A 57,185-nucleotide genomic window follows, 5' to 3' on the forward strand; every position below is an offset into this window, starting at 1 on the left:
AATATTTTAAAATATTTGGCAAGTATAGCATGCGCTATACTTGCATCATTCGTATCTTGTAATGATTTGGATCTGGCTCCTACCAATAAGTTTACGGATTTGAATTACTGGACTTCCGAGGCAAAGGCTTCTTCCGTATTGAGCATGGCTTACAGTCAGATGATGAGTTCCGGCTATTTCTTCGCAGACGAACGGTTATCGGACAACTTATACGAAGGACGTGGTAGTACGGATGAGAAACTGATTACTTCGGGTCAGGCAAACGCCGCTTTGGGGCGATTCTCTGAAGATTGGAAAAAATGTTTTGAAGGCATTAAAACATGCCACACATTCCTGGAAAATGTAGATCGTGTCCCCGACATGGATGAAACATTAAAAAACAGGATGAAGGCAGAAGCACGTTTCATTCGCGCCATGCTGTTCTTCCGCCTGGCTAATAATTATGGCGATGTTCCTTTGTTTGACTATACACTGACAATCGAAGAGGCTAATACGATCGCCCGCTCGCCGAAAGCGGATGTTATCAAGTTTGTCCGTGACGAACTGAATGATATCGTCGGTACATTGCCGACAAGACAGGAATATGCCGCGGCTGATAACGGCCGGATCACAAAAGGGGCTGCTATGACTCTGCTTGCCCGTACTTATCTGTATGAGAACGACTGGCAGAATGTTTCGTCTGTCTGCGAGAAAATAATCAATGGCGAATATGGTGAATATGCATTATTTTCAAGCTATGCAGGTCTGTTCTTGCCGGAAAACGAATACAACAGCGAAGTGATCCTGGATATGGGATATCTGCTGAATCTGAGAACCTGGAGTGAAATGTACGATGGGATTCCCTTGTCTGTGGGTGGACGTGTAAACGGTTTTGCTCCGACACAGGAACTGGTGGACGATTATATCATGAAAAATGGCCGGTCGATTCATGAAAGCGGTTCCGGCTATAAAGAAGACGATCCCTACATAAACAGAGATCCCAGATTGCAGGCTACTATCGTTTACCATGGCTACCAGTGGACAGACGGCAACGGTAAAACGTCTACAATTTATATCAAACCGGGTTCTTCTGCCGATGCAGGTGCTGCCAACCTGGATGAATATATCGGTCCGGGACAGAATTCTACCGCTACAGGTTATTATCTCCGTAAATGGTTTGATCCGACCGCTCCGGCAGGTCTTGCTTCCGGCTTGAATCTGATTCTGATGCGTTATGCCGATGTCTTATTGATGTATGCTGAAGCGAAAACAGAACTGGGTGAGATGAACGAAACAGTTTGGAACAAGACGATCCGTCCGATCCGCGAGCGTGCCGGTTTCACAGACGCTTCTGCTTTGAATTACCCGGCTTCAGGTGATATGCAGACTATTGTACGCCGCGAACGCCGTTGTGAATTGGCTATCGAGGGGACAAGACTCTATGATATCCGCCGTTGGAAAACGATCGAGACAGCACTAAATGGCAATCCTCGCGGAGCGAAATTTGCAGCGGATAATACACAGTATATCCAATTGGATAAGAGATCTTTCAATAAAGATAGAGATTACTTGTTCGCAATTCCGCAGTCACAACGGGATATCAATAAGAATCTGACTCAGAATCCGGGATATTGATCAAAAGTTTTAAATCCAAAAAATCTAAGAGATATGAAAATAATATCTATAAAATATATGATGCTGTTCGCTTTTGCTATGGTCTTTGCGGCATGTAGCAGTGACGGAGAAGTGAGGCATTTGGGCGTGACTGCCGTTAAAGCGTTATATGAACCGGATAATGGGAAAGCCGTTGTCCTGCAAGCATCGGCTTCGGCTTCTTTGTATTTTGAATGGGAGCCGTCGTTAGCCGAAGATGGTGGTGCTGTGTTGTACGAAGTTGTTTTCGATAAGGCGGATGGTGATTTTTCCGATCCTGTTTCTATAGTTACTGCCGACAACAATGGTGGAACTAATCATGCAACGATCACACATAAACAGTTGAACCAGATCGCCGCTTCAGCAGGGATCGGATCAGCGGAAGAAGGGACTCTGAAATGGACGGTATATGCCTCCAAAGGTATTAATCCGGTTAAGGCAGAAGAAGAACGTATGCTGACGCTTACCCGTTTAGCCGGATTCGCAGAGGTTCCGAGCCAGTTGTATATCACTGGTGAAGCCACGGAAGTAGGAGCTGATCTGGAGAATGCCATGATCATGAAGAAAGTGGCTGACGGCGAATTTGAAGTTTTCATGAAACTGACGGAAGGCAAGTCCTTCAAGTTTGTCAGTGCCAATACCGGTACTCCGACTGAATACTCGTTGAATGGTGAAAAACTGGTAGAAGGCGGTAGTACGACAGCAACCAAAACCGGTATCTATAAATATTATATTGATTTTAATGCCGGATCGTTTACTTCCAAAGAGGTAACTAAAGTGAAATGGTTCCTGAACTGGTCACAGAAAGAGATAGAACTGGATTACCAGGGTCTCGGTGTCTGGGCTATCAGCAACTATACGGTAACGGGATTGACGGATAGCGATAATTCGGACGATCGTTATAAGTTCAGAATGGAAAGTTCTGACGGAGAGACCGAATGGAGAGCTGCCATCAATAATGATAGCAAGCCGACCGGCAATGATGAGTATTACTATATGGCTGAAAAGACGAATGTAGAACAGTGGACAAACAACGAAGTCTGGAAGAGCCCGGCTACCGATGGCTGGAGCGATAAGGCGTATGATGTTACATTCTCTTTGAATACGCAGGGTGAATATACTCATAATTTAGTAATCAAATAAAAAGGAGGAATTATGAAAGCGATATTTATAAAACTGATGTTCATCACCTCTGCCGTATTGGCCTTCATGGGATGTAATGATAATATGGGTGACACGGATAACCGTTTGGCAAGTGTCAGTGCGTTACTTGAACCGGCGGATGGAAAATCTGTTGTTCTGGAACCGTCCGCATCATCCAGTGTTTATTTTGAATGGCAAACACCGAGTGTAGAGGAAGCAAGTACTGCTCTTTACCAGATTGCTTTTGATAAGGTAGACGGTGATTTCTCAAAACCGGTGTATGTGATGTGTGCCAATAATAACGGATTTGGCAATTATGTATCCGTTACGCATAAGCAGTTGAATCAGATTGGAGGTAAGGTCGGCATAAAACCGTCTGATACGGGTACATTCAAGTGGACTATACTCTCTTCAAAAGGTTTGCAGAGCGTAAAAGCCGGCGTTGAAAATAAGATTACGGTAACCCGCCTGGCAGGTTTCGAAGATGTTCCGATCGATGTCTATGTGACCGGAGAGGCTTCTGAAGGTGGGACTGACCTGGCAAAAGCACATAAAATGAAAGCTGTTGCCGGTGGTGAATTTGAAGTGTATACAAAACTGGCGGCAGGCAAACCATTCTATTTTACGGATGGAAAGACCGGTACTCCGAGAGAGTTCTATACAGCGGACGGCATGGTGAAAGAGAACGGAACGACAACGGTCGCTAAAGACGGTGTTTACCGTATTACATTAGACTTTAATACCGGTGCCTGTACCTATACGCTGGTAAATAAAATAACTTTCTATTTCTGTCCGGACGGAGAATCTCTGTTTGAACTGCCTTATGTTGGTTATGGTGTATTCCAGGCGAAGGAAACGGTAACTTTCAAGCAAGAGAGCTGGGGTAGGGACGAACGCTATAAGTTCAGAATGACTATCCGGGAAAATGGAGGTGCCGATGCAGAGAAGGAAGTCGACTGGGGTACATTGAACCAGACAGACTCCCGTCCGACGGCAAGCAGTCCGGAATCTTATTATTACCTGCAACTGTTTACCGAGGTATCCCAGTGGGATAATAAGTGGAAGCTGATGGGTGATTTTGATGGTGTTCCGGCTACTTATACCGTCTATCTGACGGCAGACCAGCCTTACACACATACAATCGTTAAATAGTTTATTACAAATATTTGGTAAGAAGGACCCGGAATTGTATATTTCGAGAAAAATGGATCTTATTCCGGGTCCTTCTTTTTTAACAGCTAAAAATAATGTCATGAAGAATATACTCCTTTTCCTGTTTCTCCCCCTTTTCCTGGGGGCTTGTGGCGATGATGATAATACTCCGAACGGACCGGATGAAAATGATAATATTAATTGGTATGCCGCTGCCGACAGCAGTACGACAGCATTGGTAAATTCATTCTGGAATGCAGGAGGAAAATATTTTAATTATGATAGCAACGGAAATACGACGTTCCATTACTGGCCTCAGGCGCATGCGCTGGATGTTTTGACGGATGCTTATTTGCGTACGGAAGATGCAAAATATAAAACCTATTTCGACCAATGGTTTGAAGGCGTGAAGATCAAGAACGGTAATTCGTTCCGGAATGACTATTACGATGATATGGAATGGAATGCCCTCGCTATTCTTCGTGCTTACCAGGCAACCAAAGAACAGAAATATAAAGAGGCGGCATTGCAGATATGGGATTATATCAAAGTGGGTTGGAATGAGAATGCAGGTGGAGGTATCACCTGGGTAAAAGGGCAGGAGTATAGCAAAAATGCCTGTTCAAACGGTCCGGCTTGTATTCTGGCAGCCCGCCTGTATCGTGAGTTTGGAGATGAGACCTATAAAGAATGGGCACTCAAGATATATAACTGGGAGAAAAGTACATTATTCAATAGTAATAACGGAATGGTGTATGACAATATAAACAGTAATACAGGAGAAATACAGAAAGACTGGATATTTACTTACAATGAAGGAACATTTGTCGGATCGGCTGTTGAATTGTATAAGATATTGGGAGAAAAAGCCTATCTGAACGATGCCGTTTTGGCCGCTGATTATACCATCAGTACATTGGTCAACAATTCTATTCTGAAGGATGAAGGAACTGGAGACGGAGGATTATTCAAAGGTATTTTTATCCGTTATTTTACGGATCTGATCCAACAGGACCGCCTGGATGCAGGTGCTAAACGACGTTATGTGCAGTTCCTGAAAACCAATGCCGAGACATTATGGACGCAGGGAACCAATAAATCGAATGTCTTATTCGGTACTTACTGGCGGAATGCCCCGGGAGCATCTACAGGACTGACCGAACAACTGAGCGGTTGTATGTTGATCGAAGCGGCTGCGTTGCTGGACGATTTGAATCTATTATAAGTTATACGTGTTTTTAATTTCAGACAGATATAGTTTTTAATTCTTGATCATTATCATATTCTAATAATTAATTTAGCATGAAAAACTCTTTTTTTGCAGGTTTGCTGTCATTAACCATAATGATAAGTTGCCAGCCGGATAAACAACTTACGAATTATGTGAATCCTCTTTTGGGGACAGCTACGCTATGGGAAACGAAAGATCTGGGTTATGAGCGTCATTTGAAGACAAGGACCTGGGGGGCAGAAGTCTTTCCCGGTTCTTCCGTCCCGAATGCGATGGTACAGTTGAGTCCGGTGACTCAGTTCCGGAGCGGGGCCGGCTATCAGTATGAAGATACGGTCATCTATGGTTTTTCGCATACCAACAAAGGACATTGGAATTTGCTGCATCTCCCTGTCCTTCCGGTGACAGGAAATGTTTCCTCCGGTGATTATGCTTCAACATACAGTCATTCGAACGAATCGGCCCGTCCGGGTTATTACCAGGTGTTTCTGGAAAGGTACGGGGTCAATGCCGAACTGACTTCCACGCTCCGCTGTGCTTATCATAAATATACTTTCCGGCCGGATGACGACAAGAAAGTATTAGTGGATATCACACGGACAAACAATGGAGTCAGAGACTGGAGTATTCAAAAAGTCGACGATTATACTTTTTCCGGTAATCAGGATGCGGAAGGAAATATCCGTTTCTATGCTGTTTCCAATTATAAGATTGAGGATATCAGACAGTTGAAAGATGGTGAACATGAAGTTTCTATTATCAGTTTTGCCGATAGCAAAGGAAGCAAACCGCTGGAATTAAAGATCGGTTTTTCTTTTGTAAATATCGATAATGCAAAGATGAACCTGGAGCAGGAAATGAAGGATAAGAGTTTTGCACAGGTTCGTAAGGAGGCTGACAAGACCTGGGAGAATTTGTTATCCAAAATAGAAGTAACCGGCGGAACGGAACGTGAGAAAGGCATTTTCTATTCCTGCCTGTACCGTTCGTTCTTATGGCCGGCGTTGCGTAGCGACGTGAACGGGGAATATACGGATGCTAAAGGTAATGTGGTAAATAATGGTTTCCGTTATTATACCGATCCGTCATTCTGGGACGATTATCGCAATAAGTTGATTTTATTGGGAATGATCTCTCCGGACGTAACGACCGATGTGATCAAGTCCATCACAGACAAAGGCGAAAAGCGAAATGGTTATATGCCGACCTTCTTCCATGGTGACCATGCCTCTGTATTTGTTGCCGGTAACTATTTACGCGGATTGAAAGACTTCGATCTGAACCGGGCTTATAAACTGTTGGTGAATAATGCCACTGTCCCGGGAAAAGGCGGCAGGCCATATCTGGATGAATACATCGAACAAGGATGGATTGCAGAAAAGGATACCACCAATGTCCCGACCTGGGATGAATACAAAGCCGCTGTAACAAAGACTGTTGAATATGCATACGATGATTATGCGACCGCCTTGTTGGCTAAGGAGTTGGGAGATGAAAGTATTTATAAAACATTGATGGAACGTTCCGGCAATTATAAGAATCTGTTTGACCCGGGTACGGGCTTTTGGCGCGGAAAGATTGCCGATGGCAGCTGGATCAAAGATTTCGATCCTTACTATCCTTATTATGCCTATATGTATCGTGAGGCTAATGCCTGGCAGTCACTGTTCTTTGCTCCCCATGATCCGGAAGGCATGATTGCCCTTTATCCCGGTGAAAAAGCGGTCGAACAGAAGCTGGATTCACTGTTCACTGAACCGTGGAGAAACTATGAAGCGCATAATATGACCGGTTTCATCGGAAATTATTGCCATGGCAATCAACCGGACCACAGTGTTCCCTATACTTATTATTTCATAGGTAAACAGGAGAAAACGCAATGTGTGCTGGATAGCATCATGAACCATTATTACGATATGGGTAAAGAGAAGCTCGCCTATTCGGGAATGGATGATGCCGGTGAAATGTCTGCCTGGTATGTATTCAATGCCATTGGTTTATATACCTATTCTCCGGCTGATCCGGAATATATTGTAACCGTACCTTTGTTCGACCAGGTAAAATTCACTTTAGGCGATAATAATCAGTTCACGATCGTAAAGAATGGCAATGGGCGGAAGATTACGGATATTTCTTATGACGGTCAGAAAATCAATGGTTGGTTTATTTCACATGAACTGTTGAAACAAGGAAAACAACTGACGATTACTACTGAATAAATATATAAAACGTTTTTCTATTGGAATTAGGGGGTGTTTCAAAGCCCCCTAATTTGTTTAGTACATGCCTATCGGATTGAAGGACTAAATAAGTCTCTTTATCTGATCGGAAGCCTGATCTTCTATGGTTGAATAGAGCCGTTTTTGAAGCATTTCGAACTGGTCCTTGGAATAGCTGCGGTCGATTGTCCCGTGATCGATATGATGGATATAATCGCAACAGGAAGTCAGTGTCTCGAAAACATGTGAGGTGACCAGCACTGTTTTGCCCCCTTCCCGGAGTTGTTGCAGGATGAGGGTGAGGATATGGGCACTTTCCAGATCCAGGCCGTTGAACGGTTCATCCAGGACAACGATCGGTTTATCCGGTTTAAGAACGGCCAGCAGAGCGAGTTTCTTTCTCATCCCGGTTGAATAGTTCTCCGTTATATCGTCTAACGGAATATGGAACAGTTGTTGCCAGCTGTCTGTTTTAAAGCCGTTTTTGCCGATCGGGAAAAGATCCAGATATTCGCGCCCTGTCATATAAGGATAAAAGTAGTTCTCTGCTTCCAGATAGGCAATATCCTGCCTTTTCAGAGGTCTGTCGTTATAGCTGACCGAGCCTGCTGAAGGACGGATGAAGGTATACAGCGTATTCAGCAAGGTCGTTTTTCCGGCACCGTTCAGACCGACCAGACCATGTATTTTCCCCGATTCCATCGATAAGTCGATCCCTTTCAGTACAGGAAATTCTTTTTTATATTCTACTTGTAGATTCCGGATTGTAAGCATATAAGTAAGTTGTTAGATTCCGGCGTGCAGCCAGATAGTTTTTGACCAGGAAAAACAAGACTACCGGTAAAAGAACCGGAAAGAAAATGCTTATTACGGCTATTGTTATGGGGACCTGTCCTCCTGTTATTTTTGTATTCGGCAGATAATGGGCATATTTATTTATAATAAACAGTGTTATGTTCAGGGAAACCGCAGCCAGAAAGGTGAGGATGAACCACCAATGCTCCGGATATAAAAGTGTATATATTGCGCAAACAGGAATTGTAGCACATAAGAATAACTTCAAATTTAAACGAAGCTTTCCGTGCAGGAACCTGTTGACCGGACGCTCCTGTGAGCAAAGTATCTGTACCGGTTCTGAAAATCTGAATATATCGGATACTATGACTGTGAAGAACCAGAGCGATGCCAAAGAAGCAAAAGGCAGCAACAGTCCTATCCATGCACTCACATAAAGAATCAGTAATAAACCGCCGTATTGCCGTATCCCTGACCGCAGTTCAAAGGCTTCCGCCGGTATCCATTTAGGGGAGTTCATTCCTTTTTTTGTCCGGTGAAAAGGCTGTTTTATGAAACCAAGACTTATGCATCCGACTATAATTGCCAGCGATACATACCAGAATGAATTTACTGATATGATGATAAGGACCGGCAAGGACAGTAAGAAGTAATCCATACTGAATACTTTCCAGGCTTTCTTCTCTGCAAGATAGATAAAATGATAGTCTTTTCGCCGTAATTGAATCAATGAAAGGAAAACAAGCAGGATACCCGCTATAATCAGGCTCCCATGTAAATCCTTTGTAAACTGATACAGCGCAATCCCGGCTATCAGTAAAATACCTGTCAGTATAACCAGATAGATAACAGGTATTTCACGAATAAACTTTCCTGCCTGGCGGAGCCGGAAACGGAGGAATGCGCTGTTCATATTATACGTAATTTAGTGTTCCAGACAAATGTAGGTAATTTTATTTGTTCCGCTAAAAATAAATGCGGATTCCAGCATCAAAGCTCAGGCGGAAAATACCGCTTCTTTCGTCATCCGATTTCTGGTACCCGGCATTTTTCTGGTCGGGTAATGAACCTCCGATATATCCAATATTCGCCCCGATACCGACATGGTCACTCAGTAAATATTCCGCACCTAATGCAAAATTGTATCCGAGGCCGGAACAGGAGGCGCTTTCTCCTTTTAGAGATTCACGGTAGCCGAAATATCCCAGTCCGAGGACTTCGCGGAATTGCCATTTCTCACTGATTTTTTGTTTTAATACAAATTGAGGGGCTACGTAAGTAAGGCCGACATTGATGGAATTGCTTGAGATATCGTACGAAGACCGGTATCCGGAATATAACAATCCGCATCCGAATCCGCTTTTCGAAACCCATTCGTACCCGATTTGCCAGTCCAGGCCGTTTTTAGGATTTCCGGAAGCTTCCGATGGCAAGTAGAATTTGTTTGTCATCCAGGCATATCCGATATTGGCATAAATCGTATGAGGAGTAGGACGCATTCTTTTTTCTTTCTCTTTTCTTATCTCGCTTGCCTCGATAAATGAGTTGGATTGATAATTGTTGATGATGGTATCGTTCAGATACAGCATCATTCCTGCAATCTGATGGCAGCTGCTTCCCCAGATGGAAGGTTCTTTATGTTCTGTCAGTGACAGGGCGTTTCCGCCATATTTGGATGTCTCCTTTTTAGCCAGCTCGAGTACCTGGTCATATTTGCAGTTTGTTGAGGCACCGTTATCAACGACAGCCACTTTCCCAATCACTTCCGCCGAATTGGGAACCGTATCGTTTAATCCGTATAAGCGGATGTTTTCAGGAGTAGTGCTGACCGGATATGTTTTAACAATGTCCGTCATTACTTTGGGGGCACAGCTTGTCAGAATAAAAAGGGTAAACACGAATAGTAGGTTTTTAATAGTTTTCATTTGCTATAAGATTATTGTTATCAGATATATAAGTATTTATTGTTTTTCTAAACGCCAAGTTCTGTTTTTTGTTGTATCCGACGGATATTATCCCTATCTTTCGACTATCAAACCATACCTTTCATTATCAACGCTTATTCCATACTTCTCTTGCTGACATCCCATACATTTTAGCGGCCGATAATTGTGAGCCGCTTGGCTCATAATTATCAACCAAACGGCTCATAATTGTCGGCCAATCGGCTGATGGTTATCAACCGCTGATTTCCTGCCGGGGAAATTGGAATTAGTACGTATGGTAATTATAAAAGGATAGGGAAGAAATAGAAGTTTGATCGGGAGCTAATTGTTAGTTTTCTATAAACATAAGTTTGTAACTATCTTTGAATTCATATTGAATATATAATCCCAGTGGCTTTAAGGTTATATTTAAACGCGAGATAGCCTGTTGGATTGTGTTCTCTTCTACTGTACATCCTTTCCAGACCAGATTGCATAAGTCATTTATTGAACAGGTATTTTCAGGTGCATTGCAAAACGCGACTAATAATTGTTGTTGCTGACGGGTTAGTTTTATAGTTTCTCCGTTGTACTTTAATGTCTTTGTGCTTTTTTCAAATAGCAGATGAGGAGAGAAGATATGGATATTAGGATCATTGCTCTGTTTTTCCTGTTGTTTGAGTATTTCTAGTTTCTCTTCCGTTTGGATCAACTTTTGCTCTACTCTCATTTGGTCAGGAAAGATGTTTCTCTTATGTTATCAGGTATTTGAAGCCGATAACTCTTTTTGATGAAAATAGAGGATAGGCCGTTGTGTCTTCGACTTGTTTGACTACCCCTTTTCAAATATAGGAAAGGGGCTAATAATTAAGTCCGAATTGCCATAAAGGAATTACGTTCATATATCCCTGTTCAATGTTATCCTTTACAATAAAACCATTCTCAGAACCTTGTAATTGTTTTTGTTTTTTATTTTTGCCACCAACTTCAAAAATATAGTTAGCTATTTGAAAATCGGAAATAGCTGACGTGATAACTTTTTGTTCTACTCTCGTTTGGTTCAGAAAAAATGTTTCTCTTATGTTATCAGGTATTTGAAGCCGATAACTCTTTTTGATGAAAATAGAGGATAGGCCGTTGTGTCTTCGACTTGTTTGACTACCCCTTTTCAAATATAGGAAAGGGGCTAATAATTAAGTCCGAATTGCCATAAAGGAATTACGTTCATATATCCCTGTTCAATGTTATCCTTTACAATAAAACCATTCTCAGAACCTTGTAATTGTTTTTGTTTTTTATTTTTGCCACCAACTTCAAAAATATAGTTAGCTATTTGAAAATCGGAAATAGCTGACGTGATAACTTTTTGTTCTACTCTCGTTTGGTTCAGAAAAAATGTTTCTCTTATGTTACCAATCTCTGAAGTATCCTGACCTAAACTATACATGAGAGTTGGATTATCTAAATATACTTTATCCACTTTTCCAAGTCCTCTGATACCGCCTGTTCCGTCACGTTGTTGTGCAATTAACCCAGCTTCTTCCAGGTAAAGAAAATAGTCTGATAAATTGTTGCGACTTACTCCTAATATGGTAGCAATACTACTCATATTGGGTTTGAATGGTACACTTTGGGCTATGCTTATAAGCAATTGTTTTAACTTTCAAGTTGTCGATATACTCATTTCTGCATATTACTAATTTGCACTGTGAAAAGTGCAAATATGGCCTGAATTTGTACTTTTTTTAGTGCAAATAATGAATAAACTGTCCGTAGATTGTTTCAGATAGCTCTTTCTGAGGATAGACCGCTGTGCGTTATGAACGGGAGTCAGACGGTATAAAGCAAATATATTTACTATCTTTGCAAGTCAATGAGCAAAAATATGGAAGACGATTTTGATATAAGGGATACCCGTATGCCGGAAAGTGAACGAGAGTATGAGAATGCGCTCCGACCGCTTTCTTTTCATGATTTCAGCGGACAGGCCAAGGTGGTCGAGAACCTGAAAATATTCGTGATGGCTGCCCGTATGCGTAAAGAAGCATTGGATCATGTGTTGCTGCATGGCCCTCCCGGATTAGGTAAAACAACGTTGTCGAATATTATAGCCAATGAACTGGGAGTTGGTTTCAAAGTGACTTCCGGGCCGGTTCTGGATAAACCCGGTGATCTGGCGGGAGTACTTACTTCGCTGGAAAAGAATGATGTGCTTTTTATTGATGAAATCCATCGGTTGAGTCCGATCGTGGAAGAATATCTTTACTCGGCTATGGAAGATTACCGGATCGATATTATGATCGATAAAGGACCGAGCGCACGTTCCATTCAAATAGACCTGGCTCCTTTTACACTGGTTGGGGCGACAACCCGTAGCGGTTTGCTGACCAGTCCGTTGCGTGCCCGTTTCGGCATCAATATGCATCTGGAATATTACGAGATGGAAACATTGACGAAGATCGTGTTGCGTAGTGCCGATATTCTGAATGTAAAATGTGAACTGACAGCTGCCCGTGAGATCGCTTCCCGGAGCCGCGGTACGCCTCGTATTGCCAATGCGTTGTTGAGGCGTGTACGTGATTTTGCACAGGTAAAAGGTTCCGGTGAAATAGACAAGGCAATTTCCTGTTATGCGCTGGAGGCACTGAATATTGACCGGTATGGCTTGGATCAGGTTGATAATAAGTTACTGACTACAATTATAGACAAATTCGGCGGTGGTCCGGTCGGACTGACTACGATTGCTACGGCTTTGGGAGAAGACCCCGGAACGCTGGAAGAAGTGTATGAACCTTTCCTTATCAAAGAAGGATTTATCAAACGCACACCGCGGGGACGTGAGGTCACGGATCTGGCTTATACCCATCTGGGACGTAAAAGGGGCGAAGAACAAGGTTTTTTATTTGACTGAAAATAGTTATGGCTGGAGGAATGAAGCGGCTCGCAGGAGAGACTGCGATTTATGGTGTTAGTAGTATCGTAGGGAAGTTCCTGAACTGGATGCTGGTGCCGATGTATACGCGTGTGCTGGCGACGGAAAGCGATTATGGAATCGTAACCAATTTGTATGCCTGGACGGCATTGCTGATGGTTATTCTGACTTATGGGATGGAAACGGGATTTTTCCGTTTTATGAATAAGAAAGAAATTGCGCTCCCGATGCGGGTTTATGCAACTACATTATTTAGCATTGCTCTTACTTCTGTTCTATTTGTAGTATTGATATTCAGTGCGCTGACTCCAATCAGTGATTCTTTAGGGTATGGTTCGAATCCTGAGTTTGTCGGGATGATGTCGGGAATTGTGGCAGTCGATGCCTTTTGTTGTATACCGTTTGCATTTCTCCGGTATCAGGGGAAAGCAGTTCGTTTTGCTTCTATTAAGCTGTTTAATATTTTTCTGAATATTGTTTTAGTTCTTTTCTTCCTGCTAGCTTGTCCATGGCTCTATGATCATACCCCTGTATTGGTCGATTGGTTTTATATTCCTGATTATCAAGTTGGATATATTTTTGTTGCGAATGTAATAACATCTCTTGTCACATTTGTGTTATTGTTTCCCGATATGATTCCGGGTTTACGGGAAAAAGCCAGTTTTGTTTTACTTAAACAGATGCTTGCTTATTCTTTTCCGATCTTGATTTTGGGGATTGCAGGTATTTTTAATCAGACAGCCGATAAAATATTATTTCCTTTTCTATTCGAAGATAAGGAAATGGCTAATACCCAATTGGGGATATATGGCGCTTGTTTTAAAATAGCAGTTGTGCTGGTAATGTTTACACAGGCATTTCGCTACGCTTACGAGCCATTTATTTTTGCAAAGAATAAGGATGATGACAGTAAAAAGTCATATTCGGAGGCGATGAAGTATTTCATTATATTCGCTTTGCTTATTTTTCTGGCAGTGATGTTTTATATCGATATATTTAAACATATTGTTCCGGCTTCCTATTATCCGGGTTTACGCGTTGTTCCTATTGTTATGTTAGGAGAATTGTTCTTCGGAATATATTTTAATCTCTCGTTTTGGTACAAACTGATTGATCAGACAAAGTGGGGCGCTTATTTCTCGACGATAGGATGTGTTGCGACGATCCTGATCATTGTTTTGTTTGCTCCGACATACGGATATATGGCTTGTGCCTGGGCTTCTTTTGTCAGCAACCTCGTTATGATGTTGTTATCCTATTTTATCGGACAAAAGAAATTCCCGATCCAATATGATCTTAAATCGGTGATCACTTATTCCGTATTGGCAGCCGTATTTTATTTGGCCGGCATGTTGCCGATGATAGAGTCGGAAATCCTGCGTCTGGGTTACCGCACATTGCTGCTTTGCCTCTTTGTCGGTATCGTTATAAAACGCGATCTGCCATTGGGAGAGTTGCCTTATGTAGGGCGTTATTTTGCTAAAAAGAAATAATTTTATTCCGGTTTGATCGGGATGATCAGCGTAATACGTAGTCCGGTTGTATAATCCGGGTCTACGTAGATGTGGCCTTTCATACGTTCTGCGATCTGGCGGCAAAGATATAATCCCAATCCTGAACCGGGAACGAAATCATCCGCTTTGGTGAACCGTTCGAATATCCATTCACGTTTATCGGGTGAAATACCGCAACCGGTATCTGTGATACTGACAATCATCCGGTTTTGTTCTTCTTCCGCTTTATAGGCAAGGACAATGCTTCCCCGTTCGGTGAATTTGTTCGCATTGTTCAGCAGATGGGCCAGGATCAGGCTGAAATGGCTTGAATTAGTAAAAGCAATATCCTTATTCCGGTCGCCTTCTATTTGGTAATCGATGTCCGGTTTGCTGTTGAGCCTTTTGAGTTGTTCCATTTCACAGGAACAAAGCAGATGGATATTGACCGGTGATAGGGGTAAATCCTCCTTGTTGCTGTCCAGCTGGGCAATTTCGAGTACGCTGTTCATCATAGAAGTGATATGGTTGCAGTTCTCGAAAATGATCTTGCTGAATTCCTGCTTTTCTTCGGGGGTAATATCTTCCGTTGTGATCAGGTCGGCAAACCCGTTGATTGCGTTCAGAGGGGTACGGACTTCATGACACATGTTCTTGATGAAGGCATTCTTCATCTTTTCACTTTCCTGCGCTTTTTCGCTGGCAAGGATGACCAGGCGGTTCGACTCCTGCAATTTCTTATATAATGCATTGATTTTCCATAGGCGGAACACAACAAAGACTGCGAAACTGATAGCCAGGATAAACAAGGCCAGGAACATATATAGTTGGCTCCGGCTTTTTTGTAAATCCACTTCCAGTGCTTTCTTTTCAATAACCAGTTCGTCAACCCGTTTCTTGATTTCCAGGTCTTCCAGCTTGTCATTTATGCTTTTCAACCGTGCGGAATCTAATAGGGCGGCGTATTCTTTGTGGGCATAAAAGGCATCTTTATACAGGTGAAGGCTGTCCAGCATATCTATTTTATCTTTGAGCGTCGATACAACATGTTCTGATAGGTCGACTTTCAAACCAGAGTTGCGGAAATAATGGATAACAGAGTCGCAATACCGGATGGATTTGGGATATTCGTTTATCAACCGGTAAAAATTCAGTGAAGTATAATAACGTTCATATTCGGGGGAAAAAGCTGCATCTTCAGGATATTTGCTGTTCAACTCCATAAAATGCCGGTAATAGGAAGTCGCAATATCTTTTCCCAGTGTTTTGGCAGAAAGGGCCAGAGAAGAATAAGCATTCAACAAATGCCGTTTTGTTACATAAAGACGTTTTTTCATCTCTTTTGTTTCTGCATATTCTTTTTGCATATCCAGGTAACGGATCGCATTTTTTATCTGATCCGATGTATCGACTGAATAAAGAGTCAGGATGTAGAATGAGTTCAGACGAAACAAATATGAATATTGTAACGGTATATTTTCCGAGAGAGCGATCACTTCCTTAAATCGTTCACTCACCATTTTTTGCAACTTTTCTTCATTACCCGGTTCAACACGGTTACTATAGGCCATTCCAAGAACATAGTTTATCGACATTTTCTCAAGAGGCGACAGTTTTTTGTCTGTTTCCAGTTTAAGCCGGTATTGCTCGATCAGTTTCTTCCTGTCTTCTCCTTCGGTATAGAAAACCACGCGTACGTCGATGATTGTCTGCATATAAGTTACCAGAAAATCGCGTGCTTTGCCTTTCAGTTCGCGTTTTGCTTCTTCCATGTAAACGTTTGTGCTGTCCTTGATGTCGTTGTTGACATAAAAGCGAAGAATTTCGGTCAGGGCAGCTTCTTTATAATAATCGTTATCGTTGGCCAGTGCTTCCTTATACAGTTGTTTGGCATAGTCAACCTGTTTTTCCTGCCGGGAGATATCCATCAGGTTTGTCAATGTCTCCAGCTTTTCTTCCGGGGAGGATACCGATTTTAAAGCAACGCTTAAAGCCTCTTTGGTAGCCGTGTTGTCGGCAGCAGCAAAGAGTATATTGCCAAGCATGTATATCAGAATTAAGCAGCGTTTCATTATTTATATAAACATTTAGATGGACTCCTTTTCAAAATAACATTCTTCTTTGTGCAAAGTTAATTGAAAATCAATAAGACTTCGAGTTTTATGCCGGTTATTCTTGTTCACACTTCTTATTTTTTATTTAGGGATACTATTTCTATCTTTGCACGATTAAGGTGTGGCTATTAGTCGGAGTATTTATCAATACAAGAGAGTGGGATGGAAAAAGGAGTGTTACACAAGCAAATACGGGACTTCTTTGTTCGTAATTTTGACGTTCGCCAGGAGAAGGAAGATGAACTCGAAACGGTTGAGTCTATAAGAAAAGGTATTGAGTTTAAAGGTACTAATCTTTGGGTTTTGATCTTTGCAACATTTGTCGCTTCATTGGGTTTGAATACAAACTCTACGGCGGTGATTATCGGTGCGATGTTAATCTCTCCGCTGATGGGGCCTATTATGGGGTTCGGTCTCGGGTTGGGCATCTATGATTATGACTTGATCAAGCGGTCTTTCCGTAATTTTGCGACGGCAACGGTGTTCAGTGTCATCACTTCAACCCTGTTCTTTTTGATCTCTCCGATCAGTGAGGCGCAAAGTGAATTGTTGGCGCGTACGCAACCGACCGTCTATGATGTCCTGATCGCTTTCTTTGGCGGATTGGCCGGTATTGTTGCCAGTTCGACCAAAAGTAAAGGAAATGTGATCCCGGGTGTGGCTATCGCAACGGCGTTGATGCCGCCGCTCTGTACGGCCGGTTTCGGATTGGCAAGCGGGAATCTTTATTATTTCTTCGGTGCTTTTTATCTCTATTTTATCAATACGGTGTTTATCAGTCTGGCGACTTTCCTGGTTGTCCGTGTACTGAAATATCCGAAGAAGATATTCCTGGATAAACAGCGTGAAAAAGTAGTGACACGTTATGTTGGGGTGATTGTTTTTTTCACGATCGTACCGAGTCTTTTCCTGAGTTATAACTTGATCCGTTCCAGTTACTTCAATGACCGGGTTACTAATTTTGTGACGGAAGAATTGGCTTTTCCTAATACGCAGATATTGAGTAAAACAGTGACGGATACGAGCGAGAAGAAAGAAGTAAAAGTTGTAATGATCGGTGAAAATGTGCCGGAACCCATGATCGAAATAGCCCGGACCCGGCTTCGCAAATATGGTTTGAAAGATGTCTCTCTGGTTGTCCAGCAAGGTTTCGGACAGGAAGCTACTGATATAAACGAGCTGAAAAGCATGCTGATGCAGGATTTGTATAAAAACAGTGAAGAAGTTCTTCGGGTACAATCCATACAGATCGATTCCTTGAAAAAGACGGTAGATCGGTATAAGAGTGCTTCGCGTATGACTTCGGAGTTGATCCCGGAGATGAAAGTTTTATTCCCGTCTGTTCTTGAAGCCTCTTGTTCAAATACCTATATTGTAAGTACTGACAGCATGAAACAGGACACAGTCATGTTGGTTTACCTAAAAAGCAAAGAGCGTATCAATGAAAAAGAACAGTTAAAGATCCGTGAGTGGCTCGGTGCACGCGTAAATGCGAAAAATATTAAATTACTAATAGAATAAAAAAGAATGAATTTTATGAAGAAGGTGTGGGCAGTTTTACTGCTTCTTGTTGCTGCAGGCCAGATATATGCCGATGAGGGCATGTGGGTTCTGAAGGAACTTAACAAACAAAATCTGGCTCGAATCAAGGAATTGGGATTTGTCCCGTCCTATCAGCAACTTTACAGTGAAACCGACCCGTGTGTGGCCAATGCTGTTGTTATTTTCGGTGGCGGATGTACCGGTATTACCGTATCGGAAGAAGGATTGATCTTTACTAATCACCATTGTGGTTTCGGTTCTATCCAGCAGTTGAGTAGCGTTGAACATGATTATCTGAAAGACGGCTTCGTTTCTCAGAGTAAGGAAGAAGAGTTGCCCGTTCCGGGACTGAGCGTGCGCTACCTGCGTGAAACGGTTGACGTAAGCGACCGTATCAACGGTGAAATCGCCGGTATTGAAGAAGAATATTTGCGTTTGGCTGCTGCCGATTCTATCGGACAGGTCATCTGCGACTCGATCGGCAATACGGAATTTCAGGCTGCGGATGTAGTGCCTTTCTATAATAATAACAAGTATTTTCTGGTTGTTTACGATGTGTTCAACGATGTTCGTATGGTATTTGCTCCGCCCAGTTCAGTCGGAAAGTTCGGTGGTGACACGGATAACTGGATGTGGCCGCGTCATACAGGCGATTTCTCCGTATTCCGCGTATATGCCGATGCAGGCAATAAACCGGCTGAATACAGTAAAGACAACAAGCCTTACAGTCCTAAATATGTAGCTGAAGTTTCCCTTCAGGGATATCAGGATAAAGACTATGCGATGACAATCGGTTTCCCGGGTAGCACAGACCGTTATTTATCTTCCTGGGGTGTGAAACAGCGTATCGAAGACAGTAACAAGCCCCGTATCGAGGTGCGCGGCATCAAACAGGCTATCTGGAAAGATGCTATGTCGGCAAGCGATGAAGTCCGTATCAAATATGCCTCCAAATATGCCGGTAGCTCTAACTACTGGAAGAATTCCATCGGTATGAACCGCGGTCTGGCTAATCTGAACGTGATAGAACGTAAGAAGGAAGAGGAAGCTGCTTTTGCCGCTTGGGCCGGTCAGACACCTGAACGTAAAGCTAAATACGGCGAAGTGCTGAACCTGTTGGAAAAAGGATATACTTCGACGGATGAATACCGGAAAGTTTCCACTTATCTGTCAGAAGCATTCGTCAGCGGTACTGAAATTGTACGCCTGGCGCGTATGGTGCAGGGAGTAGACATTAAGGGTTCTACTCCGGAAGAAATAGACATGGTCCTGAAAGATAAGATCCAGCCGTTCTTTAAAGATTACGATGCCTCCCTTGACCAGAAGGTATTGGCTGCCATGATGAAAGTGGTGAAAGAGCGTGTTCCGGCTCAATATCTTCCGGATATCTATCAGAAAGTGGATAAGAAGTATAAAGGTGACTATGCTAAATATGCAGCAGACGTCTTTAAGAAGACTTCGCTTTTGTCGTATGACAGGATCGAGAAGATGCTGAAAGATCCGAAACTGTATGCAAAACTGAAAAAAGACCCGGCTGCCGAACTGAGTTTGTCCACGCTGATCTCTTTGTTCGAGTTGCAGCAGTTTATGGGCGATGCTCATTACGATATTGCCAAAGGCGAACGTCTGTATTTTGCCGGACTGAAGGAAATGTATCCGGAAAAGCCCCTTTCTTCCGATGCGAACTTTACGATGCGTTTAAGTTATGGTTCTATCGGAGGGTATCATCCGTATGATGCAGCCTGGTATGACTATTACTCAACGGAGAAAGGTATCCTGGAAAAAGAAAATCCGGAAGATGACGAGTTCTGGGTTCAACCGGAAATCCTGGACCTGATCCGCAGCAAGGATTTTGGCCAGTATGCTAACGAAAACGGACAGTTGCAGCTTTGCTTCCTGACAAACAACGATATTACCGGTGGTAACTCAGGTAGCCCGGTGTTTGATAAGAATGCCCGTCTGATCGGTCTTGCTTTCGACGGAAACTGGGAAGCCATGAGCGGTGACATCGCTTTCGAACCGGACTTGCAGCGTTGCATTGCAGTGGATATCCGTTATGTACTTTATATGATCGACAAGTGGGGTAAATGCCCGCGACTGATCAAGGAATTACAGTTGGTACGGTAATATTGAATGATCAGCATATACGGAAAAGCCTGGCGGAATTAACTTCGTCAGGCTTTTTTGTGAAACAATTATTCTTCCCTATAATTTGGCTGGAATGGATTCTCTTATGTCAAAATGACAGAAGATAACGAAGACTTAAAACCTCGAATGCCAGAGGATATAAAACATATAGCCTCCTGATATCAAGCAACTTGCAGTTTCCTAAATTTTTTTAATAAGGAAACGCTAGTTCCCTTATGAGGAAACTACAATTTCCTCGGCAGGAAACGCTGGTTTCCTCCTGAAGAAACTACAGTTTCCTGCATAGGAAACTGAGAGAAGACAGAATGTCATAGAACTTCAGTTAGGCACCCTCTTGCTGAAGTTCCATTAAAAACAAAACACAAACAGCTGAAAAATATCAAACAATAAACAATAGATGTGGCTTGATGAAGGCAAAATCGGAACCGGATTCGTGCTTCTATCTTGCAGCTTATTAGGGAGATATTGAATTTAAATGAATGATGACCCCGGCTCTGATAAAAATCTTTTTCTTTTTACTTGTTTTATCCGGTGCTTCTCCATACTTTTGCCTTTGTACTCCGGTATAGCGTTATCGGCCAGTACATTTTATTGATTACAAGAGCGTTTAAAGATATTATCCTAGTTGGAAAATTCGACACTTTCACAAGCACCGGATAATAGACAGTAAAACGCTCACGTACCTTTTTTGTTATATCTGTTCATTACATTGCTATACGCATATGTTTTATGGATGTACAAATAAAAGGGCGTGAGGGTGTCTGTTGTATATTGGTGCTTAGGGCGTCGAATCCCTCCAATTAGATATATCAACAGTCCTCACGCCTCTTTTATTTTATAACCGTCCACCCGGGGATTGATGGATAAAATTGTATTTTTAGTTATGAGCAGCCCCCTTCTTTTACAGCAATTAAAGGACGGAAATGAGAAGACCTTTAAGCAAATCATGAAATCGTACTTGCCTCGTTTGTATTCATTTGTCAATATTTATATTGTAGACAAGGAAGTAACCGAAGAGATTATGCAAGATACGTTCATGGCTCTTTGGAATCAACGAAGAGACCTGGATGATGAAACCTGCCTGATTACTTATCTGATGGTTGTCAGCCGTAACAAATGCCTGAACTATTTGAAAAAGCTACAACTGGAAACTATCCCTATCGACAGCCTGAGTGAATCCTCGCTTTATCAAAGAAGTAATATATATGTTCTGGAGGATGATTCTCTGGAAAAACTTGCCATGAAGGAACTTACCCATGCTATAAATGTTTCTTTGACCAAACTATCTCCCCGAACCAGAGAAATTTTTATACTTAGTCGTTTCAGTGGTCTTAAGAACAAAGAAATAGCCGATCAATTAGGCCTTACTACAAAAGGTATAGAATACCATATAGGGAATGCTTTGAAGCAATTGAGAAACGATTTGTCAAAAGATTATTTCGCCATCTTTTATTGTTTACTGCTTTCCCTTTTAATCAAGAAGTAAAAAACAATTTTTTCTACTAGGGTGAAATCCGTGAATGTTGTTCCTCTTTTTATACACACTATGTAAAATAAGTATGGATGACGAAATGTTGATACGATTTATAAAAAGACAGTGTTCTTCTTCAGAGGCGAGGAAAATTCTTTTATGGATTGAACTGAATGAAGAAAACAAAGCGCATTTTACTCAATTACAATCCTTATGGGCTTCCGCCGATATATGCTTTGCCGTACAAAATGACAAAGTAGATTCGGAAGGAACAATAAAGAGACTGGCTTCGATTGTGAAGAAATTCAAGCTGAAGATCAATGATCCTATAGAATGAGAATCAAATAATTTTTTAAGAATAGTGTTTTTAAATCTTTTATTGTTTAATAATTTAAATCTAGTATTATGGGAAAAAGTAGCCTTAAAGAAAGCTCCCCTTGTAAAAAAGAACGATGGAGGATAGTATTGGCTCTAGGTGCCTGCTGCCTGGTTTCATTATCCGTATCTGCCAATGTTTCAACGTTTCAATCAGTCCCTGAAAATGAATTTCCCCATGAGGAGGAAGTTAGCCAGGAAGGCTTTAAAGTAAAGGGCCAGGTGCTCGATAACCTGGGAGAACCGTTACCGGGTGTTAATGTCATGGTGAAAGGTACTATGACGGGGATTATCACCGATGTGGATGGTAATTATGAGATTGTAGCACCCTATTCAAAGGCAAGCCTTGTCTTTTCGTATGTAGGTTATCAACCCCAGGAAATAAGTTTGAGCGGTAAACATATACTGAATGTAACTTTAGTTGAAGATACGAAGGCATTGGAAGAAGTTGTGGTAGTCGGCTATGTCACTCAGAAAAAAGCGACTATCACAGGTTCTGTGGCAACTATTACGACTAAAGATCTTAAACAGAGTCCAACTGCCAATCTGAACAATGCATTGGCCGGACGTATGCCAGGGCTGATGGTGAACCAGTTCAATGGAGGTGAGCCGGGTGTTGATAAGGCGGATATCCGTATCCGTGGTATGGCGACCTATGGAGATCAGTCACCCATTGTAATTGTGGATGGGGTGGAACGGGATATGAGTTATCTGGCACCGGAAGAAATCGAAACGTTTACCATCCTGAAGGATGCTTCGGCTACAGCACCTTATGGTGTGCGTGGTGCGAACGGTGTGATCATTATCACGACTAAACGAGGTAAAGCATCTGAAAAACCGAATGTAAACTTTAAAGCATCTGTCGGAACAAACAGTCCTGTAAAATTTCCAACCTATCTAGGTTCGGCCGATTATGCGACTTTGTATAATGAAGCGATGATCAATACAAATCCGGGAACAGCCCCCTCTAAATTAGGCTTGTTCAGTCAGCAGGCTATCGACAATTACCGGATTGCAAAAGGGGACAACTCGGATGGCCTTGGATATAACTGGGATTATTTCGATTATGCATTCAAACCGGGTGTGCAGCAGGATTATAGTTTGTCTGTGCGGGGTGGTTCGGAACGTGCCCGTTATTATGTAATGGCAAATTACTATACTCAAAGCGGTAATTATAAGCATACCGATATGACGGATACGGACACGCAGGCTAACTTTACACGGTATAATTTCCGGGCCAATGTGGATGTCGATATCACAAAAGATTTTTATATCAAACTGGATCTGGGAGCTCAGATTACGGATCGTAAGGCGCCGGGAACAACCGCTGACAGGATTGTCGCCTTATGTAATACGCAGCCCTCCTATCTGCCTATTACTGTACCGGATAACGGAAACCCTGAAAACGAAACGTTTGTCTTGGAGAATCCCTACGGACTTTTATATGGAGATTATAAGCATCGTCGTAATATCTTAGGAGAATTATCCAGGACGGGTAGCCTGACAGAAAAGAAGACCTATCTGAACGGTTCTTTCTCTATTGGTCATAAGTTGGATTTTATCACGAAAGGTTTACGTGTGGAAGGAGTATTTTCTTATGATGCCAAAGAAGGTAACTGGATTAACCGTGTGCTGGGCGACCGTGCCGATGGGTATGCGAGTTATGCAAGATATGCAACCTTCCAGCCGGGTGAGGGTAGTTACGGTTCCTATTATATGAATAACGGTGCTCCTTATGACGGCACTTATATCAAAGGTAATCCGTGGTATGCACAGGATGAAACGATCATCAACAGTTTCTCTCATAATGAAGCGGAAGCAAAAACCTATTATCAACTGAAGTTAGATTATATGCGTACATTCGGTAAACATGACGTAACAGGAATGGTTTTGTTCAACCGTTCACACCGTACCATCGATAACCGTGTTGCTTATCGTTATCAGGGATTAACTGCCCGGGCTACTTACGCTTATGCAAATAAATATCTGGCAGAATTTAATGTCGGTTATAACGGATCGGAGAACTTTGCACCCGGTAAACGATACGGAACATTTCCGGCAGGTTCTGTCGGATGGGTGATTTCCCGCGAAAATTTTATGAAGAGGACGGAGAAATGGTTGGATATGCTGAAGATTAGAGCTTCTTACGGATTAGTCGGTAGCGATAAGATCTCCGATTATGACGGTGACCGTTTTGCTTATTTGCAATTCTATGGCGAAGGTAGTGGGTATGATTTTGGTGAAAATGAATTCAACCAGTGGACGAGCGGTGTTGGCGAAGGTAATTTTGCTAATCCGAACCTGACCTGGGAAAAAGCCAGAAAGCTGAATGTCGGTATTGATGCTTCATTCTTTGGAGAACGCCTGACAATTAGTGCCGACTATTTCCATGAACATCGCTATGACATTATTACTCATTTGAGTGGTAGCGATAAATTAGGTTTTCCGCAGATTGTAGGGAAAGATGCACCGTTTCTGAATTCAGGAGTAGTAGACAATAGAGGTATTGATTTTGAGATCGGATGGAACGGACGTATCGGAAAAGACTTTCGTTATTACATCAATCCGAACTTTACTTTTGCGCGCAATAAGATCCGGTTCATGAATGAAGTGGTTTATGAGAATGAATGGCGCAGAAATACCGGTAAACGTATTGAAGAACACTTTGTGTATGAAGTAGATCATTTTGTTTACGATCAGGCGGAAGCCGACAGGCTGAACGCAATGAACGGTAATAACGGTTTCCAGCAGTGGGGCAAGCTATATCCGGGTGATGTGGTCTATAAAGACCTGAATGAAGATGGCGTTATTAATGATGATGACAGGCGGGCAATGGGTAATCCCCGTACTCCGGAGATACAGTTTGGTATTCCATTGGGAATCCAGTATAAAGGTATTGATGTTAGTTTCTTATTCCAGGGTGCTGCCAACACGAGTCTGTTGCTGAACGGTCCTGCCACCTGGGACTTCCCGGCCTATGAGCAAGACCAGATAGGTAAAGTAAAGCCTATGCACCTGAATCGCTGGACAGAAGAAACAAAGGATGTGGCGACTTATCCGCGACTGACAATCGGCGCTTACGAAAACAATAAGAATGAGAGCAGTAGCCTCTATCTGTATAATGCCTCTTATCTGCGTTTGAAGAATGTGGAAGTAGGCTATTCATTACCGAAAAACTGGATCCGTTTTGCCGGATTCCAAAATGTGCGTTTCTATGCACAAGGTATGAACCTACTTACATTTGACGGATTGAATGATGTGGATGTAGACCCTGAAACCAAGAAGGGGAACGGTGCCTGGTATCCTATCCAGCGTATCTTTAATTTTGGAGTTGATATCACTTACTAATTAATAAAACTAAGAAAAGATGAAGCATAAAATATTTTTGTTAGCAGGACTGGCTACTTGTTTTTCTGTCTTTACTTCCTGTGAGGATTATCTGGACAGGGCTCCGGATGATAAGACGACAGAACAACAAGTTTTCACACGTTATGAGAAAGTGGATGGTTTGGTTTCGGATTTATATGCCAACTGTAAATCTGCCAATAAGCCGTTGATTTATTTCAATCACTTCAGTTTATCCAGTATTTCGGATGAATGTTCGGCCAGTAGCCATGAAGGGGCTATTCCCCATCAGTTCAATGTCGGTAACTATGGGGCTTTGCAGAAAATGCCTAACGGGAGCGATGCCGGCCAGTATTGGAATGGTTTGTATTCTAAAATCCGTAAGGCAAATATAATCCTGGAAGGAGTCGCTAAATATAATACACCGGATAATCCCCAGAGCGGACGGGATGGAGATTTGAACAGGCGTATCGGTGAGGTTTATTTCTTACGCGGCTATTTGCATTATCTGGTGCTTCGGGCTTATGGTGAAGCGGTATATATAGGCCATGTGATTAATCCGGACGATGATATGACTTTTACAAAGGAGTCTTTTCACACGATTGCAGATAAGATCTGTGCGGATGCCGATGAGGCACTGGCCCGCGTGGATGCCTCGAATGGTGGAAATTACTTTGGTCGTGTTGATAAAGGCGCTTGCCTGGGATTGAAAGCGATTGTGCGTTGGATGCAGGCTACTCCACTGTGGAACGGAGGCTCTTTACCGAACGATACCCGTGTCTTTAAAAGTGAATATGGCTATGACCTAAAACGTTGGGAAGCTGCAAGGGATGCAGCCAAAGCTGTTCTTGAAGCTAAAAAAGAGGATGGTTCGAACCGGTATCAGTTGTATACTAAATATGATGCGAGCGATTTTAAAGATATCGATGGTAAATCCAATACGAATAACGAAAAAGTTCAGCAACGTTTATGGCGTATGAATTTTGAAATGGATGCGATTATGAGTGAATGGGTATGGTTTGTAACTAAGGATAAAGATACCGGTTGGTCCGGTGATATCCTGCCTCCGAGTCAAGGTGGGCATGCCCGCCAGCGGCCATTGCAGGAACAAGTAGATGAATATGAATATATAGGACCGGACGGATATGGTTATCCTATTTATGCCGATCGGGCAAAAGCTGACGGTTATGATGATGAAAATCCATATGAAGGTATCCGTCGCGATCCGCGTTTGTATCGTGATATCCGTTATCATGGTTCTTGGTATGCCGGCCAGCAACTGAATACGGCATCCGGAGATGATGCCGTGAGTGGCAGTTACCTGGATCAGGCTTCCCATACGGGATATTATCTGCGTAAGTTTTATAAAGATGGTTGGACAAGAGGACACGGCGGACATACTATCAACGGTCCGGCAATCTGGAGGCTTCCGGCATTTATTTATATCTATTGTGAAGCTGTGAATGAGCTAAATGGTCCGAATGAGGAGATTTATAAAATGATAAATGAGGTACGTGCCCGTTCATTTATGGCTCCGATGCCTCCGGCTACAAAGACGGATAAGAAGTTGATGAATAGTTATATCCAGCGCGAACGCCGTGTAGAATTCTTTTATGAAAATGATCGTTATTGGACAGCCCGTTTGTATATGGAACCGGATGATACGGAACAACTGGCTCAGGAAAATAGCTATAGGGATGCCGATAGCTGGCCTTATGCTAAAACCCAGCGTTTTTCTCATGGAATGAAACCTGTAGAAGATCCGGATGGAAAGATTATGATTGGTGATAAAAAATATAAGATGAAACGTATCGCTGTGAATGACGGACGTGTATTCAGTTCCCCGCGTTCTTACCTTTGGCCGATCTATCAGGAGGAGCTGAAACGTTGCCCGTCATTGGTTCAGAATCCGGGATGGGAATAATGTAAAAGGGATGTGTTTTTAATTCTTAGCTGATTATTATCAGTAGAGGTTGTGTCAAAACGTTGGCACAACCTCATATTCACAATTGAACCCTTCGGGTCCTGCGTCGCTACTATTTTGTTGCCCGCTTTGTCCGGACTGTTACATTCCCTTTTAGACCGACGGCTTCGCCTGTCGTGCCGTTCAGCAGAACGCGCAGGTCACATCTCTCTTTTACGGGTGGGAATTCAACGGTGAAGTCTTCTTCCTTATCTGTCGTTTTGGAGCCGATCAATTGGCCGTTCAGCCAGATTTCAGCTTTTCCTGTCAGTTGTTTGAACAGGATGCTTCCGCCTTCTTCCCGATGGGCCTGGTAAGGATTGAATGTCGCATGTAAAATAACGAAATTGGCATTCTCCAATTTGATCAGATCGCCACCTGAAATAGGTTGCCAGCTGTTCATGTCGTTGTCGGCTATCTGGCGGGTGGCGTCGGGTTTATCGGTGGAAAGGGGAGAGGCTGCCCATCTGTTCAGCAACATCGGTGGAAATTCTGGTGCGACGGATGGGACAGGGGCTACCTGATCGGCATTGATCGTGATGGTTGCCGGCTTCAGTCCCGGAGTTGAGGCTGTCAGGGTGATTGGACCCGAACCTTCCTTGCTCTGGATGATAACTTGTGCGAGGCCGTAGAACAGGCTGCGTTTGTTGCCCTTTTCAGGCTCGTGGCAGTTCGGATTTCCATTGCCCAGACCGATGATTTCGGCAGGTCCTGTAACGGTGAATTCCATCATATTGTTGGCTGTCGGTACGTGACGGCCTTTGGAATCTACTACCTCTACAGTGATTGGCATAGCATCCCGGCCATCACCTGCCAGGCTGTTACGGTCGGGTGTCAGGCGAACCTGGACAGGTTCTTTGGTCGTTTCCACTTTCGTGCGTGAAACGATCTTTCCGTTTTTATAGCCGATCGCTTCCAGTTTGCCCGGTTTATAGGGGACAGACCAGGTATTCATTTCGTACGGGTCTACCGTCTGTTCGGAGATTTCTTTGCCGTTCAGCAATAGTTTTACCTTATCGGCATTGCTTAAAGCCATTACTTTGATAGGTTTTCCGATAGAATCGGCTGGCCAGTTCCAATGGGGAACCAGTTCCAGGACGGGTTTATCTTTTACCCATTGTGCCTGATGCAGGTAATAAGCCATTTTGGGGAATCCGCATAAGTCCATGATACCGAAGAAAGAGCTGACGGAAGGCCATCTGAACGGAGTCGGTTCGCCATGATAATCGAACCCAGTCCAGTAGAAACAACCGGCCATCCAAGGACGCTCTGCCACAGCTTTCCAGGCTCTGCGGTGGGTTGCACCCCAGTCGGCGCATTGTGTATCGTATGAATCCATCAGGTTTTTCGATCTGTCCGTTACATATTCACCCCGGATCATAAAGGCGGAGCCGTCTTCTGAGCTGGTCAGGGGCAGGTTCGGATTTTCTTCGTGGAAACGGTCGTAGCTTTCGATCTGATAATTGAACCCACCTACATCTACGGCTTGCGATACATTGTATTCGGAGAAGAATCCTCCGTTCATAGCGGCTGTTATGGGGCGTGTCGGGTCCATCTTCTTAACGACGTCGTACATGCGGCGAACCATTTCGTACCCGTTTTCAGTTCCCTGCATCGGCTCTTCATTGAATACCGACCAAAGGATTACGCTCGGGCAGTTACGGTCGCGACGGACCAGCCATTCCAGTTGGCGTACATATTCGGGTGAAGTATTGAACAACCTGTTTTCATCCAGTACCATAATCCCCATACTGTCGCAGGCTGCCATAAACTCTTTGGCAGCCGGATTGTGAGCAACCCGATAGGCATTGACACCCATTTCTTTCAGTTTGCGGAGGCGGAACTCCCATAAGGCATCAGGCACGGCTACGCCCACTCCGGCGTGGTCCTGATGGTTACAGACGCCTTTTATCTTGATGTTCTCCCCATTCAGCCAGAAACCGGTATTGTTATCGAAACGGATAGTCCGGAAACCGCATCTGGTTTCAGCTTCGTCCGTTACAGCACCGTTCTGTTTGACCACTGTTTTGACTTTATAAAGGGCGGGACTGTCCGGTGACCAGAGTTGAGGGTCTGAAACTGTCATTGACAGGCTGGCGATTCCTTCTCCCAATGCTCCGACAGAGAGTTTTTGGCTTTGTGTCGTGATTGACTTGCCATCGGGAGCAAACAAGGAAACTTCTACCTCGCTATTGGCCGGCTGTTTGCCTGCGTTATATAAGGAAACCTCTACAGGTATTTCCCACTGGCTTTCGGTTTTTTTGACAGGATTGGCGAATACACCGTCGGTGATGATATGCAGCGGCGAACGTTTTACCAACCAGGTATGGCGGTAAATGCCGGCTCCTTCATACCACCAGCCTTCCTGGGCATCCGCATCTACACGTACGGCAATCGTATTTACATCGTCACCATAAGTGGCGTAGGGCGTGATGTCGATATACATGGACGTATAGCCGCACCAGTTGCGATGCAGTACGGTTCCGTTCACCCAAATCGTTGCATGCGTGGCGATACCGTCAAACTGTATTTCCAGATGTTTCCCTTTATCTTCGGGAGACAGTTTGAATTTACGGCGGTACCAGCCGAAACCACGGTTATAGTATCCTTGCGAGAGGTTGGCTTCCGGATCGACGTTTCCTTCAATTGCCCAATCGTGCGGAAGGTCTACGATGTGCCAGGAAGAATCGTCGTAGTTCGGCGAGGCAGCCCCGCTTACATATCCGGCTTTGGCGTTCCGGTAAGTGGCATTGTGCCCTTTGATAACGGGGTAGGGAATGTCTCCCTGATGGAAACTCCAGCCTTTATCCAGGGACAGGACTTCACGCGGTGTTACTTTTTCCTGTGCGCTGATGCCAAAGGCAAAACTTATGCACAAAAGAAGTAGAAAACTTTTGAATGTTGTCATAGTACTTTTATCTGATTTATTTGAATATAGACTGTATCACTTCTCCGGTCCATGATAAAGGCTGTTTTACCTTGAACAGATGCAGGATGACCGCAGCGGTGTTTACTGTGTTATTGGGTTCTGTGATTTTGAATTCTTTTTTGATACCCGGACCAGTGATTCCCCAGGGAACGATCATTTCATCGGTACTTACTCCGCCGTGTCCGTAGTTTATGCCGCCGTGGTCTGTAAGGAACATGAAATGGGTATCTTTGTATAATCCTTCCTGTTTTATTTTCTCGATGAACCGTCCGATTTCTACGTCGGCTTCTTCAATGGAGCGGATATATTCGGGTGACATCCATTTGTATTTATGGCCGGCATGGTCGGTATGGACGGAATAGAGGAAAACCAGTGTTGGATCTGTCCGGTTGGCTTTCAGGAAAGAAAATGCTTTTTCGTAATTCGGAACATAGGCATCCTTTTCCAGATAACTTACTTCATCCAGATATTGTTTGTTATACGGATAAAAAAGGTTGATCCAGTTGTAATAAAAGGCTGTTTTCATTTGTGGGATGGCATCTTTCAGTACCTTAAAGACAGAAGGGTAGTAACCTGCGCTGTCTTTTTCGATTGCAGGCAATGTGAATTTAGAGATTTCCCAGCTATTATCCACTACGCCGTGCTGTTCAGGGCCGCTTCCGGTCAGATGACTGGTCCAGTTTGGCAGCGTTACCGAAGGCATGACCACGCGTGTATCAAGAGAAAGGGAGCCTTCTGCCATTAATTTATCCAGGTTTGGAGTTTTTGCTTTCAGGTATCCTTCAACACAGATTCCGTCAAGCGAGATCAGGACGATACGTTTCGCAGCGCGTGCATTTGTTTCTGTAGGGATCGCTGCCACGGGGCGGGAGATAGAGGCGGTACCCAATGCAACTGCGCCTGCTAATCCCTGTTTAAAGAAACTTCTTCTTGAGTTTTTCATGTTTTCTTATATTATTATTGTATAGCAAAAGTCTGTCATCGTTTTTTATTCCCAGATAGAAAGGAACAGCCCCCAAAAATAATGAAATATATTATTGGAGGCTGATTTTGTCTGAAAAAGCTACGCAAAGGTTTGCGTAGAAGGGAAGGTGATGATTATTCTTAATTAACAAACCGATTCCCTTTTGCAAGTATCGGGAGTAGTTCTTTCATGATATCCGGTTTTTCCGTCAGAATATTTTTGCGCTCGAAGATATCCTTGTCATATTCATACAGTTCCATGATCGTATCCTTTTTCCCGATATAACGACTCAGGCGGAAGCGAGGAGTCCTTACGCTGATGCCATTCCCGAAATAACTGTAAGCAATATCTTCCCAGTCCGCATCTTCAGGCGATGTCAGCTGTTTTACGAAGCTGCGGCCATCCAGCCCCTCCGGACAATCCACACCGCAAAGTTCCATCAATGTCGGATAGATGTCCACTGAACTGACGATCCGCCTGTTCTCAACGCCCTGTTTCGCCCCCGGGGCTTTAACGATGAGTGCACTGCTCAGCGAAACATCATGCAGCGTATGTTTGCCCCACACCCGGTAGTCACCCAGTTGCCAGCCATGATCGCCCCACAAGATAACGACCGTATTATCGGCCAGGCCCGACTCCTCCAATGCATCCAGCACTTTGCCGATCTGGGCATCCACATAGCTGACACAAGCAAAATAAGCGTGACGGACTTTACGAGCATACGAGTCGGAAAGCCTTTTCTCCAGCGATGCCTTCTCTTCTCCCAGCTCATACCCGTTGAACTCTCCGCTATTCAACAACGTAGACAAATGGCACCCTTCCGGAATATCCGGCGTAGGCGACAAAGGGATGGCCTCTTCGTCATACATATCCCAATATTTCTTTGGAGCCGTGAACGGCAAGTGAGGCTTGAAGAATCCTACCGCCAGACAGAAAGGCTCTCCTTTCCCTGCCAGTTCCTTCAGTTTGCCGACAGCCAGATTAGCTGTCAGTCCGTCGGGCAAGCCTTCGTCCGGGATGTCGGCACATTCGTAAGGTTTCACCTGCCTTTTTTCGCTTTGCCGGTTCGTGCCGTTCGAATAGCCGAAAAAGGCATTCCATCCGGTCTTCCACTGTCCGGCATCGAAAAGCATCTCATCCCAGCTGTAGGGTAGTTCCGGTTTTGTGCCCACCGGATCGTTGTAGGCATACAACATCCCGTCCGCTGCATGGCTGATCTTGCCTATGCCTACCGTATAATAGCCGTTACGTTTCAGATGATGAAACATCGTTTCGGGATGTTCGCCTTCCGGCTTGTCCGACAGGCGGATATGGCAAGCCTCGTTTGTCAGGTCCGATTTGTCCCGTGGCAACATGCCGGTCAGCATACTCGCCCTCGATGCTCCGCTGGTCGGGATCTGAGTATAATGATTGAAGAAAAGGCTCCCTTCGGATGCCAGCTTATCCATGTGGGGGGTCTTGACGACGGAGCCGTAGCTCCCCAGTTCGTGCCGCAAGTCGTCCACGCAGATAAATACAACGTTCGGACGCGGAGCTTCTTTCTTTTCAGCCGTACAAGCTCCAAGGAGAAACGGAGTACCAACCAGGATACCCCAATTGTTTGTTATTTTGTACTTCATAGTATATAGCATAATGTTACTTATTCAACCACCAACCCAAATATCCCCAGGCGATATGTGCGCCGAACCACTCTTCACGGGAAGGGAACGTATCTTCTTTCTTATCCTGATAATACTGTCCGGTCGTATCCCGATTGAGCATGAAGATCATTTCCTTGTTACGGGCTTCAGCCCATTCCTGCGCTTTCACTTCCGCTCCGCGATCCCAGCCGTACACGTCGGCCATTACATCCATCAACCAATAATTGGCCTGTCTTTTTCCGCCCCAGTCGTTTCCTTCCGGGAAATAAATCAGGGAAGAAGCCTTCTCGTCGGCAGTCTTCTGATACATGGTCTTTCCGTTAAACGGTCGCTCCGAAAGAGCATAGTAAACCACATCTCCATTATATAAAGAAGATTGCAGGCATTCCTTTCCGGCCAGTTCATATGTCCATGCGTTGATCGTATTCAACATGAATGCCGACATATAATCCGGATGCATGATCTTGTGGTTGATTACTGTCCCTTCAGAGTTCATGTTGCTACCGTTCAGTACCTTGTTCAGTACCATGCCATCCACCGCGATTGCTTTCCGGGTATCTTCGGGCATGGCATAAGCAGAAAGTTGTAATTCGACCAACTTCCGCATCCACCCCTTGTAATGGCTGTGCCCGGGCATCATCACCGTGGCAACAGCCAGGATATTCGAGTTCCATCCGTTTTCTTCGGCTTTAGTATCCCCTTCCGAGAGTATATTTCCTGCCAGATCCCGATAATAAGGCACCTTGTAGTCGAGGAAGCGGTCCGCCTCATGTACTGTCATCCGGCAAACCAACTCCTGATCCGAAGCCGACAATTCGTCCCATAGGATCCAAGCCGCATGTGCAGCCCGTGCTGCCCACAAGGCACTTTGCCATTGGTCTCCCCAACCTTCCCTACCGATATTCGCTTTATGCCGGTAAGCGATCGAACGGATCAGTTGAACTGTCGTTTTCGTAGCCTCCTGTTCGGATACGTATGAAACCGACGGGTCGTAAACTCCCGTTTTCAGGCATATCCCCAATGTAAGAGCATGATGAGCCGCCGGGCGTATGAAATGCTCCGTCTTCCCCCCGAAGTCGAAATATTCTCCTATCTGATCCTGAAAGTGCTTTATTTCTTTATACCATTTATTCAATGTATACCGGTTGTTTAACCTCAACATATATCTCATTTCGTCCGAAAAAGTACCTTTGGGAGCCGGACGCTTCCATTTATCCGGAGAGATAGGCACCACCAGTTCCCTCAAAGAGGTTGTATCGCCGGCGGTAACCGTTGCGGGACACAGTAGCAAACAATAAACTAATACGAAACAACAACAAATATATTTCATGGTTCATATTTTATTTTTGTTCAATAAAGAATTACTCAGCCAATTTATACATTTCGCAGGCTGCCATTAAAAAGCCTCCGGTTCCGTAGACTTGTGTCATTCTTTTCTCAATTCGTTTTGGTGCTTGCCCAACCGGTTGAACCCAACAAACTTTTCCTTCAGTGTCTACAGAAGCGACAAGAGCCTGCCATCCTTTTGTTACCACCGGTAAAAATCTGTCTTTGGGCAAATAACCTTGGTTAATACCGTATGCTAATGCATAAACAAATAAACCGGTGCTACTTGTTTCTGGATCCGGATAAGTCTCCGGATCCAGCATGCTGGCTCTCCAGAACCCGTCTTTACACTGAAGTTCTGCGACTCTTTCACTCATTTCCCGGAAAAGATCCAGATAATAAGGACGATATTTCTTGTCTTTTTCCGGAAGGGTTTTCAACATTTCGGCAAGACCTCCCATTACCCAGCCGTTTCCTCGTCCCCAAAACACTTTTTTCCCGTTAGCCTCTTTTTTATCAAAGTATTTGCCATCTCGATAAAACAATTTCTCTTCTTTATCGTACAAATGATCGTATGTTGCTTTAAATTCTTTATCAGCAAATTTCATAAACGCTTTATTTCCGGTTATAGCATATAAACGTGAATAAACGGCCGGAGCCATATACAAGGCATCGCACCACCACCAACGGTCGCTTTTACCTTTGGTTATATCGATATTCTTTTCCGGCTCGTGGCTGATAACCCATTCGGCACGTGCCAAAGTCGGAGTCAGCATATGTTCTTTCTTATATTTGGCATACATATCCAGATATGCCTGGCCTACACAAATATCATCTGCATTATACATACGATTGCCGACCTGCCAGTATTCTTTGGTAAATACTTTCTCCAGATATTTGAAATATTTATTTTCTCCACTCAATTCGGCCCAGTCGAACATGCCGTTATACAACACTCCGTTTCTCCATCCACGGGCCACACCGCTACTGAACGGAGCCGTTTCGTAATCGCGGAGCTGCCAGTCTGCCACTTTAGCTGCCACTTCTTTGATAGCCTCTTTTTTCAAGCTATTATCATATCCCTTCGCTTTTTGATTTATGCGAATGGCACAGTCGTAAGACTTGAAGCCCGGATATTTATAATTATACATCCATAATACATTCGGTTGATCATCCGGGTAATTACGAACAACAAAGGGACGAACATTATCCCGTTCCGAGTCTTGTGTAACCGCTTCGGTTTTCCATTTATCCTTTCCATCCGTAAAAGTCCATCTTTCAATTTCAAACACGTTGTTGATAGGTCGGGAAGTGTACACTATTGTGGGATTATTATGATCCAGATATACCCCGCCGGAGTAATTGTTTTCGCGTTCGATATTACTTTTGTTATTATAATCGTTACGCTGGAACCAGGGTCCGGCTTTCGTAATTAGATGATTTTCCCATTTTGTTCCGTTCCATCGGGCGTACCAATACGAATGAGCCCCGTCGATCTGGCTAAAACGAGCATAAACCAGTACGGGATTTTCTTCTTTATCGAAAGCCACATCCCATATCCAGGCTTTATCAAATGTTTTTGTCGCATCATAAACTTTATCCGTCATGCTGGGACTAACCGGCTGTATTTTGTCGGAGATGACGCGTCCGTCGGCTCCGCATAATTTACCGTCTTTATACATCATAAAATAGATGGAATTAGTAGCCCTGTCACGAGGATGTGCATCTGTGAATGCAAAAAATATCTTATTCTTGTTATTGCTGGCGGCTTTCATATAAGGGCGGCCGCCTTTTCCATAGATGGAATCATTCACAACCAAGGTAATCGGATCGCTCCAATTCTTAAAATCATTCGTTGTTATAAAGTTAGGTTTGAAATTTCTTCCGCGGAAAAACACATACGTCTTATTGTTTTCATCCGATAGCATAAATGGATTTGAATAACAAACTCCCAGATTGCCTTCCATCTTTGGATCGACTTCCTGTAATTTATTCCATGCGGAAATATCAGCCGGATTTTTTGAAACAGCGTAATAGATGGGAGAATTTTTTGTTCCTCCGTGAGCCGAGAAGAATATCGCGATCCGTTTATCCGGAAGTGTCATGACAGAAGGATTGGCATGATCGTCATAATCGAGTTTATCCATCAGTTTGCATTGTTGTTTTTCCTGTGTAGTGGGATCGTAGCTGAAAGCCCATATACTTCCCTCTTTATCGACAAAACCACCGAACATTTTATTATCGATATAAATTGCCCGTGGATCTGAAAACCAGCACCAAGCCCCGTCATTGGTTATAAAAGCATAATCTTCGGCATAGGGAGGAGTTTCCCAATTGTATTGTTGGGCATTTACTCCACTAGCCAATAAACAGCATGCCAGAAAGGCAGAACTGCATATTTTGCGTATACATTTCATAATTAAATATTTTTTATAAGTGTTCCAAATCTTTTTTACGTTTCAATGCTTCCATGAAATAATAATCGGCGTAATTAAGCGGCACGTCTATTTCATTATTGTGAGGGATGCTGCCAACGCTATGCATCAACAGGAAATTACCGTTCGTACCGGGTGCTGCACGATAGGCCGGAGATGAAAGATGCATCATAATCCGGTCGGCATATGCTTTATAGGAAGCAGCTTTCGGGATATCGTATGTGCTGATTTCATACAAGGCTGCTGCCATGCAGCTAGCCGAAGAGGCGTCGCGTGGTTCGTTAGGTATGCCTGGGGCATCCATGTCCCAGTAAGGAATCAGGTCGACAGGTAGATTATCATGATGTATTATGCAATTGAATGTCTTGATTGCCTGATTCAAGTATCTTTTGTCTCCGGTTTCCCGGTAGCACATCGTAAAACCATAGATAGCCCATGCTTGTCCCCGCGACCAGACAGATTCGTGGGAATATCCCTGAGCCGTATGGCGATGGCGTACGGAACCGTCTTCGAGACTGTAGTCCACCACATGATAGCAGCTGCCATCCGGACGAAACTGTTCAGCGAGCGTACGGTCGGCATGCGATACCGCGATTTTATAAAACGAAGAATCACCTGATAACTTCGTTGCTTCGAAAAGCAACTCCAGATTCATCATATTGTCTATAATCACCGGGCATTCCCAGTTACGTTTTCCCTGCCATCCGCGGTTCACATTCCAACTCTGAATAGCGCCTACGGCAGGGCGGAAGCGGGTTGAGAGCGACTTTGCCGCCTCTATCATCACACTTTTATAAGCCGTATCGCCAGTCAGGCGGAAACCGTTGCCGAAGCTGCAATTCACTATAAACCCGATATCGTGGTGTGAAGTCAGCGTCTTGGCTTTCTCTATCGCTTTTGTGTATTTACGAGCCAGAGGCAAGTAGGTCTCGTCTCCTGTCAATTCATATAAATACCAGATTGTACCCGGAAAGAAACCGCTTCGCCAATCGCCGTAAGAGCAATAATGGATTGTACTGTCTTTTTTCAATGTGACCGGATTCAGAGGTTTCCCACTGGCTTCTATCACATTGATGGCTTTTCCCAACTGTTCCTGTGCAAACGATATATTTTCTTCAATAAAAGATGGCTTGTTTTCTGTTTGCCGGCAAGAGGTCAGGCAAACAATACTTGCTAATCCAATTACATATTTTAGTTTTATATACATTACTGATAAGGAATATAATTACTTAATATTTTTTCTTTATACCAGGGATCATCCGCCTGTTTCAGCAAGCGGGCCATTTGAGAGCAGAGTGTATTAAAAGTCTCCGGCGCATCTTCCACTTTAAGCGGGTTCATCTGGTACGGGTCGTTTTTGTCGTCATACAAAAGAACCTCTTTTAATTTCCGACTTTCTTTGTTCAGTGTAAGCGCCAGGGTATAACGTTCCGTCTTGATGCCTCTCGACAGGGGAAAATATGAAATCACTTTCCCTTCGACATCCTTTTCCCCGTCTATGTTTTTAATATAGAGTGCCCCTTCCGGACGCTTCATCTGCGGTATCTGTCCGGTAAACAGACCGGCATAACCTGTACCTTGTACCGTTTGTGGTATCTTCAGGCCGCACAGTCCCAGCAGCGTCGGCATGATATCGGGCGTAGACAATAACAGGTCGTCAGTGCGTGGAGCGATATGTCCCGGATAGCGGATCAGGAAAGGAACATTCATGCTTTCGGCATAAGGCGAGTTTTTCGCATCGTCCACCCCCTGACTGCACATTGTTTCGCCGTGGTCGGACGAGAAAACGACGATCGTATTTTTATCCAACCCCTGCCATTTTAGTTCGGCAAGGATACGTCCGAATTCGCGGTCGACACCTGTTACTGAAGCGAAATAATAGGGGGTACACGACGCTTTTTTCATCTTCCGGTCGGCATTGGGGCGTACCAACAGGCTGTCTATCGGTTTGTCTTTATACAGGTTGTAATCCTCCTCCATGCAACATTCCAGCGAGTTGTACGGGCTGTGAGGCGGATTAAAGCTGACCATCATAAAGAAAGGTTTTTTTGTATCTCTCACATTCCCCACATTACGCAGATAGTCGATTACCTTGTCGGCTTCATGCTTGGGTGACCATTCTTTCACCTCGTGGCGTTTTCCCTGTGTGTCCCAATAATGGGGCGACTTGTGTTTGTCGAAGGTACCGTACGAATACCAGTAGTCGAATCGGTGCCTCCTTTCAGGCGGCGTATAAGCATCCCAGGCCGGGACGCGTGCTTCGACATAGTGCCCCGGATTCTCAGGATCGTTGGGTGTCGGATGATCGACATGCAATTTCCCGAAATAGGCACAGTTATAACCTGCCAGGCTGAATACATCACTGATGCAATCCACATCCCGGCGCAGTGAACTGAGCGGACGGTCGGCATTACAGTTGACCGGCACTCCGCTCCTGTTAGGATACATCCCTGTCAGCAACGATCCACGATGCGGACTGCTGAGCGGGCAGTTGCTCACCGCCGAAGTCAGCACCAGTGCCTCCCTTGCAAACGCGTTCAGGTTCGGCGTATAGACTGGGTCGGCTCTAAAGGCGACCTTCTCTCTGAATCCCGGCTCGTCCCAGAACCCCATCGCATGGTTACGCATCTGGTCGGGAAAGACATAAATCACATTCGGGTGTTCGGGTACAGGTTGCGGAGAAACGCCGCAACCTGTCAATAAACTACTTAAACAAACACTTAACAAACTGATATTTTTTTGCCTCATCCTATATGCAAATTATATTATTTCATTTTAGCGGCCAGTTCTTTCTCTATTTTAGTCCGGACAATCATTTTATCATCTGTCGACCGCCCGTATTCCAGTAAATCGCCGGACAGGCGGCGGATTATTTTGGCATAAGCCGGGTCATTATAGAAATTTCGCAGTTCATTCGGATCTTTTTTCAGGTCTATCAACCAAGGCACTTCTCCTTCATTGGGCGTATGAATCAATTTATAACGGGGAGTGACAGCCGCTACCCAAGACATTCTGCGGGTTGTATCTCCACCGGCTTCAAATGCTCCCGGCCTGGTGGCGGAACGCATGAACACGACATTCTTCTTCTCCGGTATCTTTTTGCCCAACAGATAAGCACTTTTATCGGAGCCTTCGGAAGACTTTTTCGCTTTTACATTTAACAGGCCCAGGAGGGTCGGTTTGAAGTCGACGGAAGAAAAAGCCGTCTTGTCTACTATTTTTTTATCGATCAGTTGCGGACAGTGCATGACAAACGGGACACGGGCCGACATTTCGTAGGGTACGGATTTATTATGGCGATGATGTTCTCCGCATAGATCGCCGTGGTCGGAGGTAAAGATAATAAGGGTATTTTCATATAATCCCTCTTCTTTCAGGAAATGTACCAGCTTTCCAAGATTATCGTCTATACATTTAACCATTCCGAAATAAAGTTGCATCTGGCGGGAGTTGAAACTGCCTTCGGTCTTTTCCCATCCGTTCTGCCCATGGTCGCCCCGTTCATTATAGGTATAAGGCTCTTTAAAATTGAGATGTTGATACATAGTGTCGTAAGGTTTGCGAACCGTATTTGGACCGTGCGGGTCAGGGATGCTGACCATGCAGCAGAAAGGCTTTTCTTTGTTGGCTTGCATGAACTCGATAGCCCGGTCGCAGAGGAAGTCGGTGGTAAAACTTTTTTCATCGGCTCCGTCTACCTCGTATGATGGGATGCCTTTGGGAGAAACAGCTCCCACCCGGGCGCCGTCGGTGGTCTTTTCAAGCTTCTTCCAGTGGCCGCGGTTAAACATGTAGCGGTTGTCTTGCCATCCGAATTTGTCTTTCGGAGCCCATTGTGGCCGGCCGTCACCGTCCAAATGCCATTTGCCGATATAACCTGTGCTGTAACCTTCATTGCCCAATGCTTCTGCAAATGTTTCCAGGTCGCGCTTCATCACCTGGTCGTTTGTGGGCACGCCGGTATTGTGTGAAAACAGCCCGGTCTGGAAGCAGGAACGAGTAGGGGCGCTGATCGGCGATGCGGCATAAGCTGATAATGCGATAACTCCTTTGGCAGCTAAAGCGTCCAGATGAGGCGTCTCCACGACATTGCCCGGTCCCCAGATTTCTGCCTGGTCTTTCGACATCAGGTCGCGGTAGCAACCCAATGTACGTAAATTATGTTCATCTGTCATAATGATTAACACATTGGTTTTATCATTACGAAGGCCTTTGGCTATAGCCGGAGCGGGGCATGCGGAAGCCAAGGCCAAAGTGTATGAGATAAATGATGTTTTCATCTGATTTATGTTTTATTTATTTGAGATTGATATAACTATATTTTTCGCTTCTTTGCAAGTCAACATCCAAACAAACCGGTGCCCCTGTGTAGCGCCCTGTTTTCATAGGTATACGGACCTGATAAGTATCTTCTGACAATTTATTGACATTTTTCCCTTTTAAAGGGATAGATGTTTCGATAAAGATATCCTGAATTTGCGAATCCATCAAGGCATCTGTCACTGATATGGAAACTTTGTTATTATCTGCAAATTCTATCAGTAGAGCACACGGAGATGAAGCTTTAAAGGAGCCCTTCGAACTTTCGACAGTTCTCGCTCCTTTATAAAAAATCATTCCTATTTTACGCCCGTCGTAACTCTCTGCAGCTTGAACCTCTTTAGTATTTGACAATACATGCGGTGTCTGATAGACGGATGCTTCGCTGCATGAAACCGTATAAGCATAAGAGGCATCTTCGATATCTTGTCCATGATTAATATACATATGAAATATTTCTTCTTCTGTTTCCGGTAATTTGTTTTCAATACACATTGATTGCCAGTCTGTTTTTCTTTTTTCATGTTTTACTACGACTCTACCTTTCGTATATTGATCTAACACTTTATAATAAAAACCATTATTTAAGACAAGAGAGCCATTGGTAAAATCAGAGTTCAAGGCTGTTTGATCAATCGTTGTGACAATGTCTCCTTTTTGGTGAGGCATTTTATTTTCTATGCCACATCCCATCGCTAAAAAAAGATCGTCAAACATGAAATAGCTTTTGTATGCTTTTACCCCGAAAGCAGATGGATTAGGATCTTCTTCCGGGCTATAAGGTTTATTATTTTTTTGCCAACGTCGATCATTCTTTTCGAAAATAAAACCTCCGACAAAAGAATTACCACCGTTGGTAGCACCGGCAGCAAATGGATATCGACTGTTGTAACCGTTCCAGTTTTCAATCGGGACTAATGGTTCCGGCGATAAGCGTGAAGTTGTTCCCGGCCAGGTTCGCAAATTAAAGGCTCCCAGCACACGTTGATACTCGTTCCCTTCCCGGAAAAACAGAGTTGTGCCGTCACAAGTAAAGATATTGAAAGATGCAGCCATCGATTTGGCACTCTCCAGACCGCTCACCCGATTGGATGCCATATTTACCAACACATAATATTTATCTGTCTTTTTAATTATATCGTCATTATTAAAAAAGTAACGGGAACCTGAATAATACTTATTCCATTCTCCTTTCATGGCAATCCGATAATGTTCTGCCTCTTCAAGAAACTGATGACACTCATTGTACATGTCAGAGGTTAATTTATCGGAAAAATGTTCAGTCAGCATTTGAGCCATTCCTACAGATGGAATTTTATACCGATAATTACTCTCTTTATTTCCGGTCCGTCCAGGGTAAGGTCTTTCCAAACGGTTCATATTGCCGCGGTCTACTACCGGAGGTATATATCCTTTATAGTAGTAAAAAGATGAGCCACGCAGATAATCCAGCAAAACAGACATTTGTTCTTGTTTCAATTCAATCGGTAAAGGATAGTCTTTCATCGCTTCCAGTATACGAAGTGACCCCATCGTTCCGTGGATGGGATATCCCCAGACAAGACATTGCATACCATGCCCCCAGCCAGCTCCGTCGGCTGTAATTCCCTCTTGCCAGAAATCTTCCTGAATTGTGGTCTGAGATACGGAAGAAATGGAACGGACAGCTACTTCGGCTACAACATCAGCCATTTGGCATGAAGAGAGTTGTGCCGCTGTCTGCAATAACGGACGGTAGCCGGTTGCATTACCTCCTACCCACCAGACATGTTTTCTGAAACGGTCTACACTTATTACATTATCATCTGTTTCGTCCATACGTGCCGGGACAGTCCAGCATTGGCGGGAGACTTCTCCCAATATTTTGTGACCGTCTGTAAATAACTGATCTTTCAGCTCTCCATTTTCAATACGGAGCATAATATCAAATAAAGCGAAATAAATATGAGTGGTTGCTGTAGGGATAGCAAAGCAAGAGGTATGCCATCTGGAAGATATATTCAGTCTGTTATTTTCCAATAACCCATAATGTAGAATTGATTTAAAAAGCGTCTTCACTACTGGATCTTCTTCAGCTATTTTTTTGTTTCGGTAGGTTTCCGCTATCATCCAAATACGGTTAAACGCCTGTTTTGTTACGGCAGATATAAAAGGTTGTTTTCCTGTTACTGTAGCATAGTTATTTTTATTGATTAGTATTTCTGAAGAGAGTAAATCTTTGAATATACCATTTTCGTCCAGCAGTGTCCTATACATTTTGACGGAGTCTGCCGGTACATTAGTTTGTTTATATGGTTTTTCCGCATAAAACAAACGGATTTTATGCAATGCTTCTTCTTTAGTCGTAGCATGTGCCTGAACAAAGAACAAGCCTAAAAACAACAATAGTATATTTCTCATCGTATTAAATTTTGAATAAAGCGTCCCGGAAGGAAAAATCTCCCGGGAACGCTTGACAAAAAATTAAGTTAAAAATAGATACATGAAAACTTCACCTTATTCCCATCCCGGGTTCTGGGTCAGTTTGTCGTTCATTTCAATTTCAGTTCCGGGTATCGGCCATAGATAATCACGTTCCGTGAATTTCACATCATGGCGTTTAGCCCCATGCATATCTGTTTTTTGGAATGTGCAATACGTTTCAGCCAGACGCCAACGGCGCAGGTCGCTGTAACGTAGTCCTTCCACGGCAAACTCGACGCCACGTTCATGTACGATACGCTTGAAAACCTCATCTTTTGTTCGGGCTTCCAGCCATTGCGGTCCGCTGTTCAGACCCGGCATATTCGTAGAAGGACGAGCTCTTACCATATTGATATATTTAACCGCTTCATCTATATTACCCAGTTCATTATGGCATTCGGCCAACATCAACAGTACATCCGCATAACGGATCAAAGGTAAATTGACAGGCGTGTTTTCACGGCTCATGATCTGTCCGCCCCAGTCGCCTTCCGGCACGAATTTACGCAGATGATACCAACGGGATGTACCCTGTTGCACATAACCGTTTGTCGCTGTCGGACCGGTTGCATCTGCAAAGATAACATGTTGCATCCAATGTTCCTTATTATTCAGCCAGCCTAAAATAGAATCGTAAGGAGCGATTATTGTTTGTTTCAGTCGGGGATCGCGATCTTCATAGGCTGCTTCGATTTTTGCCAGCAATTCCGGATACTCCGTCACCTTTCCGTTTTTCTGTTTGCACCCCATTGCCTGACGTCTTTGTGCCGGAGTCATTTTGGTATATCCCGGAATATAATCATCCCAGTTGAATTTTTTTCCATCTTTCATTTCATAGGCATCGACGAAATCAGGTAATAGGGTAGAGGTTGACCATCCGCTGCCGAAGGTACTTCTCGAACCGTGATAGAAAGCCATGCTCAAACCGTCATTGGCATCTCCGACACCACCGCTGTTGGAAATGAAGAAAATCATTTCTTTATTTTCATCTGTATCGGGTTTAAACATTTCGGCATAATCCGGATGCAGGTCGCAACCATATTGTGATTTATTGTTCACCAGTTTCTCGAAATCTTTTTTAGCCGTGTCGTATTGCTTCATGTATAAGTGCATTTTCCCGCGTAATGCGACTGCTGCCGCTTTTGTGGCTCGTCCGTAATTGGCGTCATCCCAACTATAAGGCAAATGTTCTTCTGCAAAATCAAGGTCTTTCCGGATAAATTCAGCCACCTGTTCTGCCGTCGAACGCGGCTCTTTCATCTGGTCGTATACTTCCGACAATATCCACGATTCGTCATAGATGGGTACACCACCGTAAAAATCCAGTAAATGGAAATAGAAGAAGGCGCGCATAAAGCGGGCTTCAGCCTGGAAGCCTTGTAGCTTTTCTTCCGACATCTCTATATTAGGCAAATTCTGAAGCATATGGTTAGCTTTGGCAATGCCATCATACATATTGGACCATTTATTCTTATAAGTTGCCGTACGGTTGTTGGATGTTCCGTTTTGGAGTGCAACCAACGGATTAGCTGCAGCCATATCCGTCAAAGCATCCATCAGGTAAATATCGCCGAATTTAGCAACTCCCGGTGCAGTCGCCTTGGCTTTCATGCAATCGTAAACACCCATCATCGCCTGTTTGGCATGTTCTTCCGTTTTCCAGAAAACGCCGGTACTCACTTCGTCGTGAGGGTATAGGTCCAAATCGTAGCAGGAGGTCAGTGATGATGCCGATAATACACCTGCAACTATTATTTTATAATTGAATTTCATATTATTATCGTTTTATTTAAACTATTAAAATGTAACGTTTATACCAAATGATGCCTGTTTCATGGCTGGATATCCCCAACCCGATTCGGGATCCAATCCCGGGTAATCGGTAATCGTAAAGAAGTTTTCCAGACTGCAATACAGACGCAGACGATCCAGATAGATCTTGTTTACCCATGCTTTCGGGAAGGTGTATCCTAATTGTATGTTCTTTACTCTCAGGTAATCCTGCGAAACCAGCCAAAAGTCACTTTGGGTATCCGAATTGATTTTATTTGTCTGTTCCAGCAATCGAGGATATTTGGCGGGAGTAGTTATAAGTCCGTTTGCATCCAGCAGGCCTTCATGCCAGCGTCCGTCTGTAATCTCTTTAGAAAGCATATTCCCGGTATTTACATTTGTTCTCCACTCTTGTCCCTGATAAACGGTTTTCATACCAGCCATTCCCTGAAGAAGAAAAGAGAAATCGATGCCTTTCCAACTGATACCGGCATCCAGACCGAACGTCACCGGTGCACTGCTCCCGTGCCCGTAAGTCACACGGTCGTCGGTATTGATAACGCCGTCACCATTTGTATCGATATAAAGGATGTCGCCTAAGCCCGGAGTACCCTGATGAAAAACCGTGCGCGGTTTTTCGCCTGCTGCAGCAGCGCGTTCTTCTTCGGCTTTCAGCATGGCATTCACCTTTTCCAGGTCATTCTTATCCTGGATTATACCGGCGGTCGGTATCAGGAAAAGTGTATTGATAGGCAATCCTTCCTGAATAATCTTGTTACCGTCGTATTTGGTATCGCCATAATCGGTCACTTCATTTTTTATATAGGTGAAGTTACCGTTCACGTAGTAAGAGAAATCATTGATCTGATCCTGCCAACCCAGTGTTAATTCAAATCCTTTATTTACGACCTCAGCACTATTCTTTTTCGGTACATCCGCTTCTCCGTGAACAGCCGGAGCAGGCAGGTTGATCAAAATGTTCGCCGTCCGTTTGTTGAATACATCGATCGTACCGGTCAGGCGGTTGTTGAGTACACCGAAATCCACACCGAGGTTAGCTACATAGGTACTCTCCCAAGTCAGGCTGGTGTTGGCGATACGTCCTTGCGACAGTCCCATGTTAACCCCGCTACCTAAAATATAGTTCGCTTTTTCATACGCTGATATAGCATCGTAGTTTCCTACCGCATTGTTTCCAAGAGAACCGTAGGAGAGTCTCAGTTTCAGGTTACTCATCCAGTCGATATCTTTCATGAATGCTTCTTCACTGATACGCCAAGCCGCAGAGCCGGAGGGGAAATACCCCCAACGTTTATCGGGATGGAAACGGGACGAACCGTCTGAACGCAGGTTAAATTCCACCAGGTATCGGTCTAGCCATCCCAAGTTGATACGTCCGAAGTAAGAGCGCATCGCCCAGCCTTTTCTGGTACCACCTGCAGATGCATCGCCAATAGCTCCGCCTATTACATCCAGAGCAGGATCCAGCAGATCGTATTTGGTCGCTTGGTTCGTTCTTTCTTCCCACTGCTCCTGGCTGGCACCGACCATGACGTTCAGATCCAGGCGGTCGTTGAAGAATCTTTTTTCGTAACGACCTACAATATCCATAAAGTTACGGGTGCTGCGGGTTGTTTTATTGTTTATGGATGTACGGCCGGTACCGGCTTTGGTTATCTGGTCTGTCTGAAAGTTCCATCGATCGATAAAGACCGGTTTTGACCATTGCTCATTGTCACTGTAAATATAAGAATATGAACCGGTGAATGTCAACCCTTTCAACGGCTCTAACGTGGCGTAGAAACGGGCTTTCATGTTGCGGGACAAGTTCTCTCCATCTTTGTTGTTCAATCGTTCCAAAACATTATTGGGTACACCTGATTCTTCATCATTTTGTGTTGCTCCATAGCGTCCGTCCGGATGTCGGTGCAGTACGGCGGGAGAGGTCTGGCGGGCAAAGTTGAAGACGTCATCCAATGAATTCGCATGGATATTGCGGCTTCCGTAATAACCGCTCAGGTTTGTACCGGCACGGAACCATTTCTTTATATTCAGGTCGATATTACTGCGAAGGCTATATCGTTCGTAATCCGTATTCTCTACAACACCCGGGTTATTCAGGAAGGTGAATGAAGTATAATGGGTTACTTTGTCATTTCCGCCGCTTACAGCAAATGAGTGTTGCTGGGAAACGCGTGTATTGCCGAACAATACTTCAAACGGATCTGTATTCGGGTAGTTGATCGGATCGTTCGGATTGGCACGCCACTGTTCCACTTTATCGGCTATGCCGTTGCCGTCTTCATCTTTATAAGGCCATGCCTGTCCGTTGTTTTCGTATGCCTCATTCATCAGTTCCATATACGTAGCGTAATCGCTGACCGTTTTCGGTAGCTTGGTCGGACGGTCGATCGAGAGGTAACCGTTGTAGTCGAATTTCACACCTGCGTCTTTTTTCCCTTTCTTGGTAGTCACCAGAATCACACCGTTTGCAGCACGTGAACCGTAGATAGCTGCCGAGGCGGCATCTTTCAATACCGACATGCTTTCCACTTCATTGGGGCTTAACTGGTTCAGTGAACCTTCCACACCGTCTATGATAACCAACGGAGAGGAATTGTTCAACGTACCCTGTCCACGTACTTGTATTTTTGTGGCATCACTGCTTCCGGGAGCATTATTGCTAGAACTGACGCGTACACCAGCCGCCATACCCGCCAAAGCGGTGGAAAGGTTGTTGATCGGACGACTTTCGGTCATCTTGGCTACATCCATGGCTGCCACGGCACCCGAAAGGTTTACCTTTTTCTGTGTACCGTAACCTACAACTACGACTTCATCCAATGCCTGGCTGTCCTCTTTCAATTGAATTTGCACTGTTTTCTGACCGGAAGCTAACTTTATTTCCTGTGTCAGATAACCGATAAAAGAGACCTGAAGTACAGCTCCTGAGGGAACATCGGTCAAGGAAAACTTTCCGTCCATATCGGATATTGTTCCATTGGTGGTTCCTTTTATAACCACGTTGGCTCCGGCAATGGGTCCGAACTGATCTTCTATGACACCGGTTATCGTGGTCTTTGATTGTTGCGGAGAAGCAACAGCTACGGGTCGGTTTACGACCGGCAGGTCCGCACCGGACGCAAACACCGGACTCGTTGCCATCACAAATGTGGCTCCTACAAACATTTTACCCAACAAAGGAGGGTAGATGCATTTTGTCTTTTCCATAAGTGGTAATAAATTTAAAATTTTGTTGAGAAACTTACCGCAAATGTATTTGCTGTGACAGGTGGGTAAGTGGTAATTTTGTCCTAAATATCCATATTTTTGTCCAAATAGACGGATTTAACACATTGAATTATATGTGTTTCTATTGAAAAAAGATATTGCATAGCTTTATTTCATTTTGAAGAATAAAACAATAGCTATGCAATACCTCTTTATTCGTTCAGAGAAAGATTATTCGATCTCCGGACGGTCTTCTCCACCACCTTCTTCGGGTGTTGTCTCGGCTGCGCCGTTCAACTCCATCCAGAAAATGTTGTCGCTTACGAGCGTGCGGTTCATAGACTTGCTGCCGCTCTTCTTCGTGGCTTCGGGGATGAAACGAACACGTACGCCAGTGATCTGCGATGCATTCACTTTGTCGGCCGTTTCGGCTCCGTTGCCGTTGGAGGTACAGGTGTAGTAGAAAGTACCCAGACCATCGATCTTCACGCTCCGTCCCTGAGCCATATAATCGGCCAAAACGCCTGCCAGATCCATCAGGACTGCATAGACGTCAGCTCGGCTCACGGTAGAAATCTGCGACAAACGGTCGGCCACCTCTTTCGTTGCTACGGGCTTACCCACGGTAACTGCCTGCGGATGCCACTTGCCCCCCATCTTTTTAAGAACTTTTTTAAAGAATGCCATAATTGAACATTTTTAAAAGTCTTCCCCTGCTCTTTGTATATGCAACGGTCCGTAGGTCGACATGGTGACCTATAAGAAGTCACTGTGTCACCTATAAGAAGTCGCCCTGTCACTCATTAGGACATTGCCGTCCTATGGGATTGTTTTCGATACCTCGAGCAGAGGGTTTAATCTCGTTGCCGGAGTTCCCGCGCCATCTCCGGCTTAGCGTGTCATGTTGGAATCTTGTTTAGATTAGAGGATGACCTTTCCTTGTATGTCATCAGAGTTACTTTTTGATAAAGACATCGTTCAATTGCCTCCAGGGATAATCTCCGTCATTCTTTTGAGGCTTGCCGGGCGTGCTGCGTCCTTCTTCTACATATTTGACCAGAAGAGAACGAAGTTCAGCCACTTTTTCAGGATACTGCGCTTCCAGATTCTTCTTCTCGGACGGGTCGGTTTTCATGTTATACAACTGAACCGAAGGCAAGGTTGCCAATGCAACAGAATCTTTTGGTCTCGGTGCGCTCCATCCACCCGAACTCGGAGACAATAAAAGCTTCCATTCTCCCTGTCGGATTGTAAACTGACCGGCAATGGAATGATGTACTGTGGCTTCGCGAATTGGTGAGACTTCCGTTTCCGAAACGATAGCAGGCAGCAAACTATAGCTATCTTCTCCTTCGGTATCTTTCAACTTATATCCGTTCAAGGCAGCAAAGGTGGCATAAAAATCAGTCAGGCAAACTGTCTGCTCCACATGATGAGGCTTCGCTCCGCCGGGCCAGCGCAGAATATACGGTATACGGTGACCACCATCAAACAAATCCGCCTTATGGCCCCGGTAGATGGAGTTAGGATAATGTCCCTGGGCAATCAATTCATCAATTCCCGCTGCCGGGCTGCATCCATTATCGGTGGTAAAAACGACAATTGTATTATCGTCCTCACCTGACTCTTTCACAGCCTGCAAAACACGTCCAACCATCGCATCGACCATCAGCACGAAATCGGCATAATCTCCCAAGCCGGATTTACCCTGAAACTCTTTTACCGGAAGAATTGGCGTATGGGGAGCCGGAAGAGGCAAATAAAGGAAATAAGGCTGATCGGAAGAGGCTTTCTCCTTCACATAATTGCAGGCACGATCAATCAGGTTTGGCAACACTTCTTCATGAACAAAATCCGCTCCAGTCGGTCCTTTACGCCACCAGCTGTATTTCCCTTTGTTTTCCGTAACCCTGTCAGGGAGCGAAGTTGGCATATCGTTCTCTATATAAACATACGGAGACATATCTAGGGAACCGCAAAAACCGTAATAATAATCAAATCCCCGCGTGGTCGGGCCATTTGTTACAGGTTTGCTGAAATCGACACTGTCCGCCCCAGCATCGATATTATTCCAATTCCACCCCAGATGCCACTTACCAATACCGGCAGTCGTATAGCCCTGTTTTTTCAACATAGAGGCCATCGTTTCACGTTCTGGGGTGATTAAGGCTTTCGAATAGCCATTCAAAACACCCTGCTTCATCGTCGAACGCCAATTATAACGTCCTGTCAGGATACCGTAACGGGTAGGGGTACTTACCGACGAACTCGAATGGGCATCCGTAAAGACGACTCCTTCGCGTGCCATTCCGTCCAGATTTTCTGTCTTTATCTTTGACCTGGAATCCAGATATGATACATCACCGTATCCCATATCGTCAGCTAAGATAAAGATGATGTTAGGTTGCTTGTCTTTTGCCGACACGTTCAGCATTCCGACTGCCAACAGAGGTAGTAATATAAATTTTTTATTCATGATTAATATTGTTGGATTATTAAATTCCCTATTTCATTTTGTATGATCACTTTTATGTTTTCTGAACAAAACAGCATATCCTCCACCCGGAGCTACTGTTGTTTCCAACACTTTATCAGATTGGACAACTTCTTTTTTCACTATATATGCTTCCTTGTTATTTATATAATGCGTATCCGGCGCATCACTAAAAATCGTGGCTTCATATTTCACATTCGGCTCCAGGAAATTCAAGTCCATCATATGCTTTCCTCCTTTTTCATTATACACTACACCGGCAAACCAATCTTCCCCTTTACGGCGTGCCACTGCAACATGCGACTCAAAATCCATCTCCAGATAACGTGCTTCATCCCATGTAGCAGGTAAAGAACGAATAAAGGCAAACAAATCCGATTTAGCCTTATATGCTTCCGGAGCATCGATCAACACAGACAAATGCCCTGTATGAGTAATAAAAAAGCGGGCCGTTTCCGAAGCCACGGTAGAATTATATTCATTGCGCGGGCCTTTTTGCCGTGATTTCATTTCATTCAAAGCATACGTACCGTTAGTCTGGTCGATCGGACCGGCCAAGAGATTAACACATGCTATTTTAACAAACTCTTCCGGTGAAAAGGCGAGCCTACAATCTATTTGAGCATGGCAATATTCACGATTTATATAGTTGGGGTAAGTTCGTTCTAAACCGCTAAAAGGAACAGGGGAGTCATGAAAATCAATCAGAAGTTTATGATGGGCAGCAATCCAGATCAACTCTTCTGTTTTTCTTGTCTTTTCTTGTGAAGTATACTTTGGACCGGCACCTCCCAAAAAGCCATATTTTATTCCCTTTGCCCCATAACCGGCATAAACGGAGGCAATCTCTTCGAAATCGATAACCGGATATTCTTTGTCTGCGTACTTCAAATCGTAATAAAGTAATGTGCCGACATTCTTTCCATTTCCGTAAGATATCACCTCTTTTATATCCAATCCTTCTACCGGCTTAAGCGGATTATGATCTTCATACCATTCCGCATCCAATAGGAAATAATCAAATCCCATTTCTGCACTGAAGTCTATATATCGCTTCAAACTTTCAGTATTCATTTTATAAGTAAATCCATTGAAGGTACATCCTTTTACACGCCAATCCCAGGAGGCTATACCTGGTTTTACCCAGCTAAAATCACCTTCTGCCGCTTTATTTAAACTGAAATACAAACTTTTATAATTATGCAAATCAGCTATTTTTTCTCCGACCAGGATAACACGCCAGGGAAGACTGAAAGTTCCATTACAAACAGCCTCGTCCTGTACCATCTTTATTGATTTTCCATCGATTCCTTTCGATAAAAACAATTGCGGGTAATTATGCAGACCAGCCTCATGAAAAGCCAGGGTTGAATTATCCGTACTGTATATAACAGGAGTTGTGTGCCTGGATTTCAATCCGGATATGGAAACAGGACCTATCGGCATTTTTTCTCCGTTAGGTATAAAACATTTCCCTTCCGAACTCACAGGTATCCATTCGCTCCTTTCCTGTAGTCGACTGTCTTCTGGCAAGTCATTCAATACAATACGATAGGCCATGCCTTCAGAGTAAGCACGTACGAATAATTCCGCAGGATACGTTTTGCCGGATTTTGTCTGGACGGATAATTTGAATATAGCTTCTTTATATTCTTGTGACACCGATTGAAATTCTCCGTAAGGCATAGAGATGATATCCTTTTTGTCAAAAGACTTTTTTGCAATCAGTGACCACTTAAGAATTTCTCCATTCAAAAAAAGGTTCACCGGAGACGGACTGACCAATTCCTTCTTATTATTATAAAGTCCGATAAAAAGAGAGTCTGCATCAATAAGCACTCCAACCTCTGTCACGGAATCAGGAGACTGGACGATACTTTTTGATTTTGAATCGATACAACTAACAATATGAAGACTGCATAATAGCAATAACAATATTTTTTTCATGTGAAATAGTTTTATTTAGATAATCAAGATTGTATTAAAAGCTTTTTATACCAGATACTTTTAATACAATCTTGTTATACTTAATTTTACCAATCTGGATTCTGCTCCAGATTTTCATTTAATGCAATTTGTACCAAAGGTATAGGCCATAAATAATGTTTATCTTCAAAGGTACGTGTAGTAGTCGGCTGTACTTCTAAAAAGCCATTTTTTACATTTTTCCAGACATTTGCGTTCACTTTCGTATAATATTTTCTCAAATCGGGGATACCCACCAGAGGTTGAGGCAATACATCCTGAGCAATCCCCCAGCGCAACAAATCATCATAACGAAAACCTTCATTGGCTAATTCCACCAAACGTTCACGGCGTATTTCTTCCCGCATGTTTAGTTTGACGGATGCAGAATTATCTCCTTGTACAAAAGCATTCGTTAAATGCGGCATACCGACTCTTTCTCTCAGCACATTAATCGAAATATTCAAATCATCATCGGATATTTTATCCTCCAATTCGTAACAAGCTTCCGCATAATTCAGCAATGTTTCAGCATACCGGATAATTATAGCATCCAAGTCGCTTTCCATAGCAACAGCATCCTCTTTTACAGCCGTTTTTTTCCACACATAGCCAGTTTGGCTCATTGAATTACTGAATGTTGGAGTATAAGGCATTCCATCATAAAATATATCGACAGTCGGAATCAATATCGTAGCATTCATTCTAGGGTCTCTTTTTTGAAATTCGGAAGTAGGTGTATCATAACCTTCAAATATTTCGGATTTATCAATTGGTAACCCATCTTCACAAAGAAAGGCATCAACTATAGCACGTGTGGGGACACAGCCGGAAGATCTCCAAAGCTTAAATGAATTATTATTTTTACGCCAGGGACGTTGATAACGGTTTGCCAATATAGTTTCCTTGCTTCCCTCTCCTTCATAAGTAAAACATTCCTGAAAATTTGCCACAAAATCATTGGATGTAGATTTATACAATTGATGTTCATTCGATTTGATCACCTCCAAAGCTGCATCTTTCGCTTGTTGTAACAAGCCCCGATATTCTCCTTTTTCTCTGTATTTCTGACGTGTACCTTCATATAAGGCAACTCTCGATTTTAACGTAAGAGCTGCCGTTTTTGTAATTCGACCGATTTCCGTATCTTTCAATTTCGAAGGCATTGGCAAACCGGATATAGCCAAATCCAAATCTTGCAAAATAAAATTTGCCACTTCTTCTCTTGTATTTCTTGAAGCATATAACTCCTCAGAATTAATGTCCAATAATTTATCTATAATCGGAACTCCACCATACGAACGCAGTAAATCATAGTATTGCAAAGCTCGAAAGAAATAGGCCTCTCCTGCATAACGAGCAACTATAGCGGTCTCCAAACCAGATATATTTGCGTCTGCATTTTCCAAAACCTTATTAGCTATTGCTATTTTTTTATAAGCTTCTTCCCAAGGACCAAAAGAGTTAGTCGGCAAATAACTTCCGGAGCTAATATCGTCGGGAGACCCGGCATAAGCGATGTCTGAATATACATCTCTGGTTGTATAACCAGGAAAATCAACATAAAAAGCATTGCACGCTAACTTATAGTCACTCTCTGTTTTCCAAAATTGTTCATCCGTGACAGCGTCTGTCGGTAAACGATCCAGTTCACAAGATATAAAAAATGAATAGACGACAGATATCGTAAATAAATATATAATCTTTTTCATCTTTACTTAATTAAAAGGTTAAATTCAATCCTATGGTATAACTTCTTAAAACCGGATAATTATTGTAAGCATTTAATCGGGGATCCAGATATTCCACATAATTATCGATAATAAAAGGATTACGTACATTTGCGTATAAGCGTAACCGTTCCACTTTGATCTTCTCCATCCATGTTTGAGGCAAGGTATAACCAACTTGCAAATTCTTCATTGAAAAATAAGCTGCATTATGCAAAGTACGGTCTGATATCCACCAGTTCCATCCGGCATTCTGATACATACGCGGCCACATGGCATTAGGGTTTTCGGGAGTCCAGGCATCCTCGTGTCCTTTAAACATTGCAAAACGGACAGGAGCTCCTAAATTAGTATTCAAGTTCACCATTTTTTTACCGACACCGTCAAAAAGCATTTCTACATCAAAACTTTTATATTTCAAATTTACACCTATGTTGTACACATAGCGAGGTCTTATATTACCCAAATAAGTTAAGTCCCCGGCATCAATCTTACCACTTTCATCACGATCCTTATATTTTACATCGCCTGCAGCATTGTTTAAATGTTGAAAGGCATGTTTTTTAACTTCATCATCCGATTGGAACAAGCCTTCCGTTTCATATCCGAAATAAGACCCGATAGGATAACCCTCTATATTTTGGGTACCACTGATAATATTTTTAGAACCATCAAATTTAGTGATCTTATTATGAGAATCTTGTATAGTAAAATTCACTCCATACGAGAAGTCCTTACCTATTCGATCTTGCCAACGTAGCGTTCCTTCCCATCCCCAAACACGAAGTTCGCCAGTGTTGAACGTCGGTACTTTCATTCCTATTACAGCAGGTACATCCACATTGACCAACATGTTTTTGTTATCTTTTATGTAATATTCGAAACTTCCGGTCAGACGATTTTTCAAGAAGCCAAAATCCAACGCTATATTTTTTACTTCAACCTTTTCCCATGTACGTTCTTTAGAAGACAACGCAGTTTGAGAGATAAATTTTTCCTGTGTGTTAGAAACACCCAAAGGGTAATAATCGGTACCAACATGCATCTGTGCGATATAATCATACAAGCCTATACTATTCTGATTTCCGGTATTTCCCCAAGAAGCCCGCAATTTCAAATCACTAAGAAGAGTAAAATCTTTCATAAATTCTTCTTCACTTATACGCCAGGAAGCGGAAACAGAAGGGAAAAATCCCCATCGTTTATCTTTGACAAAACGAGAGGAACCATCCACCCTAAAACTTGCCTCTAAATAATACTTTTCATTGTAGTTATAATTTAAACGTCCAAAAAAAGAAGCAATTCCCCATTCTGTAATTTTACCTCCGCTATATTGGTCTCCCAAACCCAAATTCAAGGAGCCCATCAAATCATTATTCAAATAGCTTTGTCGCTTACCATAGTAATAATCTTCACTTCGATCTTCATAAGAAGCTCCACCCATTGCTTTAACAGTATGTTTTTCTATCGGATTCCAATCAAAATTGACATATGACTGTACATTTCGATAAAATGCCCGAGTCTCTTCACGCAACAAACTGTTTGGATCATACAGTTTACCTATAACAACATCCGGTTTTACAGAATAACGAAAAATACTCTTGTATTCTTCAGTCGTATTCGTATTCAAATAATATCCTCCGGCAATCGTATTCCAGGTCAATCCTTTAGCTAAATCAATTTTTAAATTGGCTGAAACTTCCAAACGATCTTGAACTTCAATCTTATGACCACCTTCTACCAAATCCTGAATTACATTCCCATCGTTATTTCCTCCCCATTGTCCTGTTGTACTCCATCTAACAGGATCACAAGGATGAGAGTAATAAGCTTGATGCATTTCTGTATCCCAGCCTCTGACAGGTGAATCCGTTTTTGAATTTGAATAGCTAACGCGAGTGGCTAAAGATATTTTATCCGTAAATTTAAAATCAATATTAGATCGGAAGTTGTAACGACGAAAACCAAAGTCTCCGTAACGATATAAAGCGTCTTCCTGCAAATAAGCTCCAGACAATAAAAAAGATACTTTATCATTACCTCCACTCATGGAAAGCGAATGGTCATGCATGCCAGCAGACCCCATCATTTCTTTTACATGATCTACATTTGCCGTTCCTGAAAAATGAGTTAAAGGACGTGAAGGATCCGGAATCTCTGTAATAGCCGGGTCTTGCAGAGCGGCCAATATATCAGGATGATTTAATGCAGAACTTTTTCCTGACGCTTCTTCTGCAATAATACGGTATTGCACATAAGTGTAGCCATCTAATTTTTCAGGTAGACGAGTAGCTTCCCTATGAGAATAAGAACCAGAATAATTAATTTTGATTTTCTGATTCTTATTTCCTGTTTTTGTTGTTATCAAGATAACTCCTCCTGCTGCCCGGGCTCCATAAATTGCAGTAGAAGCTGCATCCTTCAATACGGATATA

34 protein-coding genes and 2 pseudogenes are annotated in these 57,185 nt (G+C 43.5%); 13 read left to right on the forward strand and 23 right to left on the reverse strand.

Translation table 11 applies throughout. The features are described from left to right. The 5 genes from NBH15_RS19920 to NBH15_RS19940 all read left to right on the forward strand — a co-directional run. The coding region (locus NBH15_RS19920) for a RagB/SusD family nutrient uptake outer membrane protein (RefSeq protein ID WP_250823375.1) at positions 1 to 1,614 on the forward strand (1,614 nt) is incomplete at its 5' end. A gap of 33 nt (positions 1,615 to 1,647) precedes the next feature. Continuing rightward, the gene (locus NBH15_RS19925) at positions 1,648 to 2,775 is read left to right on the forward strand and encodes a SusE domain-containing protein (RefSeq protein WP_128133406.1); all 1,128 of its coding nucleotides are present in this window, start codon (positions 1,648 to 1,650) and stop codon (positions 2,773 to 2,775) included. A gap of 12 nt (positions 2,776 to 2,787) precedes the next feature. Further along, positions 2,788 to 3,927, forward strand: coding sequence for a SusE domain-containing protein (locus NBH15_RS19930; protein ID WP_250823376.1), 1,140 nt, complete (start codon positions 2,788 to 2,790; stop codon positions 3,925 to 3,927). Positions 3,928 to 4,027: 100 nt separating this feature from the next. Beyond that, complete coding sequence (locus NBH15_RS19935; RefSeq protein ID WP_186957973.1) at positions 4,028 to 5,152, forward strand: glycoside hydrolase family 76 protein; 1,125 nt, start codon at positions 4,028 to 4,030, stop codon at positions 5,150 to 5,152. 77 nt (positions 5,153 to 5,229) lie between these two features. Then, positions 5,230 to 7,377, forward strand: a complete 2,148-nt coding sequence (locus NBH15_RS19940; RefSeq protein WP_250823377.1) for a GH92 family glycosyl hydrolase — start codon at positions 5,230 to 5,232, stop codon at positions 7,375 to 7,377. Positions 7,378 to 7,461: 84 nt separating this feature from the next. On the opposite strand, the gene NBH15_RS19945 is transcribed toward NBH15_RS19940, so the two are convergent. From NBH15_RS19945 to NBH15_RS19970, 6 genes and pseudogenes are all read right to left on the reverse strand, one after another. Further along, a complete protein-coding gene (locus NBH15_RS19945; protein ID WP_128133409.1) occupies positions 7,462 to 8,151 on the reverse strand; it encodes an ABC transporter ATP-binding protein in 690 nt (229 codons plus the stop codon). After that, the gene (locus NBH15_RS19950; protein ID WP_128133410.1) at positions 8,117 to 9,085 is read right to left on the reverse strand and encodes a hypothetical protein; all 969 of its coding nucleotides are present in this window, start codon (positions 9,083 to 9,085) and stop codon (positions 8,117 to 8,119) included. Before NBH15_RS19950 ends, NBH15_RS19945 begins: the two co-directional genes overlap by 35 nt. Positions 9,086 to 9,137: 52 nt before the next feature. Next, on the reverse strand, positions 9,138 to 10,097 hold the full coding sequence (locus NBH15_RS19955; RefSeq protein ID WP_128133411.1) for an outer membrane beta-barrel protein: 960 nt from the start codon (positions 10,095 to 10,097) through the stop codon (positions 9,138 to 9,140). A 349-nt stretch (positions 10,098 to 10,446) separates the two neighbouring features. Continuing rightward, positions 10,447 to 10,827 (reverse strand): winged helix-turn-helix domain-containing protein, encoded by a 381-nt coding sequence (locus NBH15_RS19960; RefSeq protein ID WP_233566905.1) that lies wholly within the window; start codon positions 10,825 to 10,827, stop codon positions 10,447 to 10,449. 130 nt (positions 10,828 to 10,957) lie between these two features. Beyond that, positions 10,958 to 11,182: pseudogene (locus NBH15_RS19965) on the reverse strand (ATP-binding protein); the annotation flags it as partial. Between the two features lie 101 nt (positions 11,183 to 11,283). Continuing rightward, positions 11,284 to 11,790, reverse strand: a pseudogene (locus tag NBH15_RS19970) (ATP-binding protein); the annotation flags it as partial. Between the two features lie 192 nt (positions 11,791 to 11,982). On the opposite strand from NBH15_RS19970, the gene ruvB reads away from it, so the two are divergent. Both ruvB and NBH15_RS19980 read left to right on the forward strand, forming a co-directional pair. Continuing rightward, the gene (ruvB, locus tag NBH15_RS19975; RefSeq protein WP_044215110.1) at positions 11,983 to 13,008 is read left to right on the forward strand and encodes a Holliday junction branch migration DNA helicase RuvB; all 1,026 of its coding nucleotides are present in this window, start codon (positions 11,983 to 11,985) and stop codon (positions 13,006 to 13,008) included. 8 nt (positions 13,009 to 13,016) lie between these two features. Next, positions 13,017 to 14,522, forward strand: a complete 1,506-nt coding sequence (locus tag NBH15_RS19980; RefSeq protein WP_128133412.1) for a lipopolysaccharide biosynthesis protein — start codon at positions 13,017 to 13,019, stop codon at positions 14,520 to 14,522. 2 nt (positions 14,523 to 14,524) lie between these two features. On the opposite strand, the gene NBH15_RS19985 is transcribed toward NBH15_RS19980, so the two are convergent. Further along, on the reverse strand, positions 14,525 to 16,567 hold the full coding sequence (locus NBH15_RS19985; protein WP_128133413.1) for a sensor histidine kinase: 2,043 nt from the start codon (positions 16,565 to 16,567) through the stop codon (positions 14,525 to 14,527). Between the two features lie 231 nt (positions 16,568 to 16,798). Between NBH15_RS19985 and NBH15_RS19990 the strand changes: the two genes are divergently transcribed. The 6 genes from NBH15_RS19990 (at position 16,799) to NBH15_RS20015 (ending at position 27,441) form a co-directional block, all read left to right on the forward strand. Next, a complete protein-coding gene (locus NBH15_RS19990; protein WP_128133414.1) occupies positions 16,799 to 18,157 on the forward strand; it encodes a TIGR00341 family protein in 1,359 nt (452 codons plus the stop codon). Between the two features lie 15 nt (positions 18,158 to 18,172). Continuing rightward, complete coding sequence (gene dpp7, locus NBH15_RS19995) at positions 18,173 to 20,305, forward strand: dipeptidyl-peptidase Dpp7 (protein WP_350464035.1); 2,133 nt, start codon at positions 18,173 to 18,175, stop codon at positions 20,303 to 20,305. Positions 20,306 to 21,209: 904 nt separating this feature from the next. Further along, on the forward strand, positions 21,210 to 21,812 hold the full coding sequence (locus NBH15_RS20000) for an RNA polymerase sigma-70 factor (RefSeq protein ID WP_128133416.1): 603 nt from the start codon (positions 21,210 to 21,212) through the stop codon (positions 21,810 to 21,812). A gap of 73 nt (positions 21,813 to 21,885) precedes the next feature. Continuing rightward, on the forward strand, positions 21,886 to 22,134 hold the full coding sequence (locus NBH15_RS20005) for a hypothetical protein (protein ID WP_128133417.1): 249 nt from the start codon (positions 21,886 to 21,888) through the stop codon (positions 22,132 to 22,134). A gap of 68 nt (positions 22,135 to 22,202) precedes the next feature. Beyond that, positions 22,203 to 25,520 (forward strand): SusC/RagA family TonB-linked outer membrane protein, encoded by a 3,318-nt coding sequence (locus NBH15_RS20010; RefSeq protein ID WP_250823378.1) that lies wholly within the window; start codon positions 22,203 to 22,205, stop codon positions 25,518 to 25,520. 19 nt (positions 25,521 to 25,539) lie between these two features. Further along, entirely contained in the window at positions 25,540 to 27,441 is a 1,902-nt protein-coding gene (locus NBH15_RS20015; protein WP_250823379.1) for a RagB/SusD family nutrient uptake outer membrane protein, read from the forward strand. 112 nt (positions 27,442 to 27,553) lie between these two features. On the opposite strand, the gene galA is transcribed toward NBH15_RS20015, so the two are convergent. From galA to NBH15_RS20095, 16 genes are all read right to left on the reverse strand, one after another. Continuing rightward, positions 27,554 to 30,388, reverse strand: coding sequence for a beta-galactosidase GalA (galA, locus tag NBH15_RS20020; RefSeq protein ID WP_250823380.1), 2,835 nt, complete (start codon positions 30,386 to 30,388; stop codon positions 27,554 to 27,556). Positions 30,389 to 30,404: 16 nt separating this feature from the next. Continuing rightward, positions 30,405 to 31,352 (reverse strand): alkaline phosphatase family protein, encoded by a 948-nt coding sequence (locus NBH15_RS20025; protein WP_250823381.1) that lies wholly within the window; start codon positions 31,350 to 31,352, stop codon positions 30,405 to 30,407. Between the two features lie 161 nt (positions 31,353 to 31,513). After that, positions 31,514 to 32,992 (reverse strand): sulfatase-like hydrolase/transferase, encoded by a 1,479-nt coding sequence (locus NBH15_RS20030; RefSeq protein ID WP_250823382.1) that lies wholly within the window; start codon positions 32,990 to 32,992, stop codon positions 31,514 to 31,516. Positions 32,993 to 33,008: 16 nt separating this feature from the next. Then, the gene (locus tag NBH15_RS20035; RefSeq protein ID WP_250823383.1) at positions 33,009 to 34,343 is read right to left on the reverse strand and encodes a hypothetical protein; all 1,335 of its coding nucleotides are present in this window, start codon (positions 34,341 to 34,343) and stop codon (positions 33,009 to 33,011) included. A gap of 31 nt (positions 34,344 to 34,374) precedes the next feature. Beyond that, the gene (locus NBH15_RS20040; protein ID WP_250823384.1) at positions 34,375 to 36,756 is read right to left on the reverse strand and encodes a glycoside hydrolase family 88 protein; all 2,382 of its coding nucleotides are present in this window, start codon (positions 36,754 to 36,756) and stop codon (positions 34,375 to 34,377) included. A gap of 13 nt (positions 36,757 to 36,769) precedes the next feature. Beyond that, entirely contained in the window at positions 36,770 to 37,981 is a 1,212-nt protein-coding gene (locus tag NBH15_RS20045; RefSeq protein WP_284706481.1) for a glycoside hydrolase family 88 protein, read from the reverse strand. Further along, on the reverse strand, positions 37,981 to 39,522 hold the full coding sequence (locus NBH15_RS20050) for a sulfatase family protein (protein WP_250823385.1): 1,542 nt from the start codon (positions 39,520 to 39,522) through the stop codon (positions 37,981 to 37,983). The genes NBH15_RS20045 and NBH15_RS20050 overlap by 1 nt, the downstream gene beginning before the upstream one ends. Positions 39,523 to 39,539: 17 nt before the next feature. Further along, a complete protein-coding gene (locus tag NBH15_RS20055) occupies positions 39,540 to 41,054 on the reverse strand; it encodes a sulfatase-like hydrolase/transferase (protein ID WP_250823386.1) in 1,515 nt (504 codons plus the stop codon). A gap of 16 nt (positions 41,055 to 41,070) precedes the next feature. Further along, entirely contained in the window at positions 41,071 to 43,494 is a 2,424-nt protein-coding gene (locus tag NBH15_RS20060) for a polysaccharide lyase family 8 super-sandwich domain-containing protein (protein WP_250823387.1), read from the reverse strand. 96 nt (positions 43,495 to 43,590) lie between these two features. Beyond that, positions 43,591 to 45,330, reverse strand: coding sequence for a RagB/SusD family nutrient uptake outer membrane protein (locus NBH15_RS20065; protein WP_250823388.1), 1,740 nt, complete (start codon positions 45,328 to 45,330; stop codon positions 43,591 to 43,593). Positions 45,331 to 45,354: 24 nt separating this feature from the next. After that, positions 45,355 to 48,561 carry a SusC/RagA family TonB-linked outer membrane protein gene (locus tag NBH15_RS20070; RefSeq protein WP_250823389.1) on the reverse strand — a complete coding sequence of 1,069 codons (3,207 nt, stop codon included), beginning with the start codon at positions 48,559 to 48,561 and terminating at the stop codon, positions 45,355 to 45,357. A 231-nt stretch (positions 48,562 to 48,792) separates the two neighbouring features. Next, positions 48,793 to 49,248, reverse strand: a complete 456-nt coding sequence (locus NBH15_RS20075) for an HU family DNA-binding protein (protein ID WP_250823390.1) — start codon at positions 49,246 to 49,248, stop codon at positions 48,793 to 48,795. A 268-nt stretch (positions 49,249 to 49,516) separates the two neighbouring features. Continuing rightward, a complete protein-coding gene (locus tag NBH15_RS20080) occupies positions 49,517 to 51,037 on the reverse strand; it encodes a sulfatase family protein (protein ID WP_250823391.1) in 1,521 nt (506 codons plus the stop codon). Between the two features lie 33 nt (positions 51,038 to 51,070). Next, a complete protein-coding gene (locus tag NBH15_RS20085; protein ID WP_250823392.1) occupies positions 51,071 to 53,002 on the reverse strand; it encodes a glycoside hydrolase family 97 protein in 1,932 nt (643 codons plus the stop codon). Positions 53,003 to 53,088: 86 nt separating this feature from the next. Then, a complete protein-coding gene (locus tag NBH15_RS20090) occupies positions 53,089 to 54,732 on the reverse strand; it encodes a RagB/SusD family nutrient uptake outer membrane protein (RefSeq protein ID WP_250823393.1) in 1,644 nt (547 codons plus the stop codon). A gap of 10 nt (positions 54,733 to 54,742) precedes the next feature. Then, on the reverse strand, positions 54,743 to 57,185 hold a 2,443-nt coding region (locus NBH15_RS20095; protein WP_250823394.1), incomplete at its 5' end, for a SusC/RagA family TonB-linked outer membrane protein.

It is taken from the genome of Parabacteroides caeci (assembly GCF_023656795.1).
GTDB classification, from domain to species: Bacteria; Bacteroidota; Bacteroidia; order Bacteroidales; family Tannerellaceae; genus Parabacteroides; species Parabacteroides segnis.

Coding starts and splice junctions, on each gene's coding strand:
- NBH15_RS19925 (WP_128133406.1), top strand. CDS start 1,648: ATGAAAATAATATCTATAAAATATATGATGCTGTTCGCTTTTGCTATG.
- NBH15_RS19930 (WP_250823376.1), top strand. CDS start 2,788: ATGAAAGCGATATTTATAAAACTGATGTTCATCACCTCTGCCGTATTG.
- NBH15_RS19935 (WP_186957973.1), top strand. CDS start 4,028: ATGAAGAATATACTCCTTTTCCTGTTTCTCCCCCTTTTCCTGGGGGCT.
- NBH15_RS19940 (WP_250823377.1), top strand. CDS start 5,230: ATGAAAAACTCTTTTTTTGCAGGTTTGCTGTCATTAACCATAATGATA.
- NBH15_RS19945 (WP_128133409.1), bottom strand. CDS start 8,151: ATGCTTACAATCCGGAATCTACAAGTAGAATATAAAAAAGAATTTCCT.
- NBH15_RS19950 (WP_128133410.1), bottom strand. CDS start 9,085: ATGAACAGCGCATTCCTCCGTTTCCGGCTCCGCCAGGCAGGAAAGTTT.
- NBH15_RS19955 (WP_128133411.1), bottom strand. CDS start 10,097: ATGAAAACTATTAAAAACCTACTATTCGTGTTTACCCTTTTTATTCTG.
- NBH15_RS19960 (WP_233566905.1), bottom strand. CDS start 10,827: ATGAGAGTAGAGCAAAAGTTGATCCAAACGGAAGAGAAACTAGAAATA.
- ruvB (WP_044215110.1), top strand. CDS start 11,983: ATGGAAGACGATTTTGATATAAGGGATACCCGTATGCCGGAAAGTGAA.
- NBH15_RS19980 (WP_128133412.1), top strand. CDS start 13,017: ATGGCTGGAGGAATGAAGCGGCTCGCAGGAGAGACTGCGATTTATGGT.
- NBH15_RS19985 (WP_128133413.1), bottom strand. CDS start 16,567: ATGCTTGGCAATATACTCTTTGCTGCTGCCGACAACACGGCTACCAAA.
- NBH15_RS19990 (WP_128133414.1), top strand. CDS start 16,799: ATGGAAAAAGGAGTGTTACACAAGCAAATACGGGACTTCTTTGTTCGT.
- dpp7 (WP_350464035.1), top strand. CDS start 18,173: ATGAAGAAGGTGTGGGCAGTTTTACTGCTTCTTGTTGCTGCAGGCCAG.
- NBH15_RS20000 (WP_128133416.1), top strand. CDS start 21,210: ATGAGCAGCCCCCTTCTTTTACAGCAATTAAAGGACGGAAATGAGAAG.
- NBH15_RS20005 (WP_128133417.1), top strand. CDS start 21,886: ATGGATGACGAAATGTTGATACGATTTATAAAAAGACAGTGTTCTTCT.
- NBH15_RS20010 (WP_250823378.1), top strand. CDS start 22,203: ATGGGAAAAAGTAGCCTTAAAGAAAGCTCCCCTTGTAAAAAAGAACGA.
- NBH15_RS20015 (WP_250823379.1), top strand. CDS start 25,540: ATGAAGCATAAAATATTTTTGTTAGCAGGACTGGCTACTTGTTTTTCT.
- galA (WP_250823380.1), bottom strand. CDS start 30,388: ATGACAACATTCAAAAGTTTTCTACTTCTTTTGTGCATAAGTTTTGCC.
- NBH15_RS20025 (WP_250823381.1), bottom strand. CDS start 31,352: ATGAAAAACTCAAGAAGAAGTTTCTTTAAACAGGGATTAGCAGGCGCA.
- NBH15_RS20030 (WP_250823382.1), bottom strand. CDS start 32,992: ATGAAGTACAAAATAACAAACAATTGGGGTATCCTGGTTGGTACTCCG.
- NBH15_RS20035 (WP_250823383.1), bottom strand. CDS start 34,343: ATGAAATATATTTGTTGTTGTTTCGTATTAGTTTATTGTTTGCTACTG.
- NBH15_RS20040 (WP_250823384.1), bottom strand. CDS start 36,756: ATGAAATGTATACGCAAAATATGCAGTTCTGCCTTTCTGGCATGCTGT.
- NBH15_RS20045 (WP_284706481.1), bottom strand. CDS start 37,981: ATGTATATAAAACTAAAATATGTAATTGGATTAGCAAGTATTGTTTGC.
- NBH15_RS20050 (WP_250823385.1), bottom strand. CDS start 39,522: ATGAGGCAAAAAAATATCAGTTTGTTAAGTGTTTGTTTAAGTAGTTTA.
- NBH15_RS20055 (WP_250823386.1), bottom strand. CDS start 41,054: ATGAAAACATCATTTATCTCATACACTTTGGCCTTGGCTTCCGCATGC.
- NBH15_RS20060 (WP_250823387.1), bottom strand. CDS start 43,494: ATGAGAAATATACTATTGTTGTTTTTAGGCTTGTTCTTTGTTCAGGCA.
- NBH15_RS20065 (WP_250823388.1), bottom strand. CDS start 45,330: ATGAAATTCAATTATAAAATAATAGTTGCAGGTGTATTATCGGCATCA.
- NBH15_RS20070 (WP_250823389.1), bottom strand. CDS start 48,561: ATGGAAAAGACAAAATGCATCTACCCTCCTTTGTTGGGTAAAATGTTT.
- NBH15_RS20075 (WP_250823390.1), bottom strand. CDS start 49,248: ATGGCATTCTTTAAAAAAGTTCTTAAAAAGATGGGGGGCAAGTGGCAT.
- NBH15_RS20080 (WP_250823391.1), bottom strand. CDS start 51,037: ATGAATAAAAAATTTATATTACTACCTCTGTTGGCAGTCGGAATGCTG.
- NBH15_RS20085 (WP_250823392.1), bottom strand. CDS start 53,002: ATGAAAAAAATATTGTTATTGCTATTATGCAGTCTTCATATTGTTAGT.
- NBH15_RS20090 (WP_250823393.1), bottom strand. CDS start 54,732: ATGAAAAAGATTATATATTTATTTACGATATCTGTCGTCTATTCATTT.